The following is a 57671-nucleotide window of genomic DNA, read 5'->3' as shown; positions in this document are numbered from 1 at the left end:
ATCATCCTCGGCCCGACCACGCCAAACCCGGCCTGGAAACTCGGCGCCAAGAACAGCGACCCGGTTGCTGCCTACCTGGAAGACGTCTACACCATCACCGCCAACCTCGCGGGCCTGCCGGGCCTGTCGATGCCGGCCGGTTTCGTCGACGGCCTGCCGGTCGGCGTACAGCTGCTCGCGCCGTATTTCCAGGAAGGTCGCCTGTTGAACGTTGCCCACCAGTATCAGTTGAACACTGACTGGCACACCCGCACCCCAACCGGCTTCTGAGGAGACACACATGCAATGGGAAGTCGTGATCGGGCTGGAGATTCACACCCAGCTCACCACCCGGTCGAAAATCTTTTCCGGTAGTTCCACCCAGTTCGGTTCCGAGCCGAACACCCAGGCCAGCCTGATCGACCTGGGCATGCCCGGCGTGCTGCCGGTGCTCAACCAGGAAGCGGTGCGCATGGCGGTGATGTTCGGTCTGGCGATTGACGCCGAGATCGGTCAGCACAACGTGTTCGCCCGTAAAAACTATTTTTACCCGGACCTGCCGAAGGGCTACCAGATCAGCCAGATGGAATTGCCGATCGTCGGCAAGGGCCACCTGGACATCGCTCTGGAAGACGGCACGGTCAAACGCGTCGGCATCACCCGCGCGCACCTGGAAGAAGACGCCGGCAAGAGCCTGCACGAAGAATTCAGCGGCGCCACCGGCATCGACCTGAACCGTGCCGGTACGCCGCTGCTGGAAATCGTTTCCGAGCCTGACATGCGCAGCGCCAAGGAAGCCGTGGCCTACGTCAAGGCGATCCACGCGCTGGTACGCTACCTGGGCATCTGCGACGGCAACATGGCCGAAGGTTCGCTGCGTTGCGACTGCAACGTGTCGGTGCGTCCGAAAGGCCAGGTCGAGTTCGGCACTCGCTGCGAGATCAAGAACGTCAACTCGTTCCGTTTCATCGAGAAGGCGATCAACTCCGAGATCCAGCGTCAGATTGACCTGATCGAAGACGGCGGCAAAGTGATCCAGCAGACCCGTCTGTACGATCCGAACAAGGACGAGACCCGTCCGATGCGCAGCAAGGAAGAAGCCAACGACTACCGTTACTTCCCCGATCCGGACCTGCTGCCGGTGGTCATCGAGGACTCGTTCCTCAACGACGTGCGCGCCACCCTGCCGGAACTGCCACCGCAAAAGCGCGAGCGCTTCCAGAGTGCCTTCGGCCTGTCGGCCTACGACGCCAACGTGCTGGCCACCAGCCGTGAGCAGGCGGACTACTTCGAGAAAGTCGCGAGCATTGGCGGCGACGCCAAACTGGCGGCGAACTGGGTGATGGTCGAGTTGGGCAGCCTGCTCAACAAGCAGAACCTGGACATCGAGGATTCGCCGGTTTCGGCCGAGCAACTGGGTGGCATGCTGTTGCGCATCAAGGACAACACCATCTCCGGCAAGATCGCCAAGGTTGTGTTCGAAGCGATGGCCAATGGCGAAGGCAGCGCAGACGAGATCATCGAGAAACGCGGCCTGAAGCAAGTGACCGACACCGGCGCGATCTCGGCGGTGCTGGACGAAATGCTCGCGGCCAACGCCGAGCAGGTCGAGCAATACCGTGCGGCAGACGAAGCCAAGCGCGGCAAGATGTTCGGTTTCTTCGTCGGTCAGGCCATGAAAGCCTCCAAGGGCAAGGCCAACCCGCAGCAAGTGAACGAACTGCTGAAAAGCAAGCTCGAAGGCTGACGATGGCCCCGCGCCCGAGGATCGTTCCCGCGCTCTGCGTGGGAATGCCGCCTCGGACGCTCCGCGTCCATCGCGGTGTGACGCAGAGCGTCACGGGGTGCATTCCCACGCCGGAGCGTCGGAACGATCACTTGGGAGCTTTTGAATGAAACGTCTGCTCGGCGCCTGCGCCCTGCTCACTTTGCTGGCCGGTTGCGCCAGCACCGATGTCATCGACCCGCACGGTTACGACCAGACCGGCGTCGCCTCCTATTACGGAGCCAAACACCACGGTAAACGCACCGCCAGCGGCGAAGCGTTCAACCAGAATTCCCTGACCGCCGCCCATCGCCAGTTGCCGTTCGGCACGCGGGTGAAGGTCACCAACCTGAAAAACGACAAATCCTGCGTGGTGCGTATCAACGACCGCGGGCCACACACCCGTGGGCGCATCATCGATGTTTCACGGGAAGCCGCCGAACGCCTCGGCATGATTGGCAGCGGCACGGCACGGGTTCGCGTGCAGGCCCTCGACGACTGATGGAGCGCCCGCCATTTTCGGACTGACCGATTTACCGCTGATCAACGTGATCGAACTGCTCTGCGGATTGTTCCTGCTGATCGCCGGTGCCGAACTGATGGTGCGCGCCGCCGTGCGCCTGGCCGCGCGCCTGCATGTGCGGCCGCTGATCATCGGTCTGACCATCGTCGCCCTCGGCAGCAGCGCCCCGCAAATGGCGGTCAGTCTGCAAGCAACCCTGACGCACAACCCCGACATCGCGGTCGGCAGCGTGATCGGCAGTAGCATTTTCAACATCCTCGTGACCCTCGGCCTGTCGGCGCTGATCATTCCACTGCGCGTCTCACGGCAACTGGTGCGCCTCGACATCCCGCTGATGATCGGCGCCAGCCTGCTGGTGTTCGTGCTGGCCTGGAACGAAGAGATCGGACGTTTCGACGGCCTCCTGCTGCTGGCGGCCCTGGGGCTTTATCTCGGCTTGCTGTTGCGCCAGTCGCGTCACTCGGGCCGGCCACATTCCGATCATCCTCAGACTCAGCCGGCCCCCTGGTTCACCAGTCTGCTGATGATCATCGCCGGTCTCGCCATGCTGGTGTTCGCAGGGCATTTGCTGCTGGGTGCCGCTGTCGCAGTGGCCACCGATCTCGGGTTCTCCGAACGGGTGATCGGCCTGACCGTGGTCGCGGTCGGCACTTCGCTGCCGGAACTCGCCACTTCGTTGATCGCTGCATTGCGCGGTCAGCGGGACATTGCCGTGGGCAACGTGATCGGCGCCAACCTGTTCAACCTGCTCGGGGTCCTCGGCATCACGGCGTTGATCGCCCCGACGCCACTGTCGGTGTCGCCGAACGCGCTGGATTTCGACCTGCCGGTGATGCTCGGCGTCGCCACGCTGTGCCTGCCGGTGTTCTATTCCGGCTACCGCGTGACCCGGGCTGAAGGCTTGTTGCTGCTCGGCCTGTACCTGGCGTATGCGCTGCATGTGGTGTCCTTCACCACCGGCATGCCACTGGCCGGCAAGCTTGAACGGTTGATGCTGTTTTATGTCCTGCCGGCGCTGCTGACGTTTCTGTTTTTCACGTCCGTGCGCGCCTGGCGCCGCCAACACCACAAGAGGGATGTGCCATGACCGAATCGAAGAAATCCGGGGTCGAAATCCGCCGCCAGGTAATGGGTGACGCGTTCGTTGATCGCGCTTTGGGCAACGCCACCGAATTCACTCAACCCTTGCAGGACTTCGTCAACGAACACGCCTGGGGCGGCGTATGGAATCGCGAAGGTCTGCCGCTGAAAACCCGCAGCCTGATCACCCTCGCCGCGCTGACCGCGCTGAAGTGCCCGCAGGAATTGAAGGGTCATGTGCGCGGCGCGTTGAACAATGGCTGCACGGTCGACGAGATCCGCGAGGCGCTGCTGCATTGCGCGGTGTATGCCGGCGTACCGGCGGCGATTGATGCGTTTCGGGCGGCGCAGGAAGTGATCGACAGTTACCAGAAACCTGAGTAACAGCCAGCCTCAGATCCACCCGCCCCACTGCAACAGAAAGATCCCGACGTTGGTGGTCACCGCCGCCATCAACGTGGTCAACACAATGATCGCCGCCGCCAGCTCATGATTGCCCTGGGCCGCACGGGCCATGACAAAACTGGCGGCGGCGGTCGGACTGCCGAAGTACAGAAACAGAATCCCCAGCTCCGCCCCGCGAAAGCCCCACAACCATGCACCCAGCGTGGCGAACACCGGCAGGCCGATCATCTTCACCAGACTGGAACTGAGTGCCATGCTCCCGCTCTTGCGCAGCGCCGCCAGCGACAGCGTGCCGCCGATGCAGATCAGCGCCAGTGGCAGTGTGGTTTGCGCCAGGTACTGGCCCGACGTCTCCAGCCAGCCCGGCAGACCGATCTTGAACCAGGCAAACGGCGCCGCCGCAATCACGCTGATGATCAGCGGATTGCTGAACACGCTTTTGCAGATGCTCCACGGATCGGACTTGATCACCGGGCTGTAGACCGCCAGCACAATGGTCGACAGGGTGTTGTAGAACAGGATCACCAGCGCCGCGAGAATCGCCCCGAGGGAAATCCCGTAGTCACCGTACATGCTCGCCGCCAGCGCCAGACCGATCACCCCGTTGTTGCCGCGAAACGCGCCTTGCGTGTAGATGCCGCGATCTTCACGGGGGCAGCGGAGAATCGCCCAGCCCCAGGCCAGGGCGAAACTGGCCAGCGTGGCGACGGCGAAGTAGATCAGCAGCGCCGGTTGCAGCGCGGCGTGCAGGTCGGCATGGAGGATGCCGAGAAACAGCAGCGCCGGCATGCTGACGTTGAACACCAGCGACGACGCCGTGTGGATGAAGTTGTCGTTGATCCATTCGATGCGCTTGAGCAGCACACCCAGAAACAGCATGGCAAACACCGGCGCGGTGATGTTCAGGGTTTCGAGGAAGATTGCCAGCATGCCGGGGAGCCTTGGAGGTGAGCGTCGTTAGGGGGCTAATGATAAGCCACTTCGGGCCGTTTGCCCCTTCAAAAGCCAAAAGCCCCTCACCCTATCCCTCTCCCGGAGGGAGAGGGGACTGATCCGGGGATGCTCCGGAAAATTATCGACCTGAAACTACTTCGCCGAATCCATAATCAACGCGGTATTTCAGGTCGATGGACAGCGCAAGACAACTCGGTCGGCCCCCTCTCCCCCCGGGAGAGGGTTGGGGTGAGGGCATGGCCAGTGCCGACACCACACCCCTCAAGCCGAACACTCAACGATCAAGTAATCGGCGCCGGATTGAACAACGTAATGTCGTTATGCAGCTTGTGCTTTTCCGCCCACGTCTGCTGCTTGCCGCTCGCCACATCCAGATAGTAGTGGAACAACTCCCAGCCCAACTCCTCGATGGACGCGCGACCGGTAGCGATGCGCCCGGCATCGATGTCGATCAGATCCGGCCAGCGCTGCGCCAATTCGGTACGGGTTGACACCTTGACCACCGGCGCCATGGCCAGACCATAAGGCGTGCCACGCCCGGTGGTGAACACATGCAGGTTCATCCCCGCCGCCAGTTGCAAGGTGCCGCAGACAAAATCACTGGCCGGCGTCGCACAGAAAATCAGACCTTTCTGCTTGAAGCGCTCCCCCGGCCCAAGCACTCCGCTGATCGCGCTGCTGCCGGATTTGACGATCGAGCCCAGCGACTTCTCGACAATGTTCGACAACCCGCCCTTCTTGTTGCCCGGCGTGGTGTTGGCGCTGCGATCCGCCTCACCCTTGGCCAGGTAACGGTCGTACCAGTCCATCTCGCGCACCAGTTCCTCGGCAACGGTTTTGCTCTGGGCCCGGGAGGTCAGCAGGTAAATCGCATCGCGCACTTCGGTGACTTCGGAAAACATCACCGTCGCCCCTGCTCGCAGCAGCAAGTCCGAGGCATAACCCAGCGCCGGGTTGGCGGTGATCCCGGAAAACGCATCGCTGCCACCGCACTGCATGCCGAGGATCAGCTCGGACGCCGGCACGGTTTCCCGGCGGCGCTGGTCGAGTTTCTTCAGGCGGGTTTCAGCCAGTTCCATGATCTGCTCGATCATCTCGGTGAAACCGTGACTGGAATCCTGCAAGCGATACAGCCACGGCTCGCTCAGATCCACCGACGCATCGTCCTCGTGCATCACCTGCCCGGCCTGCAATTTCTCGCAGCCCAGACTGATCACCAGCGCCTCGCCACCGAGGTTCGGGTTGCGCGCCAGATTGCGCACGGTGCGGATCGGGATGTAGGCGTCGGTGGCGGTGATCGCCACGCCGCAACCGTAACTGTGGGTCAGCGCCACCACGTCATCGACGTGCGGGTACTTCGGCAACAGTTCGTCCTTGATGCGTTTGACCGCGTGATCCAGCACCCCGGTGACGCACTGCACGGTGGTGGTGATCCCGAGGATATTGCGCGTGCCGACGGTGCCGTCGGCATTGCGATAACCCTCGAACGTGAAGCCTTCCAGCGGCGCCTGGGCGGCCGGCACATCGGTGGATAGCGGCAGGCTGTCCAGCGGCGGCGCGGTCGGCATGCGCAGTTGATCTTCCTTGACCCAACTGCCACGGGGAATCGGCTGCAACGCGTAGCCAATGATCTGGCCGTAGCGAATCACCGTGCCGCCCTCGGGAATGTCCACCAGGCTGACCTTGTGGCTCTGCGGCACAAAATCCACCGTTACCAGGCCATCGGCGAACGCGGTGCCGGCCTGAACGCCCTGGTCATTGACCACGACCACTACGTTGTCCCGCTCGTGCAGGCGGATGTAGCGCGGCGAGTCGGAATGTTCAATCAACTGCATGGCGCCGCTCCTCAGGAATGCGCTTGAGACAATTTACCGGTGGCTTCGGAACCGCCATTGGTTGGCGGCTCTTTCAGTACCACACGTTTGATCGGGCCGACGATCACCAGGTAGCTGAACACCGCCACCAGCGCGTTGGCACCGACGAACACCAGCGCCCATTTGAACGAGCCGGTGGAGCTGATGATGTAGCCGATGACGATCGGCGTAGTGATCGAGGCAATGTTGCCGAAGGTGTTGAACAGGCCACCACTGAGACCGGCGATCTGCTTCGGCGAGGTGTCGGAGACCACCGCCCAGCCCAGTGCGCCCACGCCCTTGCCGAAGAAGGCCAGGGCCATGAAGCCGACCACCATCCATTCCACTTCAACATAGTTGCACGCGACGATGCTGCTGGAGACCAGCAGACCGGCGATGATCGGTGCCTTGCGGGCGAAGGTCAGCGAGTGGCCCTTGCGCAGCAGGTAATCGGAAATCACCCCGCCGAGGACACCGCCGATAAAACCGCAGATCGCCGGCAACGACGCGATGAAACCCGCCTTGAGAATGGTCATGCCGCGCTCCTGCACCAGGTACACCGGGAACCAGGTCAGGAAGAAATAGGTGATGCCGTTGATGCAGTACTGGCCCAGATAAACGCCGAGCATCATGCGATTGGTCAGCAACTGGCGGATGTAATCCCATTTCGGACCGTCAGCCTTTTTGCCTTGTTTCTGGTCCATGTCGACCATGCCGCCGTTGTCGGCGATGAACTTCACTTCCGCTTCGTTGGCCATCGGGTGCTGGCGCGGGCTGTGGATAACCTTCAGCCAGATCAGCGAGAACAGGATGCCGAACACGCCCATGACAATGAACACGTGTTCCCAGCCGAAGGCATAGACGATCCAGCCCATCAGCGGCGCGAACAGCACGGTGGCGAAGTACTGCGCCGAGTTGAAGATCGCCGAAGCCGTACCGCGTTCGGCGGTCGGGAACCAGGCCGCGACGATGCGCGCGTTGCCGGGGAACGATGGCGCCTCGGCCAGGCCCACGAGGAAGCGCAGCATGAACAGCGCGACGATGGCCGTGGACATGCCGAACTCACCGACGAAGCCTTGCAGCACGGTGAACAGCGACCAGGTGAAGATGCTCAGGGCATAGACTTTTTTCGAGCCGAAACGATCGAGCAGCCAGCCGCCGGGAATTTGCCCGGCCACGTAGGCCCAACCGAATGCAGAGAAGATGTAGCCGAGGGTGACCGCGTCGATGCCGAGGTCTTTTTGCAAACTGGAACCGGCGATCGCGATGGTGGCGCGGTCGGCGTAGTTGATCGTGGTCACCAGGAACAGCATGAGCAGAATCAAATAGCGGACGTGAGTCGGCTTGGACGATTGCATGTAGATGTACTCCCACTGATTATTTTTATGCGGGTAAAACATTCTTTGGTCTTGTGCCGCGCAGGGCCTTGGCAATAACCCTGCGCGGGTGCAGCGACTTACGAACCGATGTAGGCGGTTTTCACCACGGTGTAGAACTCTTGCGCATAGCGGCCTTGCTCACGTGAGCCATAGGATGAACCCTTACGGCCCCCGAACGGAACGTGGTAATCAACGCCGGCGGTCGGCAGGTTGACCATCACCATCCCGGCCTGGGAATGACGCTTGAAGTGGTTGGCGTACTTCAGCGACGTGGTGGCGATGCCCGCCGACAGACCGAATTCGGTGTCGTTGGCCATGGCCAGTGCAGCCTCGTAATCCGCCACGCGGACGATGTTGGCCACCGGGCCGAAGATCTCTTCGCGGCTGATGCGCATCGACGCTTCACTGTCGGCAAACAGGGTCGGCGCGAGGAAGTAGCCTTCAGTGTCGCAGGTCACCAGACCACCTCCGCTGACTACGCGAGCGCCTTCGGACTGGCCGATGTCGATGTATTTCAGGTCCTGTTCGAGCTGCGCCTGCGAGACCACCGGACCGATATCGGTGCCGGCCTTCAGCGCGTGCCCGACCTTGATCGACTTCATGCGCTCGGCCATGGCTTCGACGAACTTGTCGTGAATCCCGGCAGTGACGATCAAGCGGCTCGACGCGGTGCAACGCTGGCCGGTGGAGTAGAACGCGCTCTGCACCGACAGCTCCACCGCCTGCTTGAGATCGGCGTCGTCGAGAATGATCTGCGGGTTCTTGCCGCCCATTTCCAACTGAACCTTGGCCTGTCGCGACACGCAGTTGACCGCGATCTGACGGCCCACACCGACAGAGCCGGTGAAGCTGATGCCGTCGACCTTCGGGCTGTTGACCAGCGCTTCACCGACCACACGACCGCTGCCCATCACCAGGTTGAACACGCCGGCCGGGAAGCCTGCGCGGGAGATGATTTCGGCCAGCGCCCAGGCGCAACCCGGAACCAGGTCCGCCGGTTTCAACACCACACAGTTGCCGTAGGCCAGGGCCGGGGCGATTTTCCACGACGGAATCGCAATCGGGAAATTCCACGGGGTGATCAGGCCGACCACGCCGAGGGCTTCGCGGGTGACTTCAACGTTGACACCCGGGCGCACCGACGGCACGTAGTCGCCGGACAGACGCAGGCATTCACCAGCGAAGAACTTGAAGATGTTGCCGGCGCGGGTCACTTCGCCGATGGCTTCGGGCAGGGTCTTGCCCTCTTCCCGGGCCAGCAGGGTGCCGAGTTCTTCGCGGCGGGCGAGGATTTCGGTGCCGACTTTGTCCAGCGAGTCGTGGCGGGCTTGAATGCCCGAGGTCGACCATGCCGGAAACGCGGCGCGGGCGGCGTCGATGGCGGCGTTGACCTGAGCCAGATCAGCCTTGGCGTAGTCGCCGATGGTGTCGCTCAGCTCGGACGGGTTGATGTTGACCGAGTAATCGTTGCCGGCGACCCATTCACCGTTGATGTAGTTGTCATAGCGCTTGGTCACGAATCATTCTCCTGACGCAAAAGGCCGCTGATTGCTCAGCGGCCTTGTTTATAGGGTTGGGTTACTGCGCACCTTGCTTGTCGATCAGCGCGGCGAGCATTTCGTACTCTTCGCGGGTCAGGTCGGTCAGCGGCGCCCGCACCGGGCCTGCGTCATAGCCGGCGATCTTGGCGCCTGCCTTGACGATGCTCACGGCGTAACCGGCCTTGCGGTTGCGGATGTCCAGGTATGGCAGGAAGAAGTCGTCGATGATCTTGCCGACGGTGGCGTGATCTTCGCGGGCGATGGCGTGGTAGAAGTCCATCGCGGTTTTCGGGATGAAGTTGAACACCGCCGACGAGTAGACCGGCACGCCCAGGGCCTTGTAGGCAGCGGCGTAGACTTCTGCGGTTGGCAGACCACCGAGGTAGCTGAAACGATCGCCGAGGCGACGACGGATCGACACCATCAGCTCGATATCACCCAGACCATCCTTGTAACCGATCAGGTTCGGGCAGCGCTCGGCCAGACGTTCCAGCAGCGGTGCGGTCAGGCGGCAGACGTTACGGTTGTAGACCACCACACCGATGTTCACCGATTTGCACACCGCTTCAACGTGGGCGGCGACGCCGTCCTGGCTGGCTTCGGTCAGGTAGTGCGGCAGCAGCAACAGGCCTTTGGCGCCCAGACGCTCGGCTTCCTGAGCGTATTCGATGGCCTGGCGGGTCGAACCGCCGACACCGGCGAGGATCGGCACGCTGCTGGCGCAGGTGTCGACGGCAGTCTTGATGATTTCCGAATATTCGCTGGCCGCCAGGGAGAAGAATTCACCGGTGCCACCGGCGGCGAACAGGGCCGAAGCACCGTACGGGGCCAGCCATTCCAGCCGTTTGATGTAGCCAGCGCGGTTGAAATCGCCCTGGGCATTGAAATCGGTGACCGGGAACGACAGCAGGCCGGCGGAGAGGATGGACTTCAGTTCTTGTGGATTCATTATTCGAACACCCTGGTAGCAACGTTTTTTGTGAGTGGACCGTTCAGCCTTCGCCGAAGTTGTAGGTCATCGTACAACTTAAAAGATAACCGTCAACTGCATTTCATCGCTGGGGGGCATTTTTTGTCGGACAAGATTTCTTTTTGACGTAGGCGTTTTCTCGACTAGGCTCGAATTAACTGTATATACATACAGTTAAATAAGAATTCACCGACGACATATCAAGGAGAAAGAAATGTCCGGTCTACAAACAAAATGCCTTGAAAAACCCACACCGGTCATCGCCCGTTTCGATGATCTTTTTACCCCCGGCGGCATCGACTTCAGTGCTGAAAACCCGCACCTGCTGCTGCACATTGCCGACTCGCACAGCGATGTCGACCCCGTCCTCGCCTCGTCTGGCAAAGCCATGAAAGGCAAACCGCCGCTGCGCTTCGAAGGCGCAGAACACACGGCGATCGGCGATAACACCCGGCTGCGTTTCGTTGAAAACGCCGAGCCGGTGCTCGCGCAAAACGTGCCCCTGCACCTGCCGAATGGACTGGCGCTGACCTATGGCCAGGTGCTCGCGCTGGGTGGCGATTTCTACGGAGTCGTCGACCGGCCGATCAACGAAGGTGCGACTCCGACGGATCGTCTTCAGCGCTTTTCGGCGGCGTTCGACAGCCTCGCTGCCCTGCCGGCATCAAAAGCCGAAGCGCCGCAAATTCTCGCGATCATGCAAAAAGAGATCGATGCCGTTAAACAGGCGATCAAGGACGGCAAACCACCCCACGAAGCCTACGACGCGCTGGGAGATACGTTGTCGGAAGAGTGGAACAAAATCACCGGCGGCGGCAGTTTCGTCTCGGCGCTGTTCCCCCTCGGTCGCTATCTGAAACTGGCGGCGAACAATGCCGACCACTTCGGCGAATGGGCCCGACTGGCCTACATCGCCGGACACACCGCCGCCCTGCAAACCGCCGCTGCCGCCCACGCCAGCCAGGACGAACTGCAACTGGAACGGGCCTACGCGATGAATGCGTTCGCGGATCACTACCTCACCGACCTGTTCTCCTCCGGGCATTTGCGGGTGCCACGCAAGGCCATGGCCGCCGTCGTAACGCCGAGCGATCTGGGCTCGCTGATCACCCGCTTCATGCATGACGAAGACAGCAAGTTCGGCCTCAAGGTGCGCAACGGGCATGGCGAGCAATGGCGGGCGTTCGGTGACAAGCGCTACTTCGACGCCACGGATGCCGACAATCGCAATCAGGTGAATCAGGCGGTGCAGGATTCGGCGGACGAGGTGTATGCCGCGTATTCAAGCGGCAACGTGCCGACCACTTTCAACGCGCTGCAACGGCTGCCGGATCTGACTGCCGTGATGAACCTGGCCAACAACTTTTCGCCACTGTTCCGCCTTCAAGGCAACAAAGTCCTGCGCCGCAAGGACGTGAACAACCTCAACGACACCGACACCGTCGACGACTGGTGGGGGTGGAGCACTTACCTGCTGCTCAAGGACTATCACCCGACCGGCAACACGAATTAAGGAGCGATTCGATGAGCATCAAATTGAAACTGGAACTGGCCTCGGGCCAATCGTTGAAAGGTGCGCCGCTGCAATTGCTGCGCGACGGCGTGGCCATCGCCCGGGCGTCGGTGGACGCTCAGGGGCACGCAACATTCGACGTCAGGCCAGGCACGGGCAAACTGGCGGTCAGGGTCGATCGTTCGATTCTGCCCAAGAGCTGAAATGCCCGGACAAGATTGCCCCGGCGCGCCTCACCGATTCGCCGGGTAAAGTGCGACGACTGCCGCGAAGGATCGCGGCAGATCTTTCAAGGAGAACGAACCATGACGTTTGCCGCTGCACACCTTCCGCAATTCCCCGATCACGCCAGCGACTCGATCATCCTGCGGTTATCGAACCTGGACGATGACCTGATCGTCCGCGTACCCGACGGCCAGAACACTCCGCCGAACTGGGATGTGTACCCGATCCTCGGTGAAGATCCGGAAGAGCCTGAATGGCAGGGATTGTCGGAGCCGACCGGCGTCTGGGATGACGCACTGGATGACATGGTCGGCCTGGCCGGAATCGAACTGAGCATCCCCAGATTCGAGCTGGAAAAGTACCTGAACAGCACCGTCGAACTACGCTACAAGTTTGCCGACGAGTCCAGTCTCGAACCTTGTTCGGAACCGCTGAGACTCTACGTCGAAGCCTGATTCCTCAACCCTGTGCCTGCGCCTCTTCATGGGCCTGACGTAGTCGTTCGCGGCTGTTGGTCAGGTGCAGGCGCATGGCCGCGCGGGCGGCATCCGCATCCTGGCGGGCGATGGCCTCGTAGATTTCCTCGTGCTCGCGACTCAGGCGATTCATGTAGTGCTGCTGATCGTCATGGGCCAGGCGCGCCGAGTTCAGGCGGGTACGCGGAATGATGCTGGTGCCCAGGTGGGTCATGATGTCGGTGAAGTAGCGGTTGCCGGTGGACAGCGCGATTTGCAGGTGGAACTGGAAATCCGACGCCACCGCATCGCTGGCGTGGGCCACGCTTTCGTTAAGCGCATCGAGGGCGGCGCGCATGGCGGCCAGTTGTTCGGTGCTGCGACGCTGTGCGGCGAGGCCGGCGGATTCGACTTCCAGGCTGATACGGAATTCGAGAATCGCCAGCACGTCACGCAGGGTGACCACGGTGGCCGGGTCGATCCGGAAACCGCTCGGGCTTGGCGTATCGAGCACGAAGGTGCCGATGCCGTGGCGGGTTTCGACCTGCCCTGCGGCCTGCAAACGGGAAATTGCCTCGCGTACTACGGTGCGGCTGACGCCATGGGCTTCCATGATCGCCGACTCGGTAGGCAACTTGTCGCCACGCTTGAGCAGACCGTCGCGGATCTGCTCGGTCAGCACCGTCACCAGTTCCTGTGCCAGGCTGCGGCGCTTGCGAGGGAGGCGCGGGGTGTCGATCGGGGTTTCCATGGTCTGCGTTTGTCTCGAAAATTCGGTAAGAGGGGCATCATAGCCCAAGGGAGTTGTACGATCACCGTCCTCTGTGGGAGCGAGCTCCCACAGATTCGGTACACATCAGGCGGTGACGGTCTGCTCGACCAGATGCCCGCTGTCGATCCGTACATGCCGTGGATGGAAGCGCTTGAGACTGCTGCGATGGCCAACGCTGACGATGCTCAGGCCCGGCAACTGATCGATCAGCGCCTGATACAGCGTGGCCTCGTCTTCTTCGTCCATCGCCGACGTCGCTTCGTCCATGTACAGCCAGTGCGGTGCATAGAGCAGGGCTCGGGCGAAGGCCAGTCGTTGCTGCTCGCCCGGCGAGAGCATGCGCTGCCAGTGGTTGGCTTCGTCCAGTCGCGCCACCAGATGCGGCAGACGGCAGGTTTCCAGCACTTGTGCATAACGCTCTGGCGCGTAGGTGTCGCCCGGTTGTGGATAACTCAAGGCATCGCGCAGGGTGCCGATCGGCAGATACGGTTTCTGTGGCAGGAACAGATAACGGGCGGACGGCAAGCGGATACTGCCGTGACCCGACGGCCACAGATGCCCCATTGCCCGGAACAGCGTGGACTTGCCGCTGCCGGAGCGGCCACTGAGCATCACCCGGTCGCCCGGTTCTACGGTCATCGTGGCACTGGTCAGCAGATGACGACCATCGGCCAGATCGAGCCCGAGGTTGTGCACTTTCAATTCGCTGCCCTGATTCTGCACGTCGATGGCCGGTGCACGCTCTTCGTTGCTGGTCATGGCCTGATGGAAGCTCAGCAGACGATCACACGTGGCGCGCCAGGAAGCGAGGTTCTGGTAAGCACTGATGAACCAGCTGAAACTCTCCTGAACGTTGCCGAATGCCGAGCTGATCTGCATGAGTTCACCGAGCTCGATCTTGCCGGCGAGGTAACGCGGCGAGGCGACGATGAATGGGAAAATGATCGCGGCCTGACTGTAACCGGCCGTGAAAAACGTCAGGCGCTTGGAGACTTTCATGATGTCCCAGAAGTTGTGCCAGACATTGCCGAAGCGGCCGCTCAAGCGACGATTCTCATTCGGTTCGCCGTTGTACAGAGCAATGCTTTCGGCATTTTCCCGAATCCGCACCATGGAAAAACGCAGGTCGGCTTCGAAGCGTTGTTGTTGGTTATTCAGACCGATCAGTCGTCGACCGATTAAATGCGTCAACCAGCTACCGACCACTGCATAAACCAGAACGCACCAGAACATGTAGCCGGGAATGGTGATGCCATAGACTTCGATGCTGCCCGACACGCCCCACAAAATAATCGAAAACGACACCAGGCTCACGATATTGCGCAGTAGCCCGATACCCAGCTCAAGGGTATTGGAGGTGAAATTGTTGAGGTCTTCGGAAATCCGCTGGTCCGGGTTATCGGTGTAACCACCCTGCTCCAGCTGGTAGTAATTCTTGTCGGCGAGCCAACGGGAAAAATGCTTTTCAGTAAGCCAGGCCCGCCAGCGGATCGTCAGCATCTGAGTCAGGTAGAGCCGATACACCGCACCGACAATCGCGACCGCAGCAATCGCGCAGAAGTACAGGATCAGATGCCAGAACGCCGCTTCATCTTTCTTTTGCAGCGCATTGTAGAAATCCTTGTACCAAGTGTTGAACCACACCGAGATGCCCACGCTGAGCAGCGAGAGTGCAATCACGGCAATCAGCAACGTCCAGGCCTTGCCCTTCTCTTCGCTGCGCCAGTAAGGCGTGGTCATGGCCCACACCTTGCGAAAAAACTGCCCGCGCACAGCATCGTTGACCGCGGAATATTCAGCGTTCTGATTCATGGAAAAGGCTCGATAAAGAAAAGAACAGACACGCACCGATCATAGTTGATCGGTGCGCTTTATCGCGAGGACTGGCGATGGCCGTTCAGCGCAGGTTCAGCGACGAACCGGGCGCTTCTGCAGCTTGCGCTGCAAGGTACGGCGGTGCATGCCCAGGGCGCGGGCAGTGGCGGAGATGTTGCCTTCGTGCTCGGTCAGCACGCGCTGGATGTGTTCCCACTGCAGGCGATCCACCGACATCGGGTTTTCCGGCACCAGGCTGTCGAGGTCGGCGTGTTCGGACAGCAGCGCCGCCAGCACGTCGTCGGCGTCCGCCGGTTTGCACAGGTAATTGCAGGCGCCGCGCTTGATCGCTTCGACCGCCGTGGCGATGCTCGAGTAACCGGTGAGGATCACCACGCGCATTTCCGGGTCCAGCTCCAGCAGCTTGGGCAGCAAGACCAGACCGGAATCGCCGTCCATTTTCAGGTCCAGCGCCGCATAGTCCGGCAGATCGGCCTGGGCGATGGTCAGGCCTTCTTCGGCGGAACCGGCGGTGCTGACGCGAAAACCACGGCGAGCCATGGCACGAGCCATCACCCGGGTAAAAGTCGCGTCGTCATCGACCAGCAGCAAATGCGGCAGTTCTTCGCCTTCGACTTGGATTTCGTCACTCATGTTGCTCTCCTCGGGCGCCGTGGGGCAGGCGCAGCTCGGTGAGCGTGCCGCCTTCCTCATGACTATAGAGTTTCACTGAGCCGCCGGCGCGTGTCACGCTGGCCTTGCTCAAAAACAGGCCCAGGCCGAAACCTTTGCCCTTGGTGGTAAAAAACGGTTTGCCGATCTGCTCGGCGATGGCCAGCGGCACACCGGCGCCATGATCGCGGATGCTGATGGTCAGGTCTTCGGCCGTCCAGTCCAGGGTCACCTGAAGGTTTTCCGGGCAGGCGTCGGCGGCGTTGTTTAAAAGATTCAGCAGTGCCTGGGTCAGATCCGGCGGCGGTGCCACGCGCGGCAACGTACCCTGGCCCAGACGCTGGAAGCGGTAACTGGCTTCGGGGCGCATCAGGTGCCAGCGGTTCAGCGCCTCGTCGAGCCACTCGGTGACGTCCTGCATCTCCACTGCCATCCGGCGATTGGCCTCGGCGGCGCGCACCAGTTGCTGCAGGGTCTCCTTGCAGAGCTTCACCTGATCCTTCAACACCTTCAGGTCTTCCTGAAGCATCGGGTCGTGGTGATCCTGCTGCATTTCATTGAGCAACACGCTCATGGTCGCCAGCGGTGTGCCCAGTTCATGAGCGGCACCGGCGGCCTGAGTCGCCACGGCCAGCAATTGCTGATCGCGCAGGCCTTCTTCGCGGCGGATCGCGCGCAACTCTTCCTGACGGCGCAGCTCTTCGGCCATGCGCGCGGCGAAGAAAGTGATCACCGCAGCCGCAAGGGCGAAGCTCAGCCACATGCCGTAGATCTGCAGGTTCTCCCGGGCCACCGGCAGGGTTTCCAGCGGATAGAAATGCGTCAGCATCAGGGTGTACAAGGCCAGCGCAATACCGGACAACACCACCGAATAACGCCACGGCAGCGTCACTGCGGCGATGGTCAGCGGCACCAGATAATACGAAACGAACGGGTTGGTCGACCCACCGGAGAAATACAGCAAGGCACTGTGGATAACCAGGTCGCAGGCCAGTTGCAGCGCGTATTCGAGCTCGGTGACCGGCCACGAAGTGCGCAGGCGCACGGCGGTGAACACACACAACAGAATCGAACAGCCGAGGGTCATCACCAGTTGCACCCACGGCAACGGCAACAGTTCCAGCCAGTAGGCCAGGCCCACGGAACCGGCCTGCGCGGCGAGCACCAGGGTGCGGATGAAAGTCAGCCGCCAGAGGTTCTGGCGAGTGGCGGAAGTCAGTTGTACGGGGGCGAGCATGAGCTCTCCTGATGAGCGCTCCAGGCGGATCGCACGGAGTATAACCAAGGCGCGGGCTTGAGAGGCGAAAGTGCGGCAAACGACCACACCAACAAGCAGTTGCAAGTTGCGAGCTTCAAGCTACAAGCAAAAGCTCGTTGCTCGTTGCTCGTTGCTTGTTGCTTATTGCTTATTGCTTGTTGCTTGTGGCTTGTGGCTTGTGGCTTGAAGCTCGTCGCTGGGCTTGTTGTCATCTGTATAGAAGTTGTAACTGGGCGAACCGGATCATAAAAGCTAGAGTCTGATGGTTTCACGCAGGCCCCCGAACCATCACCTGCGCCCTCATCAAGGAGCTTTCATGCACACATTTCGCCGCAGCGCCGCCCTTCTCGCCCTGACCGTCGGCAGCGTCGCCAGCCTTCCGGCCCTGGCCGCCGATGAGCTGCACTACAACCAGATTTCCCTGCGCGCCGAAGTCAGCCAGGAAGTGGCCCGCGACCTGATGATCGTGACCCTCTACACCGAAGAACAGAACACTGATCCTGCAAAACTCGCCGCCGACGTCAGCACCACCATGAACAAGGCCCTCGCCCAGGCCAAGCAAGTCAAGGACATCACCCTGCGCCAAGGCAGCCGCAACAGCTACCCGATCTACGACACCAAGGGCCAGAAAATCACCGGCTGGCGCGAACGCGCCGAACTGCGCCTGGAAAGCACCGACTTCGCCGCCCTGTCCAAACTCACCGGCGAACTGCTGACCGACCTGAAAATGGGCGGCATGGACTTCGCCATCGCCGACCCGACCCGCAAGGCCAGCGAAGACAAACTGCTGAAAGAAGCCGTCACCGCCTTCAAGGCCCGCGCCCAACTGGCCACCGACGCCCTGGGCGGCAAGGGTTACAAAATCGTCAACCTGAACCTCAACAGCAACGGCTACCCACAACCGTACATGCGCGCCCCGATGATGATGAAAGCCGCCGCCGGCATGGACGCTGCGCCGGTCACGCCTGAAGTCGAAGCGGGCACCAGCCAGGTCAGCCTGACCGCCGACGGCTCGATTGAAGTGTTGATGCAGTGATTGAATGACGGCTGAATGAAAAACCGGCGATCAGTGAATGATCGCCGGTTTTTTTGTGCCCGGGATTTGTGTTGTCAGGCTCGCGGATCAACCCGATCCAGCGCCCGGTTCACCGCAAGCTCGGCCAGCATGATGATCTGCTGGATGCCGAGCGCCGTACTGCGCTGCGAACCGCTGAGTTCATTGGCGAAATTACTGGCGATGGTACTGGCCGACGCCAGGGACTCGCAGGCGTTGGCCAACAGGCTTTCGGTATCGACGCTGGGCGTGACCATATACATCGTGCTCGGGCGCGGTTTGGAAGGGTTGGGGCACAGGTAATAGTCGAGGGCGCGTTTGATGGCTTCGCGGTTGCGGGCGAGGTCTTCGGCGCGCATGGCTTCTTCGAGGGGGCTAGGTGATTCGAGGGGTGGGTCGGGGACAACCTTGTTCATTGATAACCTCCTTGCTGACTTTAAGCCACCAGATGCCGTTCTCACGCGGCGAAGAGGTGGCAGCTATGTGCGGGGTGAGAAACCGGGCAAGGAGATTCCGGCCAGACCAAAGTCTGCCCGCACACAGCCGCCATAAATCAATTACAGGCAGCAGAAAGCTGGCGGCAATTATGGTCGGACTGACGTTTGAATAACACTCGCTTGCCTGGGTTCTCACACCCAATCACAGAGTTTTCTGCGACAACCAAAGACTAGGGAGCGCGCTTCCGACGGACAACCTGAAAACCTTGTGGGAAGGATCCTGTGTTGTTGTTGAGATTTAAACAGCTTCAAAAGCGACCCTCACCCTAGCCCTCCCGAAACGTCGGACCGCCCGTAGGGAGAGGGGACTGACCGCGTCGTTTAAATGAAATACGCCGACGTGAGATATCGAAGGTGAATTCAAAATCTGAAAAGCACACAAACCGCTCTAAGCTGTTGCCCCACCACCACTCAACAGGATGAGCGTTAGCTCGGCTGCAGCTTTTGATCTTGATCCACGGGCGACGTCGGAAGGCTGAGTGGAGGGATTTATCCGGGGGTGGGAGCGCAGCGACCGTTTGGCGAAGCCAAACACATCGAGAGGAGGTGCAGCGAAGCAAACCGTAGGCGATGCCCCCCGGATGAATCCCGGAGCGAAGGAACCCCGAGCCTCAGCGAGCGGGCCGAACGTAGGAGCAAGACCTTTTGGTTACTTTGGGGGCGTTTGCCAAAAGTGACCCGCCGTAAGGGCGGAACCATAAGCCGCAGCACCCGAAAAAACGGATATGCCCAAAAACCGCTGGATATACCGAGATAGACGCACCCCCTCAAAAAACGATATTTCCGAACCCCCTCAAATCCCCGCTAACCTCAAGGAACAACTACCTCCAGACCCACGGGCCAGACATGCAAAGATCCACCCTAAAACCACTCCTGATCACCCTGGCCCTGACCGCCATAACCCCAATCGCCAACGCAGCAACAACCCTGGTCTACTGCTCCGAAGCCAGCCCCGCAGGCTTCGACCCCAGCCAATACACCAGCGGCACCGACTTCGACGCCTCCGCCGAAACCGTCTTCAACCGCCTCACCCAATTCAAACGCGGCGGCACCGAAGTCGAACCCGGTCTGGCCACAAGCTGGGACGTAACCCCGGACGGCCTCCAGTACACCTTCCACCTGCGCCAGAACGTAAAATTCCACACCACGGATTACTTCACCCCGACCCGCGCCTTCAACGCCGACGACGTGCTGTTCACCTTCCAGCGCCTGCTCGACCCGGACAACGCCTTCCGCAAGGCCTACCCCGCCGAGTCCCCCTACTTCACCGACATGGACCTGAACACCACGATCAAGTCCGTGGAAAAACTCGATGATCTGACCGTGCGCTTCAACCTGAACAACGTCGACGCCGCGTTCGTGCAAAACCTCGCCATGAGCTTCGCCTCGGTGCAATCGGCCGAATATGCCGCGCAGTTGCTGAAGGAAGGCAAGGCAGCAGACATCAACCAGAAACCGGTCGGCACCGGCCCGTTCGTGTTCAAGCGCTACCAGAAGGATTCGCAGATCCGATACGCGGCGAACAAGGACTACTGGAAACCAGAAGATGTGAAAATCGACAACCTTGTGTTCTCGATCACCCCGGACGCCGCCGTCCGCCTGCAGAAGCTCAAGACCGGCGAATGCCAGGTCAGCGGCTACCCCCGCCCGGCCGACATCGAAGTGATGGAAAAAGACCCGAATCTGCGCGTGTTGAAGCAGGCCGGTTTCAACCTCGGTTTCCTTGCCTACAACACGACTCACCCGCCGCTGGACCAATTAAAGGTGCGCCAGGCACTGGACATGGCCATCGACAAACCGGCGATCATCAAGGCGGTTTATCAGAGTGCGGGGCAGTTGGCGCAGAACGCTCTGCCACCCGCGCAATGGTCATATGACCCGAATATCAAGGACGCACCGTACGATCCCGTAAAAGCCAAGGCGCTACTCAAGGAAGCCGGGGTTGCACCGGGTACAACCATCAACCTCTGGGCGATGACCGTGCAGCGTGCATCCAACCCGAATGCGCGGATGTCGGCACAGATGATCCAGCAGGATTGGGAGAAGATCGGCATCAAGGCCAACATCGTCAGCTATGAATGGGGCGAGTACATCAAGCGCGCCAAGAATGGCGAACACGACGCGATGATCTACGGCTGGACCGGTGACAACGGCGACCCGGACAACTGGCTGGGCGTGCTTTACAGCTGCGCGGCGGTGAAAGGCAGCAACTACGCCAAGTGGTGCGATCCGGCCTACGACAAACTGGTGCAGCAGGCCAAGGTGTCCACGGATAAATCGCAACGGGTAAAACTGTATCAACAGGCGCAACTGATCCTTAAACAGCAGGTGCCGATCACGCCGATCGCCAACTCCACGGTGTTCCAGCCACTGCGCAAGGAAGTCACCGACTTCAAGATCAGCCCGTTCGGTCTAACCCCGTTCTATGGCGTGGGTATAAATAAGTAACACCCGGCCCCAAGGCGGCGCGCAAATCGTGACCAATGCACCGTTTTGGGGCTTCATTTGCACCGTAAAAACCGACCGCAAACGGTCAAATGCGTCAGAAGTTATACAGATGCGACATTAAGGTACGTTCGTGCCACCGTTTGATGCCGCCGGGCGCTCTGGATCTTGCATTGGGTATGGGCCCTGCATAAGTATCCGCAGGCACGACTCACGAGGTCGTACCTCAATATTAAAAAATGACAACAAATCATGAGGCCAACATGCTTAAACACGCGGTCATTCCGTTTTTAGTCGGCGCAGGCTTGTTAGCCTCCGCACCTTTCGCTTCCGCTGCGACTAACCTGGTGTTCTGCTCCGAAGGCAGCCCGGCCGGTTTCGACCCAGGCCAATACACCACCGGAACCGACTTCGACGCCTCAGCCGAAACCATGTTCAACCGTCTGACCCAGTTCGAGCGTGGCGGCACCGCCGTTGTTCCTGGGCTGGCGACCAGCTGGGACATCTCCCCTGACGGCCTGACCTACACCTTCCACCTGCGTGAAGGCGTGAAGTTCCACACCACCCCGTATTTCAAGCCGACTCGTGAGTTCAACGCCGACGACGTGCTGTTCACCTTCAATCGCATGATCAACAAGGATGACCCGTTCCGTAAGGCGTACCCGACCGAATTCCCGTACTTCACCGACATGGGGATGGACACCAACATCACCAAGATCGATAAAGTCGACGATCACACCGTCAAGTTCACCCTGAAAGAAGTCGACGCCGCGTTCATCCAGAACATGGCCATGAGCTTCGCGTCGGTTCAGTCCGCCGAGTACGCAGCCCAGCTGCTGAAACAAGGCAAGGCTGCCGACATCAACCAGAAGCCGATCGGCACTGGTCCGTTCGTGTTCAAGAGCTACCAGAAAGACTCCAACATCCGTTACACCGGCAACAAGGATTACTGGAAGCCTGAAGACGTGAAGATCGACAACCTGATCTTCGCCATTACTACCGACCCGTCGGTACGTATCCAGAAGCTGAAGAAGAACGAGTGCCAGGTCACGCTGTTCCCGCGTCCGGCCGACCTCGCCGCACTGAAAGCCGACCCGGCGCTGAAGATGCCTGACCAGGCCGGTTTCAACCTGGGCTACATCGCCTATAACGTGATGGACAAGGTCAAGGGCAGCAACGAGCCGAACCCGCTGGCCGACCTGCGCGTTCGCCAGGCGCTGGACATGGCTGTGAACAAGCCACAGATCATCGACTCGGTTTACCAGGGCGCAGGCCAACTGGCCGTCAACGCCATGCCGCCGACCCAGTGGTCCTACGACACCACCATCAAGGACGCCAAATACGATCCCGAGAAAGCCAAGCAGCTGCTCAAGGAAGCCGGCGTCAAGGACGGTACCGAAATCGTCCTGTGGGCGATGCCGGTACAACGTCCGTACAACCCGAACGCCAAACTGATGGCCGAAATGCTCCAGTCCGACTGGAAGAAGATCGGTCTGAACGTGAAGATCACCAGCTACGAGTGGGGCGAGTACATCAAGCGTTCCAAAGGTGGCGAGAACCAGGCCATGATCATTGGCTGGAGCGGTGACAATGGTGACCCGGACAACTGGCTCAACGTGCTGTTTGGTTGCGACTCGCTGAGTGGCAACAACTTCTCCAAATGGTGCGACAAGAAATTCGACGGCCTCGTGAAAGAAGCCAAGCGCACCACTGACCAGGCCAAGCGCACCGAACTCTACAAAGAGGCGCAGCACGTCCTCAAAGATGCAGTCCCTATGACACCTATCGCTCACTCGACGGTGTATCAACCCATGCGCGCCAACGTGCAGGACTTCAAGATCAGCCCATTCGGCTTGAACTCCTTCTACGGCGTCAGCATCAAGTAAAAAACGCAGCGGCGACGTTTTCAGCGTCGCCGCTGCGTTTTTCTGCCGAATAGTTAGGAATTTGCCTACATCCATTTCAACCTGGTCTGACCAGGCTGGTTTCGGACGTGTCGCCTTTTCCTACGAGTCTTTAGGACTCTGCGCATTTACTGCCAGACCTGCGGCCCCTACCGTCAGGTTCTGACCAGTGACTGCGTGGGCTATCGGTTTGCTGTTGGATTGAGCTCAATGCAGCCACAACTTCCCTGGAAGGGATCGCGGCGCATTGAAAAACACTGAGACAAGAGGGAGCGTCATGCGCCACACCTTGGTTTTTTCCGCATTGCTGGGCGCCGGCCTGTTGGCCGCCACGTCCGCGAGTTTTGCCGCCAGCGACAGTCTGGTGTTCTGCTCCGAAGGCAGCCCGGCCGGCTTCGATACCGCGCAGTACACGACCGCGACCGATAACGACGCCGCCGAACCGCTGTACAACCGTCTGGCCGAGTTCGAAAAAGGCGCGACCAATGTCGTACCGGGCCTGGCAACCAGCTGGGATATTTCCGAGGATGGCCTCAAGTACACTTTTCACCTGCGTGAAGGGGTGAAATTTCATAAAACGCCGTACTTCAAACCCACCCGCGATTTCAACGCCGACGACGTGCTGTTCACGTTTAACCGCATGCTCGATCCGCAACAGCCTTTCCGTAAGGCTTATCCGACCGAGTTCCCGTATTTCAACGGGATGAGCCTCAACAAGAACATCGCCAAGGTCGAAAAGACTGGGCCGCTGACCGTGGAGTTCACGCTCAACAGCGTCGACGCCGCGTTCATCCAGAACATCGCCATGAGCTTCGCCGCCATTCTGTCCGCCGAATACGCCGACAAGCTGTTGGCCGAAGGCAAGCCGAGCGACATCAACCAGAAGCCGATCGGCACTGGCCCGTTCGTGTTCAAGAGCTATCAGAAAGACTCGAACATCCGCTACACCGGCAACCCGCATTACTGGGATCAGAGCCGGGTGAAGCTGAAGAACCTGATCTTCGCGATCAATACCGACGCTTCGGTCCGCGTGCAGAAGCTCAAGGCCGGCGAATGCCAGGTCACCCTGCATCCGCGCCCGGCGGATGTGCCAGCACTGAAGAACGACGCGAAACTGCAACTGATCGAAAAGCCGGGCTTCAACCTCGGCTACATCGCCTACAACGTGCGCCACAAACCGTTCGACCAGCTCGAAGTGCGTCAGGCGCTGGACATGGCGGTGAATAAACAGGGGATTCTCAACGCTGTTTACCAGGGTGCCGGACAACTGGCGGTCAACGCCATGCCGCCGACCCAATGGTCCTATGACACCACGATCAAGGACGCCGCCTACAACCCGGAAAAAGCCAAGGAACTGCTCAAGGCTGCCGGCGTCAAGGAAGGCACCGAGATCACCCTGTGGGCCATGCCGGTGCAGCGCCCGTACAACCCGAACGCCAAGCTGATGGCCGAAATGCTCCAGGCTGATTGGGCGAAGATCGGTCTGAAAGTGAAGATCGTCAGCTACGAATGGGGCGAGTACATCAAGCGCACCAAGAATGGCGAACACGATGTCAGCCTGATCGGCTGGACCGGTGACAACGGGGACCCGGACAACTGGCTCGGCACGCTATACAGCTGCGACGCCATTGGCGGCAACAACTATTCCATGTGGTGCGACCCGGCTTACGACAAGCTGATCAAAGAGGCCAAGGTCGTCACCGACCGCGACCAGCGCACCGTGCTCTACAAACAGGCCCAGCAGTTGCTCAAGCAGCAAGTGCCGATCACGCCTGTCGCCCACTCGACGGTCAACCAGCCGCTGAGCGCCAGGGTTGAAGGGTTCAAAGTCAGCCCCTTCGGCCGCAACGTGTTTTCGGGTGTCAACATCGATTAAACCCATAACCGATTAGCCGCAATGCTGAGGAGGCTGTCTACCTCCTCACGCAAGCGCTTTGCCGAAATTTGCCGATCAGGCCTTTTGCAAACGTTTGCGATGTGTGAATGAGTTCTAAAACCAAAAACCGGCCCAACAAAAAAAGCCGGCATAAAAAGAAAGTAAAGGAGCTTCACCCATGAAACTGAGCAGCACCGCGATACTGGCCTTGGCCATCAGCAGCATCACCGCCACGGCGTTTGCCGAGGAGCAGAGCCAGGCGTTCACCCCCGTGACCGTCAACGAGAAAAGCGCCCAGGCTGACGCCACCGGCTTCCTCGAAGGCTCCAAGATCAGCGGCACGACCCGTAACTGGTACGCCAACGAACAACTGAAGCGCGGCGGCAAGTTCACTTACCGCAAAGACGGCGTTGCCACCCCGACCGATCGTCGTATCAACTGGGTACAAGGCACCATCGTCAACTTCACCTCCGGCTTCACTCAGGGCACCGTGGGTGTCAGCACTGAAGTAGCCGCCTACAACGCCGTGGCGCTGGAGCGTGATCGCAAGGCCCTGGCCTCCAACAACGGTGGTGCACCGGGTTCGCGTCCAGGCGCGGGCAACAACCGTACCCTGACCAAGGAAGGCGGTGACGCTGAAGGCCAGTGGAGCAAACTGGGCCTGGCCAACGTCAAGTTCCGTGTTTCCAACACCACCCTGACCGCCGGTCGCCAGAACTTCAGCACGCCAATCGTCGACACCATCGGCAACCGTGCGCTGCCTTCGAGCTTTGAAGGTGTGAGCCTGCACAGCGAAGAGCTGAACAACCTGTCGTTCGACGCCGGCAGCTTCGACCGCGTATCGCCGCGTACCGAAGAGAGCCTGTCGAAATTCCGCACCGAGTACAGCGCCAACGGCGCCGAAACCGATCGCGTGAGCATCGTCGGTCTGAACTACCAGCCGCTGCAGAGCCTGAAGACCAGCCTGTACGCCTCCAAGGCTGAAGACTTCTGGAACCAGTACTACTTCGGCGCCACCCACGAACTGGGTGACAGCAACGTCGTGAGCCTGACCACCGGCCTGAACTACTACAAGACCGTCGATACCGGCAAGAAAGAGATGGGCAACATCGACAACGACACCTACTCGCTGTCGTTCGGCCTGACTCACCAGGCCCACAGCCTGACCTTCTCGTACCAGGCGATCAACGGTGACGAGTACTTCGACTACCTGCACGAAACCAACGGCATCTACCTGGCCAACTCCCTGCTGTCCGACTTCAACGGCCCGAACGAGAAATCCTTCCAGGTCGCCTACGGTCTGAACATGGCCGAATACGGCGTGCCAGGCCTGAAGTTCAACATCTACCAGGCCCGCGGCTGGGGCATCGACGGTACTCACTACACCGGCACTGCGTATGACGTACGCAACATGGACGGCGAGCACCACTACGAATACGGCATCGGTGCCACCTACGCGGTACAGAGCGGCCCGCTCAAGGCGACCACCGTGCGTGCCACCTACACTGCTCACCGCGCCAGCGAAAATCAGGCCGACGGCAGCATCAACGAGTTCCGCCTCGTGACCACTGTACCGTTCAACATTCTGTAAAAACGCGTGCCGGCGGCTGACTCAGTGACGAGTCGGCCGTTCGGCTTTTTGTCTTCAACCGATTGCAGAGGGTTATCGATGAAAATGCTTCCCCTACGTGCGGCCGTCGCTGCCGCCCTGTTGAGCGCCGCCATCGGCGTCTCGGCCAAACCCTTGGTGGTCTGCACCGAAGCCAGTCCGGAAGGCTTCGATATGGTCCAGTACACGACTGCAGTCACTGCCGACGCGGTGGCCGAAACCATCTTCAACCGCCTGGCCGACTTCAAGCCCGGCACCACTGAAGTGATCCCGGCGCTCGCCGAGTCCTGGGATATCAGCGACGACGGCCTGACCTACACGTTCCACCTGCGCAAAGGCGTCAAGTTTCACACCACCGAATACTTCAAGCCGACCCGCGACCTGAACGCCGACGACGTGGTCTGGAGCTTCCAGCGTCAGCTGGATCCGAATCACCCGTGGCACAAGCTGTCGAGCGTGGGCTTCCCGTACTTTGAAAGCATGGGCTTCAAGGAACTGCTCAAGAGCGTCGAGAAAGTCGACGACAACACCGTCAAGTTCACCCTGACCCGCCGCGAAGCGCCGTTCCTGGCCGACATCGCCATGGCGTTCTCCTCGATCTACCCGGCCGAATACGCCGACCAGTTGCTCAAGTCCGGCAAGACCGGCGACCTGAACAACAAGCCTGTCGGCACTGGCCCGTTCGTCTTCCAGCGCTATAACAAGGACGCCCAGGTTCGCTTCAAGGCCAACCCGGACTACTTCCGTGGCAAGCCGCCAGCCGACGCGTTGATCCTGGCCATCGCCACTGACAACAACGTGCGCCTGCAGAAACTCAAGGCCAACGAGTGCCAGATCGCGCTGTATCCGAAGCCGGATGACATTCCGAGCATCAAGAAAGACGACAAGCTGAAAGTCGATGAAATGGACGCGATGACCGTCTCGTACATCGCCATGAACACCCAGCACAAATACATCAGCGACGTGCGGGTGCGCAAAGCGATCGACATCGCCTTCGACAAGGAAGCCTATGTCAACGCGCTGTTCGGCAAGGGCAACGCGACCGTGGCGGTCAACCCGTACCCGCCGACCCTGCTGGGCTACAACCACGAGCTGAAAAACCCGCCACGCGACCTCGACGCAGCGCGCAAACTGCTCAAGGAAGCCGGCGTGCCGGAAGGCACCGTGTTTACTCTGTTTACCCGCAATGGCGGCGGCCCGACCAACCCGAACCCGATGCTCGGCGCGCAAATGATGCAGGCTGACCTGGCGAAAGTCGGGATCAAGATCGACATCCGCGTGATGGAATGGGGCGAAATGCTCAAGCGCGCCAAGGCCGGCGAACACGATATGGTGTCGGCCGGATGGGCGGGCGACAACGGCGACCCGGATAACTTCCTGACGCCTATGCTCAGTTGCGAGGCCGCCAAGAACGGCGAAAACTACGCTCGCTGGTGCAACGAGAAATTCCAGACCCTGCTCGACGAAGCACGGGCTAAAGTAGATCCGGCCGAACGCGCCAAACTGTATGAAGAAGCCCAGGCCATCTTCAATCAGGACCAACCGTGGATCAGCATGGCCCACACCCGGATGTTCACGGCAATGCGCAACAACGTAGAGGGTTATCACATCAGCCCTCTGACAACCAATAACTTCGCCACCACCCAGGTGAAGTAGATAAGAAACTCCCGGCCTCCCTGACCCCAGGGTCGCCGGGCACGCCTAACCGGCTGATGAGGTACCACACAAGATGTTTAGTTTTATTGCCCGCCGACTGGGGTTGTTGATCCCCACGTTTTTCGGCATCACCTTGCTGACTTTCGCGTTGATTCGCATGATTCCCGGCGACCCCGTGGAAGTGATGATGGGCGAACGTCGGGTCGACCCCGAAATGCACGCTCAGGCAATGGAACGCCTCGGTCTGAACAAACCGCTGTATGCCCAGTACCTGGACTACATCGGCAAACTGGCCCATGGCGATCTCGGCGAATCCCTGCGCACCCGTGAGAGCGTATGGACCGAGTTCACCTCCCTCTTCCCTGCGACCCTGGAACTGTCCATGGCCGCCCTGCTGTTCGCCGGCGTCCTGGGCCTTCTGGCCGGGGTGATCGCGGCCCTCAAGCGAGGATCCCTGTTCGACCACGGGGTGATGGGCATCTCCCTGGCGGGGTATTCGATGCCGATCTTCTGGTGGGGCCTGATTCTCATCATGTTCTTCTCGGTGAGCCTGGGCTGGACCCCGGTTTCCGGGCGGATCGACCTGCTCTATGACATCGAGCCACGCACCGGTTTCATGCTGATCGACACCCTGCTGGCCAATGACACCGGCGCTTTCCTGGATGCCCTGCATCACCTGATCCTGCCGGCCATCGTCCTCGGCACCATTCCGCTGGCGGTGATCGCGCGGATGACCCGTTCGTCGATGCTCGAAGTGCTGCGTGAAGACTACATCCGTACCGCCAAGGCCAAAGGCCTGTCGCCGTCGCGCGTGGTGTTCGTGCACGGTCTGCGCAATGCCCTGATCCCGGTGCTGACCGTGGTCGGCCTGCAAGTCGGCACCCTGCTGGCCGGTGCGGTACTGACCGAGACCATCTTCTCGTGGCCCGGCATCGGCAAATGGCTGATCGAAGCCATCGGCGCCCGGGACTATCCGGTCGTGCAGAACGGCATTCTGTTGATCGCCTGCCTGGTGATCCTGGTCAACTTCGTGGTGGACATCCTCTACGGCTTTGCCAACCCACGCATCCGTCATCAGCGCTGAGGTCAATACCCATGAGCACTCCAACATCCTCAGTAGTCACCGCTGCACCTGGCGCGGATCAAAGTCTGCTGTACCCGTCGCCGTACAAGGAATTCTGGCAAGCCTTCGCCAAGAACAAGGGCGCCGTTGCCGGCCTGCTGTTCATGCTGCTGGTGATTTTCTGCGCGATTTTCGCGCCGTGGGTCGCCCCGCATAACCCGAGCGAGCAATACCGTGACTTCCTGCTGACGCCGCCGGCGTGGCTCGAAGGCGGGCAGATGCAGTTCCTGCTCGGCACCGATGAACTGGGTCGCGACCTCCTGTCGCGTCTGATCCAGGGCTCGCGCCTGTCGCTGCTGATCGGTCTGTCGTCGGTGGTGATGTCGCTGATTCCGGGGATCCTGCTGGGTCTGTTCGCCGGTTTCTTCCCGAAAGTGGTCGGCCCGACCATCATGCGTCTGATGGACATCATGCTGGCCCTGCCGTCGCTGCTGCTGGCCGTGGCGATCGTCGCCATCCTCGGCCCTGGCCTGATCAACACCGTGATCGCGATTGCCGTGGTTTCGCTGCCGTCCTACGTACGTCTGACCCGTGCTGCGGTGATGGGCGAACTGAACCGCGACTACGTGACCGCTGCGCGCCTGGCCGGTGCCGGCCTGCCACGCCTGATGTTCATCACCGTGCTGCCGAACTGCATGGCACCGCTGATCGTTCAGGCAACGCTGAGCTTCTCTTCGGCGATCCTCGACGCCGCCGCCCTGGGCTTCCTCGGCCTCGGCGTCCAGCCGCCAACCCCTGAGTGGGGCACCATGCTGGCTTCGGCCCGCGACTACATCGAACGCGCCTGGTGGGTCGTGAGTCTGCCTGGTCTGACCATTTTGCTCAGCGTGCTGGCAATCAACTTGATGGGCGACGGCCTGCGCGATGCGCTGGACCCGAAACTCAAGAACGCCGCCTGAGGAGATTCCCATGTCACTGCTAGAAATCAAGAATCTCAACGTTCGCTTCGGCGACAAGAACGCCACACCGGTGGTCGACGGCCTCGACCTCAAGGTCGACAAGGGCGAAGTCCTGGCCATCGTCGGCGAATCGGGTTCCGGCAAGTCCGTGACCATGATGGCGCTGATGGGCCTGATCGAGCACCCGGGGATCGTCACTGCCGACTCTCTGAGCTTCGACGGCAAGGACATGCTCAAACTGAGCAATCGCCAGCGTCGGCAGATCGTCGGTAAAGACCTGTCCATGGTGTTCCAGGACCCGATGACCGCACTGAACCCGAGCTACACCGTCGGTTTCCAGATCGAGGAAGTGCTGCGACTGCACCTGAAAATGTCCGGCAAGGCCGCCCGCAAGCGCGCCATCGAACTGCTGGAAAAGGTTGAAATCCCCGGCGCTTCCAGCCGTATGGACGCTTATCCGCACCAACTGTCCGGCGGCATGAGCCAGCGTGTGGCGATTGCCATGGCGATTGCCGGCGAACCGAAACTGCTGATCGCCGACGAGCCGACCACCGCACTCGACGTAACGATCCAGGCGCAGATCATGGACCTGCTGCTGGCGTTGCAGAAAGAGCAGAACATGGGCCTGGTGCTGATCACCCACGACCTCGCCGTGGTGGCCGAAACCGCCCAGCGCGTCTGTGTGATGTACGCCGGGCAAGCCGTTGAAGTCGGTCAGGTGCCGCAACTGTTCGACATCCCGGCGCACCCGTACAGCGAAGCGCTGCTCAAGGCGATTCCGGAACACAGCCAGGGCGCCGAGCGTCTGGCGACCCTGCCGGGCATCGTTCCGGGCCGTTACGACCGTCCGCAAGGCTGCCTGCTGTCGCCGCGCTGCCCGTACGTGCAGGACAGCTGCCGCGCGCAGCGTCCGACCCTTGACCCGAAAAGCCACAGCCTCGCCCGCTGCTTCTACCCGTTGAACCAGGAGGTGGCGTAATGGCCGTCGTACTTACCGCCCGCGACCTGACCCGTCACTACGAAGTCTCCCGTGGCCTGTTCAAGGGCCATGCGACCGTACGCGCCCTCAACGGCGTGTCGTTCGAGCTGGAAGCCGGCAAGACCCTCGCCGTTGTAGGCGAGTCGGGCTGCGGCAAATCCACCCTCGCCCGTGCCCTGACCCTGATCGAAGAGCCGTCGTCCGGTTCCCTGAAAATCGCAGGGCAAGAAGTGGCCGGCGCCGACAAGGCCCAGCGCAAGCAACTGCGCAAAGACGTGCAGATGGTGTTCCAGAGCCCGTACGCCTCGTTGAACCCACGGCAGAAAATCGGTGATCAACTGGCTGAGCCGCTGTTGATCAACACCAACCTGTCGGCCGCCGAACGTCGTGAACGAGTCCAGGCGATGATGAAGCAGGTCGGCCTGCGTCCCGAGCACTACCAGCGTTATCCGCACATGTTCTCCGGCGGTCAGCGTCAGCGTATTGCGTTGGCCCGCGCCATGATGCTGCAACCGAAAGTGCTGGTGGCGGACGAACCGACTTCGGCACTGGACGTGTCGATCCAGGCGCAGGTGCTGAACCTGTTCATGGACATGCAGCAGGAGTTCAACACCGGTTACGTGTTCATCTCGCACAACCTGGCGGTGGTGCAGCACGTGGCCGATGACGTGATGGTGATGTACCTCGGGCGTCCGGTGGAAATCGGTCCGAAGCACGACATCTATGCCCGTCCTCTGCACCCGTACACCCAGGCGCTGCTGTCGGCGACTCCGACCATCCACCCGGATCCGGACAAGCCGAAGATCAAGATCGTCGGCGAGCTGCCCAACCCGCTGAACCCGCCACCGGGCTGCGCGTTCCACAAGCGCTGCCCGTACGCGACCGAACGTTGCAGCGCGGAAGAGCCGGCCCTGCGCCAGCTCGACACGCGTCAGGTAGCGTGCCACTACGCCGAGCAGTTCCTCGACGGCGCGGCATAAAAAACCCGCCCTGTTGCCGGGGCGGGTCGTTAAAGTGTTGACCAAACCTCTTCTTTCTCGATTGCGCATCAGTCGGGGAAGAAGGGGTTTTCTTTTGTCTGCGATCTATGTCTGGCTATCGCCGTCGTCCGGATCATCGGTGTCCGGCTCATCGGTGGTCGAGTCGTCATCGTCCTTGCTGCCACCCTGATCCTGATCACCGGGTTCGGATTCGGACTTGGCGAGCATGATCACACCCGCGTGCCCCTGGGCCGCATTGAAGCCCTGTGCAGGCGCCGCGTTGCTCGCCCACGCCGCCGTGGTGCCAAGCGTCAGCATCACCAAAACCTTAAGCAACAACACTATGCGTTGAAAAATGCTCATAAGCGTTTCCATCCTTTCGTGGTTGAAGCCAGAGTGCCGGTCCGGCGCTGAATAAAATCTAGTTCCGATCAGCCGGGTTCACCAGATAGGACGCTAACCAATGCCCGGAAATGCCATGGCTGGACAGACCGCTTTCGAATAACCCCCATAACCGGATCAGCTAAGCGAGGTGGCCTTGCGGGTTTGCACGGGCTGGCTGGCCGAGACGCGCAAACGGGTCGCCAGACAAACCAGCGGGACCGACAGCAGTGCCAGTGCCGCACTGGCCACCCAGACGCTATGCCCTCCGAATTGCCCGTATAACTGACCGCTGAGCACCGGCGACAGCAGAGCACTCGCGCTCCAGGCCATGAAGAACAAACCGAAGTACTGGCCGCTTTTGCCGCGTTGCGCATGCTGCATGACCAGCACATTCAGCGGCGGCATGAACAGCGCCTCCCCCAGCGTCCAGACCACCGTCGACAGGCAGGCATAAAACAGCCCGGAACCCAGTGGCAGCATGCCGAGCCCGAGCGCCAGCAGCACACAACCGGCGATCAAGGGCCGCCGCGAGCCCCAGCGTTCGCCCCAATGCGAGATTGGAATCTGCAACGCCACGACAAGGACCGCGTTGATTGCGAACTGCCAGCCGATGGCTTCGGTACTCAAGCGATAGTAGTCGCGCAGATAGTTACCGAGCGTGCTGTAGACCGTGTCGAACGCCATGCCGAGCAGGACGGTCGCCGCCAACAGCCAGAGAAATGGTTTGTCATGATATGGCAGGCCGGAGCCGGTCTGCGTCTCTGGCGTTTCGTCCGGGATCAGCACTGTTCGCCGCCAGGTCGTGCGCACAAACCAGAGCAGCGCCACCAACGTCAGCGCCGCACTGATGAAGAACACCCAGCGAAAATCCGTCTGCGCCAGCACACCGCCCGCGATACCGGCGGCGGCCATCCCGAGGTTTCGCGCGATACGGCTCAGGGCCTGCGCGCGCGGGCGCTGGGCAACCTCGCAATATTCCATGATCAGGCGTTGATGCAGCGTACGAATCGCGCCGTCGATCGTACCGCTGAGCAGCAGCAACACGGCCAGCAACCACATCTGTGTCACCAGCCCTAGCCCGAGCAGCACCCAGGCTGAAACGAAGAACAGCGCCGCCGTCAGCCGCGCGGTGCGGATATGGTCGCTGAGCAAACCGCCCAGCATCGAACCGATTAACAGCCCGCCGCCGTACGCCGCCAACAGCCAGCCAACGGCCTCGATGGCGAACCCCAGTTCCTGACGCAGGTACAGCGCCATGAACAGCTTGACCATGCTGCTCAGGCGATTGATGAACAACAACGCCGCGAGTACCCAGGCCATCGTGGAGAAATAACCATCGAATCGCAGCCAGTGAATGAGCCGACCGGTCATTCCGTTGATCCTTCAGAAAGCTCGCTTTGGGCTTTGAACACTAGACCTCGTCGCCCGGATTGTCGCGGCTAAAAACACCGCTGCGGTAAAAGCAGACACAAACCACAAGCGTTCGGGAAAGGGCCTACAACGGCTGTCACCACCACCGCCCAGGCAATAAAAAGCCCCGAGGCTCGCGCCTCAGGGCTCTGGATGTTGCAGTCAACGCTTAGTGATGCTCACGGGTCGCACGGAATTTCACGTCCGGCCAGCGCTCTTCCATCAGGGCCAGGTTGACCCGGGTCGGCGCGAGGTAGGTCAGGTGACCGCCGCCGTCCAGCGCGAGGTTTTCCACAGCCTTGTTGGAGAATTCCTCCAGCTTCTTCTTGTCGCCGCATTCGATCCAGCGCGCGGAGTACACGGTGATCGGCTCGTAGGAACACTCGACCTTGTATTCCTCTTTCAGGCGGCTGGCGACCACATCGAACTGCAGCACACCGACGGCGCCGAGGATGATGTCGTTGCTGCGTTCCGGGAAGAACACCTGGGTCGCGCCTTCTTCGGCCAGCTGTTGCAGGCCCTGGCGCAGTTGCTTGGATTTCAGCGGATCGCGCAGGCGTACGCGGCGGAACAGTTCCGGGGCGAAGTGCGGGATACCGGTGAAGCCCAGGGTTTCGCCTTCGCTGAAGGTGTCACCGATCTGGATGGTGCCGTGGTTGTGCAGACCGATGATGTCGCCGGCGTACGCCTCTTCCAGCTGTTCACGCTCGGAGGAGAAGAACGTCAGGGCGTCGCCGATGCGCACGTCCTTGCCGGTACGCACGTGGCGCATCTTCATGCCTTTCTCGTACTTGCCGGAGCAGATACGCATGAAGGCGATGCGGTCGCGGTGTTTCGGGTCCATGTTCGCCTGGATCTTGAAGATGAAGCCCGAGAACTTCTCTTCCACCGGCTCCACGGTGCGCTCGTTGGCTACGCGTGGCAGCGGGCGCGGGGCCCAGTCGACCACGGCGTCGAGCACATGGTCGACACCGAAGTTGCCCAGTGCGGTACCGAAGAACACCGGAGTCAGCTGGCCGTCGATGAACTCCTGCTGGTTGAACTCGTGGCAGGCGCCCTGCACCAGTTCCAGCTGCTCGAGGAAGCGGTCGTACTCGTCACCCAGGTGCGCGCGGGCCTCGTCGGAATCGAGCTTTTCGATGATCTTGGTTTCGGTGCGTTCGTGACCGTGACCGGCGGTGTAGACAATGATGTAGTCGTCCGCCAGGTGGTACACGCCCTTGAAGTCGCGGTAGCAACCGATCGGCCAGGTGATCGGCGCGGCCTTGATCTTCAGGACGGCTTCGATTTCGTCGAGCAGTTCGATCGGGTCGCGGATGTCACGGTCGAGTTTGTTGATGAAACTGACGATCGGCGTGTCACGCAGACGGCAGACATCCATCAGGGCGATGGTACGTGGCTCTACACCTTTACCGCCGTCGAGAACCATCAGGGCCGAGTCCACCGCGGTCAGGGTGCGGTAGGTGTCTTCGGAGAAGTCTTCGTGGCCCGGGGTGTCGAGCAGGTTGATCATGTGTTCGCGATACGGGAACTGCATGACCGACGTGGTAATGGAAATACCCCGCTGCTTCTCCATCTCCATCCAGTCGGATGTCGCATGGCGGTCGGATTTACGGGATTTCACCGTACCGGCCACTGCAATCGCCTTGCCCATCAAGAGGAGCTTTTCGGTGATCGTGGTTTTACCGGCATCGGGGTGGGAAATAATGGCGAAAGTGCGGCGTTTCGCGACTTCGGCGGCCTGTCTGGTCATGGGAAATCGCCTGGCGGTGATTCAAAAAAGGGCCGCGATTATAGCCCAAGTCAAGACAATAACCGAACCGTTGAGCACATTAAGGGTGGCCAAATGCTGCCTCAGATGGGAACCTTTTAAAGCACGGAGACGTCCATCCCCTGTTACGACTTTTCGTCAGGGGCTGAAAAATCAGCAAGTTAGCCTGACGAGGCTGCGCTCATGGCTCGCTTTCAGACCGCTTTTCGCCGGTGCTGGGGGAGCTGCTTCTCGCGAACGTCCACTCCCGGCAGCCAGGCATGGCATGCCACTCGGGACAGCGTCCGCCGACTATAAAAAAGGAGTCCGCCTGTGGCTATCCGCTATGGCAAAGGGCTGATGGGAGGTGCGGTGGTGATCGCGCTCCTGGCCCTGCTGGTCCACTGGATCGGCATCAACACGATCGAACACTACCGCGACGATTTGTTGTTTTACCTGCAAGCTCATCTGATTCTCGTCCTCGCTTCAATGCTGGCCGCCCTTGTCGTGGGCATCCCCGCCGGTATCTTCCTGAGCCGCCCGACCATGGTCGGCCGCGCCGAACGCTTCATGCAGATCTTCAACATCGGCAACACCGTGCCACCGCTGGCCGTACTGGCGATTGCCCTGGGGATACTCGGCATCGGCAGCGGTCCGGCGATCTTCGCTTTATTCCTCGCCTCGCTTTTGCCGATTGTGCGCAACACCTACGAAGGCCTGAAAAACGTCCAGGGCTCGCTGAAAGAAGCCGCCACCGGCATCGGCATGACCCCGCGCCAGGTGCTGTGGCAAGTCGAGCTGCCCAACGCCGTGCCGATCATCGTCGGCGGTGTGCGGGTGGCCCTGGCGATCAATGTCGGTACGGCGCCGCTGGCGTTCCTGATCGGCGCCAACAGCCTCGGCAGCCTGATTTTCCCCGGCATTGCCCTGAACAATCAGCCGCAACTGCTGCTCGGCGCCGCGTGCACCGCACTGCTGGCCCTGCTGCTCGATGGCGTGGTCACCCTCGCCAGCCGTCTCTGGCTGGAACGCGGTTTGCGCCCGTCTTAAGGCTTCGGCAAAGGAATATTCATGAAACGACTTAGCTTGATTCTGGGCTGCGCCCTGCTGTTCGCAGGATTTGCCCAGGCGGCGGAAAAGCCGCTCATTCGCCTCGGCGCCCGGGTATTCACCGAGCAGACCCTGCTCGCGGAAATCACCGCGCAATACCTGCGCAGCAAAGGCTACGACGCGCAGATCACCGGCGGACTGGGCAGCAACCTGGCCCGCAGCGCCCACGAAAGCGGGCAGCTGGACATGCTCTGGGAATACACCGGGGTGTCGCTGGTGGCCTACAACCATGTCACCGAAAAACTCGACAGCGAACAATCCTACGCCCGGGTGAAAGAACTCGACGCAAAAAAAGGCCTGGTCTGGCTCACGCCGTCGAAATTCAGCAACACCTACGCCCTCGCCCTGCCGAAAAAAGTAGCCGAGGAATATCCGCAGATCAGCAACATCAGCCAGTTGAACGACGTGCTGAAGTCTGAAGCCAAGAGCAATCATCTGGTGGCGCTCGACACCGAGTTCGCCAACCGCTCCGACGGTCTGGACGGCATGGTCAAGCTCTACGACATGAACCTGACCCGCCAGAACATCCGGCAGATGGACGCTGGGCTGGTCTACACCGCACTGCGCAACGGCCAGGTGTTTGCCGGTCTGGTCTACACCACCGACGGCCGCCTCAATGCATTCGGTCTGAAGCTGCTGGAAGACGACAAGCATTACTTCCCGGACTACACCGCAGCGCCGGTCGTTCGTCAGGCCTACCTCGACGCCCATCCAAAATTGGCTGAGCAACTCAAACCGCTGGCCGAGCTGTTCGACGACGAAACCATGCGTCAGCTCAACGCACGGGTCGATGTCGATCACGAGAGTCCGTCGAAAGTCGCTGCCGACTTCCTGCGCCAGCACCCACTGAACTAAAGGAGGAAAAGTCATGGAATTTTTGAACGCCTTTTCCCACCTCGACTGGCAGCAGGTGATGCACCTGACCTGGCAGCACATCACCCTGGTCGGCATCGCCGTCAGCCTGGCGATTCTCATCGGCGTGCCGCTGGGCATTTTGATGACGCGCTTCCCGAGCCTCGCAGGTCCCTTGCAGGCCAGCGCCACGGTGCTGCTGACCGTGCCGTCGATTGCGCTGTTCGGCCTGTTGCTGCCGTTCTACTCGAAGTTCGGCCAGGGCCTCGGTCCGCTGCCGGCGATCACTGCCGTGTTCCTTTATTCACTGCTGCCGATCATGCGCAACACCTACCTCGCCCTGACCGGCGTCGAACCGGGCATTCGCGAAGCCGCACGGGGCATCGGCATGACCTTCGGCCAGCGCCTGCGCATGGTCGAACTGCCGATTGCGGTGCCGGTGATCCTCGCCGGCGTGCGCACCGCCGTGGTGATGAACATCGGTGTGATGACCATCGCCGCGACCATCGGCGCCGGCGGTCTCGGTGTGCTGATCCTCGCCTCCATCAGCCGCAGTGACATGTCGATGCTCATCGTCGGCGCGCTGCTGGTCAGTCTTCTGGCGATCTTCGCCGACCTCATTTTGCAGTGGCTGCAACGTTCGCTGACTCCAAAAGGACTCCTCAAATGATCGAACTTCAAAACCTCAGCAAGACCTTCCAAAGCAACGGCAAAGATGTGAAAGCCGTGGACTCGGTAAGCCTGACCGTCAATGAAGGCGAAATCTGCGTGTTCCTCGGGCCATCGGGTTGCGGCAAAAGCACCACGCTGAAAATGATCAACCGCCTGATCAGGCCGACCTCGGGCAAGATCCTGATCAACGGCGAAGACACCACCGACCTCGACGAAGTGACCCTGCGCCGCAACATCGGCTACGTGATCCAGCAGATCGGCCTGTTCCCGAACATGACCATCGAAGAGAACATCGTGGTGGTACCGAAACTGCTCGGCTGGGACAAACAGAAATGCCACGACCGCGCGCGCGAACTGATGAGCATGATCAAGCTTGAGCCCAAGCAGTATCTGCATCGTTACCCGCGTGAACTGTCCGGCGGCCAGCAGCAACGGATCGGCGTGATCCGCGCACTGGCGGCGGATGCACCACTGTTGCTGATGGACGAACCGTTCGGCGCGGTCGACCCGATCAACCGCGAGATGATCCAGAACGAGTTCTTCGAGATGCAGCGGGCGCTGAACAAGACCGTGATCATGGTCAGCCACGACATCGACGAGGCGATCAAGCTCGGCGACAAGATCGCGATCTTCCGCGCCGGCAAGCTGTTGCAGATCGACCACCCGGACACCCTGCTCGCCCATCCGGCGGATGATTTCGTCAGCAACTTCGTCGGCCAGGACAGCACCCTCAAGCGCCTGCTGCTGGTGAAGGCGGAAGACGCAGCGGACAACGCTCCATCTGTAAGCCCGGAAACTCCGGTGGCCGATGCGCTGGAGTTGATGGACGAGCATGACCGCCGCTACGTGGTGGTCACCTGTGCCGAGAACAAGGCACTGGGTTATGTGCGACGTCGCGACTTGCATCGTCAGACCGGGACCTGCGAACAGTTCCTCCGGGAGTTCAACGCTACCGCTGCGTATGACGAGCATTTGCGTATCCTGTTGTCGCGCATGTACGAATTCAATCGTGCCTGGTTGCCGGTGATGGATGCCGAGCGAGTGTTCCTTGGCGAGGTTACTCAGGAGTCGATTGCGGCATACCTGAGTTCGGGTCGATCACGCGGAATGAAGACCAATATCGTGTCGCCGGCCGAAGCGGTGGCCTGATCCAAAGCAAAAGGGCTGTTCGACAGCCCTTTTTTTCGACCACCGGATCCTCAAGGCCGGGATTTTTTCGCCGACGATGAGCCGGCAAGAAATATCAACACACCAGAGCGCCGAACCCGGCCGACTTTGTCAGCGTCAACCAGCAAATCCCCCCTCACCCGCCCTTCTCGCCGCCAACGTCGCCGATGTTGAAGTGATCGTAGTTATCCGAGAGTTGGCGCACATCAGCATCGAACGTGCAGGTATTTTTAACACCTGAAAATTATTGCGGAACATCTGACCGTCATCTCGGTCGGCTACAAAGAGTGATATCCGCGACGCACGTCAGAAGCGTGCAAAAACGCGACATTTTTAGTTGATCTCAGGCCCCTCACGCCCTAAAGTTCGCGCCGAACGTCCATGCTGGAAACGATCCATCCGGCTCAAGTACTGACGACGAGACAGCAAGGCCAAGGGCAACGACCCATGGCCTTTTTGCTTTCGGCGACATGCCTTGGGAAGTAGGCGAACCAAAGTGGGGATACGGAGGACGTTCATATGCACCCATTGATTAACGACGTTTGCCACTAGGAGTCCCAAGTATGTCGATCCAGGTCGAAGACTATTTCGCGCGCGAAACCTTTCAGAAAATGAAGGCCTTCGCCGACAAACAGGAAACCCCGTTCGTGGTGATCGACACCGCGATGATCGCCCAGGCCTACGATGACCTGCGCGCCGGTTTCGAATTCGCCAAGGTCTACTACGCGGTCAAGGCCAACCCGGCCGTCGAGATCATCGACCTGCTCAAAGAGAAAGGCTCGAGCTTCGACATCGCCTCGATCTATGAGCTGGACAAAGTGCTGAGCCGTGGCGTCAGCCCGGACCAGATCAGCTACGGCAACACCATCAAGAAATCCAAGGACATCCGCTACTTCTACGAGAAAGGCGTGCGTCTGTTCGCCACTGACTCGGAAGCCGACCTGCGCAACATCGCCAAGGCTGCGCCGGGCGCCAAAGTCTATGTGCGCATCCTGACCGAAGGTTCGACCACCGCCGACTGGCCGCTGTCGCGCAAGTTCGGCTGCCAGACCGACATGGCCATGGACCTGCTGATCCTCGCCCGCGACCTGGGTCTGATACCGTACGGCATCTCGTTCCATGTCGGTTCGCAACAGCGTGACATCAGCGTCTGGGACGCGGCGATCGCCAAGGTCAAAGTGATCTTCGAGCGCCTGAAGGAAGAAGACGGTATCCACCTGAAGCTGATCAACATGGGCGGTGGCTTCCCGGCCAATTACATCACCCGCACCAACAGCCTGGAAACCTACGCCGAAGAAATCATCCGTTTCCTGAAGGAAGACTTCGGTGATGACCTGCCGGAAATCATTCTGGAGCCGGGCCGTTCGCTGATCGCCAACGCCGGTATCCTGGTCAGTGAAGTGGTACTGGTTGCCCGTAAATCCCGTACCGCTGTCGAGCGTTGGGTGTACACCGATGTGGGCAAGTTCTCCGGCCTGATCGAAACCATGGACGAAGCGATCAAGTTCCCGATCTGGACCGAGAAGAAAGGCGAGATGGAAGAAGTCGTGATCGCCGGCCCGACCTGCGACAGCGCCGACATCATGTACGAAAACTACAAGTACGGCCTGCCGTTGAACCTGGCCATCGGTGATCGCCTGTACTGGCTGTCGACCGGTGCGTACACCACCAGTTACAGCGCCGTAGAGTTCAATGGCTTTCCGCCGCTGAAGTCGTTCTACGTGTAAACGTCGATGCCGTAATGCAAAAAGCCCATGACGAGTCATGGGCTTTTTTGTGCCTGCGATTCAGGTGTTCTGTAACCCGGCGCAGCGGTGAGCGTATGCCTGCGCCAGTGCCTGGATTCTCGGATCGGTTGCGCTCGCCAGTGTCTGGCTCGCCACTCGCAGGAAATTCAGATTGCCGCCGGTCAGCGCTTTCTCCAGCCAGACAATCGCGTCATCAACGCGCCCCTCAGCCGCCAGCACCGCCGCATAGCTGAACTGCCCGCGAAAGTCCCCGCCCTCGGCCGAGCGTCGATACCAGTCACGGGCCGCTGCCGGATTCGCCGGGCACGCTTGCCCTTCTTCCAGATAACGCCCGAGCAGATTCATCGACTTGGCATGACCGGCGTCGGCCGCGCGTTGATACAGCGCCATGGCCTGAAGATGATCGGCCGCTACACCGCGTCCGGTGGCGAGCAGATTGGCGAGGTTGTACATCGCCCAGTCCAGACCGGCTTCGGCAGCGATTCGATAGTGCTGCGCGGCAATCGACGCATCTGCAGCACGACCCCAGCCATGTTCATGGCAGCGACCGAGCATGTTGCGCGCCATCAAATGACCTTGCCCTGCTGCGATTCCAAACCAGCGCAATGCCAGCGGCTGATCCTGAGCAATCCCATGACCATCGAGCAGAATCTGCCCGAGCAGCGCCTGCGCCTCCAGCACGCCCTCACCCGCCGCCATCAGAATCGCCTGGGCCGCACGGGCCGGACTTTCTTCAAGCATCGCGGTGAGGCGTTCGCCGTCGAGGATTTCCTCGCGGCGCAAACGAAAATCCGCCACTTACACCTCGACCCAGCGACGCAACAGGTTGTGATAGGTGCCGGTGAGGCGGATCAGCGAAGGGTGGTCGGGCATGTCCTGAGTAAGCTGCTGAATTGCCCCGTCCATCTCGAACAGCAACGCGCGCTGGCTGTCTTCGCGAATCAGACTTTGTGTCCAGAAGAACGACGCATAACGTGCGCCGCGCGTGACCGCGTTGACCTTGTGCAGGCTGGTGCCGGGGTACAGCACCATGTCGCCGGCGGGCAGTTTCACGCGCTGGGTGCCGTAGGTGTCCTGGATTTCCAGCTCGCCGCCGTCGTAATCCTCGGGTTCGCTGAAGAACAGCGTGGCCGACAGGTCAGTGCGCACCCGCTCGATGCTGCCCTTGGGCTGACGCACCGCGTTGTCGATGTGAAAATCGAAACTGCCCCCCGCCGTGTAGCAGTTGAGTAACGGCGGAAATACTTTGTGCGGCAGCGCAGCCGACATGAACAGCGGATTTTTCCACAGGCGTTCAAGCATCGCGGCGCCGATTTCCTTGGCTAGCGGATGGCCTTCCGGCAGTTGCAGATTGTGCTTGGCCTTGGCCGATTGATAGCCGGCGGTGATCTTGCCATCGGCCCAGTCGGCCTGTTCCAGAGCCTCGCGGATGCGCCGCACTTCGTCTTTCTCGAACAGAGCGGGGATGTGCAGCAGCATGTCGAAGTCACCTGATGGCAAAGAGGCGGCAATGGTATTGATTCTTATTGGCTGTGTAAAACCCGCTAGACGAATGAATCGGCAAAAACCGTAAGGTTAAATTGTAAAGAATGTAAATTCGTCGCGAATAACAATGTTTCGCAATTGATACGAATACCTGTTTACCCTATATTCCGCCGCCTCAAATCCTTGGGGAGGGGAATAAAAATGTCACGTCAACACGCACAATTACCCGTCAGCTCACCACGTCTGCTCGCCTCTGCCATCGGCGTTGCACTGACCGCCGGCTCCGCAGGCCACATGGTGTTCGCGGCCGAAAAGACCGACAGCAAAGCCTCCGGCAATGCCATTGCCCTGGACGCCACCGCCATCACCGGCGAAGCCCAGGACTCGACGTCCTACCAGGTCGAGAAAGCCTCCTCGCCCAAGTACACCGCGCCGCTGGTCGACACTCCGCGCTCGGTCACCGTTATTCCGCAACAAGTCCTGAAAGACACCGGCGCCCTGAACATGCAGGATGCGCTGCGCACCGTGCCAGGCATCACCTTCGGTGCCGGTGAAGGGGGCAACCCGCAGGGCGACCGTCCGTTCATCCGTGGTTTCGACGCTCAGGGCGACACCTACCTCGACGGCGTGCGCGACACCGGCTCCCAGAGCCGCGAGATCTTCGCCGTAGAAAACATCGAGGTCAGCAAGGGCCCGAACTCCGCCATCGGCGGTCGCGGCGCGGCTGGCGGCAGCATCAACCTGGTGAGCAAGAAAGCTCACCTGGGCAACTCGTTCGACGGTGGTTTCACCTGGGGCTCCGACCAGACCCAGCGCTACACCCTCGACGGCAACTACCAGTTCAGCGACACCGCTGCCGGCCGTCTGAACCTGATGAGCCACGAGAGCAATGTCGCCGGTCGCGACAGCGTCGACTACGACCGTTGGGGTATCGCGCCGTCCCTGGCCTTTGGCCTGGGCACCGACACCCGCGTCAACCTCGACTACTACCATCTCGAAAGCAACGACACCCCGGATTCGGGCATCCCGTACACCATTCCGAAGGCCGGCTCGGCTGCCCGCACCAAGTCCAACCCGGACAAGCCGTACTCCGGTGGCGATCACAGCAACTTCTACGGTCTGGACGGTCGCGACTTCCGCAAGGGTCGCACCGACACCGCGACCTTCGCCATCGAGCATGACCTGAGCGACTCGCTGACCATCAAGAACACCCTGCGTCACGGCACCAGCATGCAGGATTACATCCTGACCCAGCCGGACGACAGCAAGGGCAACGTCAACAACGGCAGCGTCTGGCGTCGGGCAAACACTCGCGTGAGCAACACCGAGACCACCACCAACCAGACTGACCTGTTCGGCAACTTCTACGTCGCCGGCTTCAAGAACAGCTTCTCCACCGGTGTCGAGTACACCCGTGAGGAAAGCCAGAAGTCTTCGTACAACGTCAACACCGACACCACGCCGCGCACCAGCGCCGCGACCACCAACTGCACCCCGTCGATGATCGGCGCGTCGAGCGGCTACAACTGCACCTCGCTGTCGAACCCGAACCCGAACGATCCGTGGAACGGCGCAATCTCGCGCAACTACGCCGGCACCGACACCAAGGCCAATACCTACGCGCTGTATGCGTTCGATACCCTGGAACTGTCTGATCAGTGGCTGGTAAACATGGGCCTGCGTTACGACCACTTCGACACCAAGTACCGCACCTACGATGGCTCGGGCGCCACCGTCGTGACCAAAGGCATCGAGTCCAAGGGCAAGGACACCAGCGAGTTCGTCACCGGGCAGTTCGGCGTGGTCTACAAGCCTGCGCCAAACGGCAGCATCTATGCGTCTTACGCCACCTCGGCCACCCCACCGGGCAGCACCCTGGGTGAAGGCATGGACGGCAACCCACTGGGCGGCACCACTGATCGCAGCGGCAACCTGCTGAGCAGCGACATGGAGCCGGAAACCACCCGGAACTACGAAATCGGCACCAAGTGGGATCTGCTGAACGATCGCCTGTCGCTGACCGCCGACATCTTCCGCACCGAGAAAGACAACGCTCGCGTGCAAGTCGATACCACCTCGTACGAAAACGTCGGCAAGACTCGCGTGCAAGGTATCGAGCTGTCGGCCAGCGGCAAGATCACCGACAAGTGGCAAGTGTTCGCCGGCTACGCCTACATGGACAGCGAGCAAGTGGACGGTGGCGACCTGCCGGCCAACAAAGCCAATAATGGCAACGAACTGCCGAACACCCCGAAAAACAGCGCCAGCCTGTGGACCACTTATCAGGTCACGCCGAAGCTGACCATCGGTGGCGGTGCGTTCTACGTGGATGACGTGTTCGGCAGCGTGGCCAACACCACCATGGTCGATTCCTACGTTCGCTACGACGCGATGGCCGCGTACAAGCTGAGCAAAAACGTCGACCTGCAATTGAACGTGCAGAACCTGACCAACGAAACCTACTACGACAAAGCCTTCTCGACTCACTTCGCCAACCAGGCGGCGGGCCGTACGGCATTGCTGAGCACCAACTTCCACTTCTGATCGAAGCCGGAAGCCTCGGGCCCCGTTCATTCACGTGAACGGGGCTTTTGTGCGTAATAAAGAACGTTTCTCGATAACCCACGGCATAATGCACGCCGTGAACACCACTTTCGAACGGACAAGGCTAGCGACGTGTTGAAGAAAACCCTGTTCCAGTTGCACTGGTTTTTTGGCATCACTGCCGGGCTGGTGCTGGCCCTGATGGGCATCACCGGCGCTGCCTATTCGTTTCAGGACGAGATCCTGAAAGCCCTCAACCCCTCCGTGTTGCAGGTGGAGAAACAGGTCGCCGGCGTCCTGCCGCCCGCCGATCTGGTGGCGCAGATCGAAGCCGCCTCGGGCAAGAAAGTCTCGATGCTCTCGGTCGAGACCGAGAGCGGCACCGCCGGGCGCGTCTGGTTCACCCCGCCGAAAGGTGAGCGACGTGGCGAGATGCGTTACTTCGATCCCTACACCGCCGAGTTCAAGGGCGAGGCCACCGGCCAGGATTTCTTCGGCCTGATGCTGCAGTTGCACCGGTTCCTCGCCATGGGCGATACCGGCCGCAACATCACCGGTGCCTGCACCCTGATGCTGCTGTTCTTCTGCCTTTCAGGCCTCTATCTGCGCTGGCCACGCCAGTGGAACAGCTGGCGCGTCTGGCTGACCCTGGACTGGAAGAAAAAGGGCCGCAGCTTCAACTGGGACCTGCACTCGGTGTTCGGTACCTGGTGCATGCTGGTTTACCTGTTGCTGGCGCTGACCGGACTGTCCTGGTCCTACGAGTGGTACAACAAAGGCCTGACGAAACTGCTGTCGGATGCGCCGCAGAACGAGCGCGTGCGCGGCGGCCGTGGCCCGGCTCCCGAAGGTCCGGCGCCGACTGCCGATTACGCGGCCATGTGGATCAGCATCTACAGCGCCGCCGGCCCGGGCCTCGCCTCCTACAACATCCGCATGCCACCCGTGGCCGGTCAACCGGCGACCGTGTTCTACCTGCTCGACAACTCGCCCCACGAGCGCGCGCTGAACCAGATCACCCTCGACCCGGCCACCGGCGTCGTCAAACGGGTCGACCGCTACGCCGACAAGAGCTTCAAGGCGCAATTGCTGACCAGCATTTATGCGCTGCATGTCGGCAGCTATTTCGGTCTGGTCGGTCGAATCATCGTGACCGTCGCGGCGGTGTTGATGCCGCTGTTCTTCATCACAGGCTGGCTGTTGTACCTGGATCGCCGACGCAAGAAAAAGCAGATCAAGGATGCCCGTCAGGGTCTCGAACAACCGGCCGGCGATGGCCCGGCGTGGCTGATCGGTTTCGCCAGCCAGAGCGGTTTTGCCGAACAACTGGCGTGGCAGACCGCCGGCCAGTTGCAGGCCGCCGGTTTGCCGGTGAAGGTGCAGCCGCTGGCGAATGTCAGCGAACAGGATCTGCAGGAATCAAACAACGCGCTGTTCGTGGTCAGCACCTTCGGTGACGGCGAGGCGCCGGACAGCGCTCGCGGTTTCGAGCGCAAAGTGCTGAACCGTGCCTCGGCTCTCGACAACCTCAACTACTCGGTGCTCGGTCTCGGCGATCGTCAGTACCAGCACTTCTGCGGTTTCGCCCGGCGCCTGCATCAATGGCTGGGCGAGCATGGCGGCAAGACCCTGTTCGCCCCGGTGGAAGTCGATAGCGGCGACCCTTACGCGTTGCGGCACTGGCAGACCCAGCTCGGCCTGATCACTGGCCAGGTGCCGGTCGACACCTGGCAGGCACCGAGCTACGGCAACTGGACGCTGGTCCGTCGCGAGTTGATGAACCCTGACAGCAGTGGCTCGCCAGTGTTTCTGCTGGGACTCTCCGCACCGGATACCAGCAGCTGGCTGGCCGGCGATCTGGTGGAAGTGTTGCCGCGCAACTGCCCGTGGGCCATCGAACATTTCCTCGACGGCCTCGGCATTCGTGGCGAGACCAGCGTGAAGGTCAACGGCCTGGAAGAATCGCTGGAAGTGGCCCTCGCCACCCGCCAGTTGCCCGAGCACCGCGCCCATCTGGTGGGCCTGCACGCTCAGGCGCTGGTGGATGCGATGGTGCCGTTGGCCATGCGCGAATACTCGATCGCTTCGATTGCCGCCGACGGCGTTCTGGAACTGATCGTGCGTCAGGAACAACACAGCGACGGAACCCTCGGCATCGGCTCCGGCTGGCTGACCGAGCACGCGCCGGTGGGTGGCAGCATCAGCCTGCGGGTGCGGCGCAACAGCGGTTTCCATCTGCCGAACCAGCCTGTGCCGATGATCCTGCTGGGCAACGGCACCGGCCTTGCCGGTTTGCGCAGCCTGCTCAAGGCGCGGATTGCCGACGGGCAGCAGCGCCAATGGCTGTTGTTCGGCGAGCGCAATCGGGAACACGATTTCCTCTGTCGCGCGGAGCTGGAAGAGTGGTTGATCAACGGTGATCTGGCGCGACTTGACCTGGCGTTCTCCCGGGATCAGGCCGAGAAGATTTACGTGCAGGACCGCTTGCGCGAATCGGCTGGTGAACTGAAGAAGTGGCTGGCGGACGGTGCCGTGATCTACATCTGCGGCAGCCTGCAAGGGATGGCGTCAGGCGTCGACCTGGCGCTGCATGACATCCTCGGCGCCGAAGAAGTCGAACGCCTGATCGAACAGGGTCGCTACCGCCGCGACGTTTACTGACCATAAATAACAACTGTGGGAGCAAGTTCGCTCCCACAGTTTGTTAGCGCTGAACTCAGACCGGCTGCAGCTTCTGCTCAAACACCGCCACCCCGTTCAGATCCCGCAACACCACGCTCATCTCCCCGCTCTGCCCCTCGATATTCACCTCGCCAAAAAACTGGAATCCGGCAAACGGCGAGGCGTTTTGCGTCGGCGGTGCTTTCTGGAACACCACTTCCGGGCCAAAGGTCTTGTCCAGCGGATTGGGTCCGAAGCTCCCGGCGTTCAACGGGCCTGTAACAAACTCCCAGAACGGTTCGAAATCCTGGAACGCCGCGCGATCCGGGTGATAGTGATGCGCCGCGCAGTAATGCACATCCGCTGTCAGGAACACGAAATTGCGCACCTGATGTTTACGCAGGAACCCGAGCAATTCCGCGACTTCCAGCTCACGGCCCTGAGCCGGGCCGGGGTCGCCGTTGGCCACCGCTTCCCAACGCGGCACGCCGGGGCTGACTTCACCGTCCGGCACGCCCAGACCGATCGGCATGTCGGCCGCGATGACTTTCCACTGGGCTTTCGACGACTTCAGTCCACGCTTGAGCCAGTTCAATTGCTCGCGCCCGAGGAACGGCTTTTCCGCCCCGAGATTGTCGTCGTTGGCGCCGCGATAGCTGCGCATGTCGAGCACGAACACATCGAGCATCGGCCCGTAGCTCAACTTGCGATAGATCCGCCCGCCACCGTCTGCTGCCTGACGGCGCATCGGCGAATATTCAAGCCAGGCCTGACGCGCGCGCCCGACCAGGGTGTGGATATCTTTTTCCTGATAGCGCTCGTCGAGCTGCTTGCCCGGCGACCAGTTGTTGACCACTTCATGGTCGTCCCACTGCCAGATCTGCGGCACTTCGGCGTTGAAGCGGCGGATGTTTTCATCCATCAGGTTGTAGCGGTAATTGCCGCGATAATCGTCGAGGGTCTGGGCGACTTTGCTCTTGGCTTCCGTGGTGAGGTTGCGCCACACGCGGCCACCTTCGGTGGTCAGTTGCGCCGGCACCGGGCCGTCGGCGTAGATGGTGTCGCCGCTGTGGATAAAGAAGTCCGGCAGGCGCAAACGCATGGATTCGTAGATGCGCATGCCGCCGATATCCGGATTGATGCCGAAGCCCTGGCCGACCGTGTCGCCGCTCCAGACGAATCGGATATTGCGTCGCGCCGTCGGTGCACTGCGCAGGTGGCCGAGCCACGGTTCGCTGGCGACGCCGGTCTGGGCGTCCTTGAAATACACGCGATAGAAAATCGCCTGATCGGCGGGCAATCCGGTGAGTTCGACGCGGGCGGTGAAATCGCTGCGGGCATCGGCCAGCGCGGAGATGACGCGGCGCGGATGGCGGAACTGACTGCGGGTGTCCCACTCCACCACCATCCGCGCCGGGCGGTCGCTGCGGCTCCAGATCATCGCCCGGTCGCCCTGCAGGTCGCCGGACTGCACGCCGTCGGTGAGTTGCGGTCGATCCTTGACCGAAGCAATCACTGCCGGGGCCAGCCCCGGCATCAGCAAACCGGCGCCGACCACTTGCATCACGCGCCGGCGACCGAGGTTGAAATCGCTCATGCTGTTCTCCCTGAAAAAAGGAAAACTTAACCATCACCAGATGAAGCGGGTGTGACACCTCAGGCGTTGGCCGGCTCCAGCGCCAGCTCGACCGCTTCCGGACGCTTGACCAGCGCATACACCACCGCCGTCAGCAGGCTGCCCGCAACGATGGCCAGCAGGTACAGCAGCGCATGGTTGATCGCGTTCGGAATCGCCAGCACAAACAGACCACCATGCGGCGCCATCAGCTTGCAGCCGAAGTACATCGACAGCGCACCGGTCAGCGCACCGCCGGCAATGCTCGCCGGGATCACCCGCAACGGGTCTTTCGCGGCAAACGGAATCGCCCCTTCGGAGATGAAGCACAAGCCCAGCACCAGCGCCGCTTTACCCGCCTCGCGTTCGGTCTGGGCAAACTTGCGCCGGGCGATGAAAGTGGCGATGCCGAGACCGATCGGCGGCACCATCCCGGCGGCCATGGTCGCGGCCATCGGTGCGTAACTCTGCGAGGCCAGCAGCCCCACCGAGAACGCATATGCAGCCTTGTTGATCGGCCCGCCGAGGTCGACGCACATCATGCCGCCCAGCAACACACCGAGCAGGATTGCGTTGGTGGTGCCCATGCTGTCGAGGAAGTGCGTGAGCGCCGCGAGCATCCCGGCCACCGGTTTGCCGACCACGTAAATCATCACCAGCCCGGTGATCAGGCTGGCGAACAGCGGGATGATCAGAATCGGTTTCAGCGCTTCCAGGCTTTGCGGCAACGCCACATAACGACTGATCAGCTTCGCCGCATAACCGGCGATGAAACCGGCGACGATCCCGCCGATGAACCCGGCGCCCAACGTACTCGCCAGCAAACCGCCGATCATTCCCGGCGCCAGGCCTGGACGGTCGGCAATCGAATAGGCGATGTAACCGGCCAGCAACGGCACCATCAATTTGAACGCGGTCTCGCCACCGATCTGCATCAGCGCCGCCGCCAGCGTGCCCTCTTCCTTGAACGCGGTGATGCCGAACACGAACGACAACGCAATCATCAAACCGCCCGCCACCACCATCGGCAGCATGAACGACACACCGGTCAGCAGGTGTTTGTAGACGCCGGTTTTCTCTTGTTTGGCCGGGGCCTTGCCGTCGCTCGCAGCGCTTTCCTGCTTGCCTTCGGCAAGGGCTTTTTTCAGCGTGGCTTCGGATTGCTTCAAGGCGATCCCGGTGCCGCAGCGGTAGATTTTCTTGCCGGCGAAACGCTCGGTGGCGACTTCGATATCGGCTGCCAGCAGCACCACGTCGGCCTCGGCAATCGCCGTTGCGCTCAGGGGATTTTTCGCTCCCACCGAGCCCTGGGTTTCCACCTGAAACTCATAGCCCAAACGCTTGGCGGTCTGCTGCAAGGCTTCGGCGGCCATGAAGGTGTGGGCGACGCCGGTCGGGCATGCAGTGACGGCGACGATGCGCGGCACGCGTTGCTCGACGGCAGCCGGGGCAACTTCGCTGGCGACATGGATTTCGGCTTCTTCGGCACCGCGTCGCAGCACCGCGTCGACATCCTGCAGCGCTTGCGCCGGCGCGATGCGGAATACGCGCTTGCCGATGAAACGCGTCATGTCGATATCGCCGGTGGCCACCAGCAACACCCATTCAGCCGCCTCGATGGTGGCCTTCGACAACGCGCGTTCCGGATGCGCCGCATCCACCACTTCGACGCTGGTGCTCCAGCCCTGACGCTGGGCCGCGGCATCCAGCAGCCGGGCGCAGAGCACACTGGTGACCATGCCGTTCGGGCAGGCCGTGACAATGGCTAACTTCATGACAAACCCTCTTATTGTTCTGTCAGGGGACGCACGCGCACGCCCTGTTCGAGCTGCGTCAGTTGAGCAGCATCGTGAATACCGAAACCGATCTGGGTCACCGCCTGCGCCGCAATCGCCGTGGCCGTGCGCAGGGTTTGCTCCGGCGTATCGGCGCTGAGCAGACCGTGGAGCATGCCGGCCAGCAACGAGTCGCCAGCGCCGACCGTGCTGGCGACGCTGACCCTCGGCGGCGTGGCATGCAACGCCGAGCCGACGCTGAACCAGTTCACACCTCCTGCACCGTGGGAAATCACCACATGCTCGATGCCTTGAGCGTGCAAACGACTGGCCGCTTCTGCCTCTGCGACGTGGGACAGCACTTCACACCCCAGCGCGTCGGCCAGTTCTTCGGTGTTCGGTTTGATCAGCCACGGGCCGGCCTTGAGTGCCGTGCGCAGCGCTTCGCCGCTGGTGTCCAGCGCCACTTTCAGACCCAGCCCCTTAAGGCGTTCGATCAACTCGCGCAACCACTTCGCACTGACCCCGCGCGGCAGACTGCCGGCCACCACCACCGCGTCATGCCCCGGCGCAATCTGCACCAGTCGATCCAGCAACGCCTGTTGCGCCACCACGCCGACCACCGGGCCCGGGCCGTTGATGTCGGTGATTCGTCCGTCCTGTTCCGCCACTTTGATATTGCTGCGGGTCTCGCCCGGAACGCGGATGAAAGCGTCGACGAAGCCGCGTTTGGCGAACAGGTTTTCGAACGCCTGCAGATTGTCTTCGCCGAGAAATCCGCTGACGGTCAGTTGATGACCGAGATCGGCGAGCACCTGAGCAACGTTCACGCCTTTACCGGCGGCATGGGTGTGCATCTCGTCGCTGCGATTGACCTGACCGGCTTCCAGACGCGGCAACTGCACCGTAAGGTCCAGCGCCGGGTTGAGGGTCAGGGTAAGAATCTTGGCCATTACAGGGCCTCCACTAATGCGCGCACTTCGTTGGCGCTGCCCACGGCCAGGGCTTGTTGAGCAAGGTTTTGCGTTTGCGTCAGGCTGAGTTCGCGGATGCGCGCCTTGACCTCGGCGACGCTGCGTCCGGAGACGCTCAATTCATCCACACCGAGGCCGACCAACACCGGCACCGCCAGCGGATCCGCCGCCAGCTCGCCGCAGACGCCGACCCATTTGCCGTGGGCATGGGCCGCGCGCACGGTGATGTCGATCAGTTGCAGCACCGCCGGGTGCAGGCCGTCCGCCTGGGCGGACAGGGTCGGATGACCACGGTCGATGGCCAGGGTGTATTGGGTCAGGTCGTTGGTGCCGACACTGAAGAAGTCCACCTCTTTGGCCAGCACCGGCGCCAGCAACGCGGCGGATGGCACTTCGATCATGATCCCCAGTTGCAGGTCGGCGACCGGGATTTCCAGGCGCAAGCGTTCGGTCATGTCCCGCGCCTGACGCCACTCTTCGACGCTGCCGACCATTGGGAACATGATCCGCAGCGGACGGTTGTCCGCCGAGCGCAGCAAGGCGCGCAACTGCGCTTCCATGACCTGCGGACGCTGCAAGGTCAGGCGAATCCCGCGCACACCAAGGAATGGATTTTCTTCCTTGGCAATCGGCCAATACGGCAGCGGTTTGTCACCGCCGACGTCGAGGGTGCGCACCACCAGCGGCCGACCGGTGAGGCCGTCGAGGACGCGGCGGTATTCAGCCTCCTGAGTCGCCTCGTCCGGCGCCTGCGGGTGAGCCATGAAAATCAGCTCGGTGCGCAGCAGACCGATGCCTTCGGCGCCCTGCTCGACTGCACTGGCGACGCCGGCGCTCTCGCCGATGTTGGCGAACACTTCCACGGCGTGGCCGTCGGTGGTGTGCGCCGGTTGATGACGTTGTTCCGCGGCGGCTTTCAGACGTTGTTCGCGGGTGTCGCGTTCTTCGGCGGCGCGTTGCAAGGTCGCGGCATCGGCATCGACATGCAGACGACCGCGCTGGCCGTCGAGCAACAACGGCGTGCCCGGTTTCAGCAGCAACACCGCTGCGCCCGCACCGACCAATGCCGGAATGCCCAGCGCGCGAGCCACGATGGCGCTGTGAGCGGTGGCGCCACCACGGGCGGTTAGAATCCCCGCCACCCGCGCAGGATCCAGCCGCGCCACGTCGGACGGACCGACTTCATCCATCACCAGAATGTACGGTTGCTCTGGCTCGGCAGGCGTCTGCACGCCGCACAGCTGCGCCAGCACCCGACGCCCGATGTCGCGCAGATCGGCGGCGCGTTCCGCGAGCAAGGCATCCTGCAAGGATTCCTGTTGTTTCGCGGCGGCCTCGATCACCGCCATCCATGCCGCTTCGGCGCTCTCGCCTTGCTTGAGGCGGGTGTCGACTTCATCGGTGAGTTCCGGGTCGTCGAGCATTTCCTGATGGGTGATGAAAATCTCGCGGATCGCCTTGGCCTTGCTGCGTTCGATCAGGCCCTGAATGTCCTGACGCACGTCGGCCAGCGCTTGCTTGAGACGCTCGCGCTCGATGGCGGCGGACTCGCCACGCAACGGATAATCGATGGTTTGCTGGACCTGAATATGCGCCGGGCCGATGGCGATGCCGGGGGCAGCAGGAATCGCTTGCAGCAGGCTACCGGAGGCCGGGGCGCTCACGACTTCGGCGATGTCGGCGATGACTTCGCGCTGCTGGCTCACGGCCGGCAACGGTTCGACTTCTTCGCCGAGGCCTTCTTCGATGGCCGCCAGCAAGGCCGGCAAGGCATCGGCGGCGATGCTTGGCTCGGCGATAATTTCCAGCACCTGGCCGCGACGGGCGCCGAGGCTCAGCAGTTTGCTGAGGCTCTTCACCGATACGGCGCTGTCCTGACCATCAACGATGCGGACACGGATTTCACCATCAAAACTTTTCGCCAGTTGCGCGAGGATCTTCGCCGGCCGCGCATGCAAGCCATGGGCGTTGGCCAGGGCAATCCGCGCACTCGGCCAGTCGGCCGGCAACTCGCCGCCGAGCACTTCGAGGACTTTACGGCTGCTGGTGGCGCGGCCCAGTTCATGGCCGCGACCTTCGATCAGCAGCGCGCACAAACGCTCGAGCAACGCTTGATGCGCTTCACCGAGGCTGGCCAGGCAAAACAGACCGCTGAGGGGCTGGCCGAGGTAACGCATCGGTTTGTCCGGCGTGACGAAGGCAAGACCCGGACGCTTCACGGTCTGCTCGCTGTGCAGCCACCACAGGCCATCGCCCAGTGGCAGCGCTTCGACCTGCTGCAACACCCCGGCAAAACCGTTGCTCACGCAATCGGCTTGGCGCAGCAGCCGCGCCCCGCGCCAGACCAGCTCTTCGAAATCGTCGGCGGACACCCCGAGGCCGATCATCTGCGCATCCAGTGCCAGTTCCTGTGGCGCGCCCTGCAGCAGTTTCAGCAGCGCTTCGGGCGAACTGGCGCGGCGGAGGGCCTGGCCCAGATCGGTCTCGCCGAGGGCACGGGTCAGCAATTGCAGCAGACGCAGGTGTTCATCGGATTTGGCCGCGATGCCAATGGCCAGATAGACGATCTGGCCGTCGCCCCAGTCCACGCCGTCGGGAAACTGCATCAGGCGCACGCCGGTGGCAAACACCTGATCGCGGGTTTCGGGCGTGCCATGGGGGATCGCAATCCCCTGACCGAGAAAGGTCGAGCCCTGGGCTTCCCGCGCCTGCAAGCCGGCCAGGTAACCGTCGGCGACCAGACCGTCAGCGACCAGATGATTGGCCAGCAATTGCAGGGCGGCGGGTTTATCCACAGCCGATTGGCCCATGGATATCTGCTCTACAGTGAGCTCGAGCATGCGATCTCCTTTTTGACGCGTTGGTGCGCCAGGTATTGTTTTGAATGGTTGCAGCTTAGGCGCTTGTAGGCTTCCCTTTCAGGAGGCAGTTTTGGCGGTTTCACGGCAGAACCGGCCAAAGGCGTCTAAAACGTAGAAAATACGCTTGCTGAAACGTTTAATCTAGATTGATCGGCACGTTACTCGATAATGTCTCATCCTTGAAGTCCAACTTGTCGGATGCGCTGCGACAATGGTCGCCTGCCTGAATCGGGTAGGATTGGCGAAAATGTGGCGGCAAGCTCGAAAAAACAAGGAAATCCCGGGTTGAAACTCAGTGATATCGCGCGGTTGGCCGGAGTGTCCGTGACCACCGCCAGCTACGTCATCAACGGCAAGGCCGAACAGCAACGCATCAGCACCGCGACCGTCGAGCGGGTACGGGCGGTGGTCGATCAGCACGGCTTTACTCCCAATCCACAGGCGGCCGGGCTGCGCAGTCGGCACACCCGGACTTTGGGTTTTATCCTGCCGGATCTGGAAAACCCCAGCTACGCACGGATCGCCAAGCTGCTGGAACAAGGCGCCCGGGCGCGCGGCTATCAGTTGCTGATCGCCAGCTCCGACGATGCGCCGGACAGCGAACGGCAACTGCTGCAACTGTTCCGCGCCCGACGCTGCGATGCGTTGATCGTCGCCAGTTGCCTGCCGGCCGGTGACGACAGCTACCGTCAGTTGCAGGCCAAGGGCTTGCCGGTCATCGCCATCGACCGGGTGATGGACCCCGAGCATTTCTGCTCGGTGGTCAGCGACGACCGCGAGGCCAGCCTGCACCTGACCGAAAGCCTGCTCGACCCGCAGCCGAAACAGATCGTGCTGCTGGGCGCCCGGCCGGAACTGAGCATCAGCCAGGAACGTGCCGCCGGCTTCAAACAGGCCCTCGCCGGGTTCAAGGGCGAAGTGCTGGTCGAGCACGCCGAGTCCTTCAGCCGCGAGTGCGGCAAGCAATTGATGGAAGAACTCCTGCAACGCCTCGGGCATTTGCCGGATGCGCTGGTGACCACGTCCTACGTACTGCTGCAGGGCGTGTTCGATGCGCTGCATGACTTCCCGCTGAAAAACCGCCCGCTGCGCCTCGGCACGTTTGGCGACACCCAGTTGCTGGACTTCCTGCCGCTGCCGGTCAACGCCATGGCCCAGCAGCACCAGTTGATTGCCGACAAGGCGCTGGCACTGGCGCTGGCGGCGGTCGAGCAATCGGACTACCAGCCTGGCGTGCAGGCCATCGCCCGTACCTTCAAGCAGCGTATTCACCGGGACTGAGCCGTGGAGCTGATCGACAGCCACACCCATCTGGACTTTCCCGACTTCGACGCCGACCGTGCGGCGCTGATGGCCGAAAGCCGTGCTCTCGGGGTACGACGGATGGTGGTGCTGGGGGTGTATGAAGGCAACTGGCAGCGGGTGTGGGATCTGGTGCAAAGCGATCCCGAGCTGTACGCGGCTTTCGGCTTGCACCCGGTGTATCTGGATCAGCATCGGCCGGAAGACTTGCTTGCGTTGGGCGACTGGCTGACACGGCTGCGCGGTCATCGACAACTGTGCGCTGTCGGCGAAATCGGACTGGATTACTTCATCGAAACCCTCGACCGCGAACGCCAGCAGGCGCTGTTCGATGCGCAACTGCAACTGGCGGCGGATTTCGGGTTACCGGCGCTGATCCATGTGCGGCGCAGCCACGCAGCGGTGATTGCCACGCTCAAGCGTTTCAGGCTCAAGCGCGGGGGCATCATCCATGCCTTTGCCGGCAGCCGTGAAGAAGCGCGGGAATACATCAAACTCGGTTTCAAACTGGGTCTCGGCGGCGCGCCGACCTGGCCTCAGGCCTTGCGCATGCATCGAGTGCTGGCCGACTTGCCTCTGGACTCGGTGGTGCTGGAAACCGACTCACCGGACATGGCGCCCGCCATGTACCCCGGCGTGCGCAATACTCCGGCGCATCTGCGGGAGATCTGCAACGCGCTGGCGGGGTTGATGAGTATCAGTGCAGAACAACTTGCCGAGGCCAGCACCGCCAACTGCTGTGAAGTGTTTGGCTGGTAGTCAGTCGCCGTGGGCTTTGGCCGCATCGAGAATCAAGGTCATGTGCTGACGGTGGCGAACAAAACGTGCCAGCGCGAAGTACACGAAAATCACGATCAGTGAAGCATTCAACTGTTCAGTCACGCTGAGCAGTCCCACCCATTCCATCACCAGCGCCACCAGCAGCGCGGTACACACCGTCACCGATGCACTGAAGCGCAACAGGCCCAGTGAATCCAGGGACTTGAAGCGTCTGATCTGTTTCGGGCAGCGCAGCTCCAGGGTTTTCTGGCAGTGAGCGCAGGTGAACGGTTCATTGATCGCGATGGCATTCAGTTGCCAGGGTTTGAGCAGCAGCGTGGTCTGGCAATGGGCACAGCGGCCCTGGACTCCCAGGGTTGCAACAGACATGTGTGGCCTCCTCCAAACGGTCAGTTGATGT

Annotated in this window: 47 protein-coding genes (1 of these 47 only partly in view); 27 read left to right on the top strand and 20 right to left on the bottom strand. The window is 61.2% G+C overall.

Features of this window, described 5'->3' with window-relative positions:
• From gatA to ACKLNA_RS17920, 5 genes are all read left to right on the top strand, one after another.
• Positions 1-270, top strand: partial view of an Asp-tRNA(Asn)/Glu-tRNA(Gln) amidotransferase subunit GatA gene (gene gatA / locus ACKLNA_RS17940; protein ID WP_408986631.1) — the end only. The gene continues 1182 nt to the left of window position 1, outside the view; only the last 270 of its 1452 coding nucleotides appear in the window; its start codon lies beyond the left edge, outside the window; its stop codon occupies positions 268-270.
• Between the two features lie 10 nt (positions 271-280).
• Entirely contained in the window at positions 281-1726 is a 1446-nt protein-coding gene (gene gatB, locus ACKLNA_RS17935; RefSeq protein WP_114881417.1) for an Asp-tRNA(Asn)/Glu-tRNA(Gln) amidotransferase subunit GatB, read from the top strand.
• A gap of 145 nt (positions 1727-1871) precedes the next feature.
• Complete coding sequence (locus tag ACKLNA_RS17930) at positions 1872-2246, top strand: septal ring lytic transglycosylase RlpA family protein (RefSeq protein WP_408986630.1); 375 nt, start codon at positions 1872-1874, stop codon at positions 2244-2246.
• Between the two features lie 46 nt (positions 2247-2292).
• Positions 2293-3354, top strand: coding sequence for a calcium/sodium antiporter (locus ACKLNA_RS17925; RefSeq protein WP_408986629.1), 1062 nt, complete (start codon positions 2293-2295; stop codon positions 3352-3354).
• On the top strand, positions 3351-3731 hold the full coding sequence (locus ACKLNA_RS17920; protein WP_085685699.1) for a carboxymuconolactone decarboxylase family protein: 381 nt from the start codon (positions 3351-3353) through the stop codon (positions 3729-3731). The genes ACKLNA_RS17925 and ACKLNA_RS17920 overlap by 4 nt, the downstream gene beginning before the upstream one ends.
• A 9-nt stretch (positions 3732-3740) precedes the next feature.
• Here the strand turns inward: ACKLNA_RS17920 and ACKLNA_RS17915 are convergent, their stop codons facing one another.
• The 5 genes from ACKLNA_RS17915 to kdgD all read right to left on the bottom strand — a co-directional run bounded on the left by ACKLNA_RS17915 (position 3741) and on the right by kdgD (position 10428).
• A complete protein-coding gene (locus tag ACKLNA_RS17915) occupies positions 3741-4682 on the bottom strand; it encodes an AEC family transporter (protein WP_408986628.1) in 942 nt (313 codons plus the stop codon).
• A gap of 305 nt (positions 4683-4987) precedes the next feature.
• On the bottom strand, positions 4988-6541 hold the full coding sequence (gene garD / locus ACKLNA_RS17910) for a galactarate dehydratase (RefSeq protein ID WP_408986627.1): 1554 nt from the start codon (positions 6539-6541) through the stop codon (positions 4988-4990).
• An 11-nt stretch (positions 6542-6552) separates the two neighbouring features.
• The gene (locus ACKLNA_RS17905; protein WP_085711879.1) at positions 6553-7917 is read right to left on the bottom strand and encodes an MFS transporter; all 1365 of its coding nucleotides are present in this window, start codon (positions 7915-7917) and stop codon (positions 6553-6555) included.
• A gap of 98 nt (positions 7918-8015) precedes the next feature.
• Positions 8016-9455, bottom strand: a complete 1440-nt coding sequence (locus ACKLNA_RS17900; protein WP_085711804.1) for an aldehyde dehydrogenase family protein — start codon at positions 9453-9455, stop codon at positions 8016-8018.
• A gap of 61 nt (positions 9456-9516) precedes the next feature.
• Positions 9517-10428: a 5-dehydro-4-deoxyglucarate dehydratase gene (gene kdgD / locus ACKLNA_RS17895; RefSeq protein WP_007953624.1), complete on the bottom strand. Its 912-nt coding sequence runs from the start codon at positions 10426-10428 to the stop codon at positions 9517-9519.
• A gap of 235 nt (positions 10429-10663) precedes the next feature.
• Between kdgD and ACKLNA_RS17890 the strand changes: the two genes are divergently transcribed.
• The 3 genes from ACKLNA_RS17890 (at position 10664) to ACKLNA_RS17880 (ending at position 12642) form a co-directional block, all read left to right on the top strand.
• The gene (locus ACKLNA_RS17890; RefSeq protein WP_408986626.1) at positions 10664-11962 is read left to right on the top strand and encodes a phospholipase; all 1299 of its coding nucleotides are present in this window, start codon (positions 10664-10666) and stop codon (positions 11960-11962) included.
• A gap of 11 nt (positions 11963-11973) precedes the next feature.
• The gene (locus ACKLNA_RS17885) at positions 11974-12165 is read left to right on the top strand and encodes a hypothetical protein (RefSeq protein WP_408986625.1); all 192 of its coding nucleotides are present in this window, start codon (positions 11974-11976) and stop codon (positions 12163-12165) included.
• 102 nt (positions 12166-12267) lie between these two features.
• Entirely contained in the window at positions 12268-12642 is a 375-nt protein-coding gene (locus ACKLNA_RS17880; RefSeq protein ID WP_408986624.1) for a hypothetical protein, read from the top strand.
• Positions 12643-12646: 4 nt separating this feature from the next.
• On the opposite strand, the gene ACKLNA_RS17875 is transcribed toward ACKLNA_RS17880, so the two are convergent.
• From ACKLNA_RS17875 to ACKLNA_RS17860, 4 genes are all read right to left on the bottom strand, one after another.
• Complete coding sequence (locus ACKLNA_RS17875; protein WP_134825485.1) at positions 12647-13393, bottom strand: FadR/GntR family transcriptional regulator; 747 nt, start codon at positions 13391-13393, stop codon at positions 12647-12649.
• Between the two features lie 105 nt (positions 13394-13498).
• The gene (locus tag ACKLNA_RS17870; protein ID WP_085711809.1) at positions 13499-15226 is read right to left on the bottom strand and encodes an ABC transporter ATP-binding protein/permease; all 1728 of its coding nucleotides are present in this window, start codon (positions 15224-15226) and stop codon (positions 13499-13501) included.
• Between the two features lie 96 nt (positions 15227-15322).
• A complete protein-coding gene (locus ACKLNA_RS17865) occupies positions 15323-15883 on the bottom strand; it encodes a response regulator transcription factor (RefSeq protein ID WP_003221630.1) in 561 nt (186 codons plus the stop codon).
• Positions 15876-17138 (bottom strand): ATP-binding protein, encoded by a 1263-nt coding sequence (locus ACKLNA_RS17860; RefSeq protein WP_085711810.1) that lies wholly within the window; start codon positions 17136-17138, stop codon positions 15876-15878. The genes ACKLNA_RS17865 and ACKLNA_RS17860 overlap by 8 nt, the downstream gene beginning before the upstream one ends.
• Positions 17139-17475: 337 nt before the next feature.
• Between ACKLNA_RS17860 and ACKLNA_RS17855 the strand changes: the two genes are divergently transcribed.
• Positions 17476-18195, top strand: coding sequence for an SIMPL domain-containing protein (locus tag ACKLNA_RS17855; protein WP_114881410.1), 720 nt, complete (start codon positions 17476-17478; stop codon positions 18193-18195).
• A gap of 74 nt (positions 18196-18269) precedes the next feature.
• Here the strand turns inward: ACKLNA_RS17855 and ACKLNA_RS17850 are convergent, their stop codons facing one another.
• Positions 18270-18629, bottom strand: a complete 360-nt coding sequence (locus ACKLNA_RS17850; protein WP_408986623.1) for a DUF6124 family protein — start codon at positions 18627-18629, stop codon at positions 18270-18272.
• 927 nt (positions 18630-19556) lie between these two features.
• On the opposite strand from ACKLNA_RS17850, the gene ACKLNA_RS17845 reads away from it, so the two are divergent.
• The 9 genes from ACKLNA_RS17845 to ACKLNA_RS17805 all read left to right on the top strand — a co-directional run bounded on the left by ACKLNA_RS17845 (position 19557) and on the right by ACKLNA_RS17805 (position 32181).
• Positions 19557-21158, top strand: coding sequence for an ABC transporter substrate-binding protein (locus ACKLNA_RS17845; RefSeq protein WP_408986622.1), 1602 nt, complete (start codon positions 19557-19559; stop codon positions 21156-21158).
• Between the two features lie 260 nt (positions 21159-21418).
• Positions 21419-23041 (top strand): ABC transporter substrate-binding protein, encoded by a 1623-nt coding sequence (locus tag ACKLNA_RS17840; RefSeq protein ID WP_408986621.1) that lies wholly within the window; start codon positions 21419-21421, stop codon positions 23039-23041.
• 295 nt (positions 23042-23336) lie between these two features.
• Positions 23337-24935, top strand: a complete 1599-nt coding sequence (locus ACKLNA_RS17835; RefSeq protein ID WP_408986620.1) for an ABC transporter substrate-binding protein — start codon at positions 23337-23339, stop codon at positions 24933-24935.
• A 178-nt stretch (positions 24936-25113) separates the two neighbouring features.
• On the top strand, positions 25114-26526 hold the full coding sequence (locus ACKLNA_RS17830; protein WP_134825478.1) for an OprD family porin: 1413 nt from the start codon (positions 25114-25116) through the stop codon (positions 26524-26526).
• 78 nt (positions 26527-26604) lie between these two features.
• Positions 26605-28200 (top strand): ABC transporter substrate-binding protein, encoded by a 1596-nt coding sequence (locus ACKLNA_RS17825; protein ID WP_134825477.1) that lies wholly within the window; start codon positions 26605-26607, stop codon positions 28198-28200.
• Between the two features lie 73 nt (positions 28201-28273).
• Positions 28274-29284 (top strand): ABC transporter permease subunit, encoded by a 1011-nt coding sequence (locus tag ACKLNA_RS17820; RefSeq protein WP_119426677.1) that lies wholly within the window; start codon positions 28274-28276, stop codon positions 29282-29284.
• Between the two features lie 11 nt (positions 29285-29295).
• Positions 29296-30222: an ABC transporter permease subunit gene (locus ACKLNA_RS17815; protein ID WP_085711819.1), complete on the top strand. Its 927-nt coding sequence runs from the start codon at positions 29296-29298 to the stop codon at positions 30220-30222.
• A 10-nt stretch (positions 30223-30232) separates the two neighbouring features.
• Positions 30233-31201 (top strand): ABC transporter ATP-binding protein, encoded by a 969-nt coding sequence (locus ACKLNA_RS17810; RefSeq protein WP_085711820.1) that lies wholly within the window; start codon positions 30233-30235, stop codon positions 31199-31201.
• Positions 31201-32181, top strand: a complete 981-nt coding sequence (locus ACKLNA_RS17805; protein WP_114881404.1) for a peptide ABC transporter ATP-binding protein — start codon at positions 31201-31203, stop codon at positions 32179-32181. Before ACKLNA_RS17810 ends, ACKLNA_RS17805 begins: the two co-directional genes overlap by 1 nt.
• 105 nt (positions 32182-32286) lie before the next feature.
• On the opposite strand, the gene ACKLNA_RS17800 is transcribed toward ACKLNA_RS17805, so the two are convergent.
• From ACKLNA_RS17800 to ACKLNA_RS17790, 3 genes are all read right to left on the bottom strand, one after another.
• Entirely contained in the window at positions 32287-32544 is a 258-nt protein-coding gene (locus ACKLNA_RS17800; RefSeq protein ID WP_114881403.1) for a hypothetical protein, read from the bottom strand.
• 156 nt (positions 32545-32700) lie between these two features.
• Positions 32701-33936, bottom strand: coding sequence for an MFS transporter (locus ACKLNA_RS17795; RefSeq protein WP_408986619.1), 1236 nt, complete (start codon positions 33934-33936; stop codon positions 32701-32703).
• A gap of 208 nt (positions 33937-34144) precedes the next feature.
• Positions 34145-35728: a peptide chain release factor 3 gene (locus ACKLNA_RS17790; protein ID WP_408986618.1), complete on the bottom strand. Its 1584-nt coding sequence runs from the start codon at positions 35726-35728 to the stop codon at positions 34145-34147.
• 357 nt (positions 35729-36085) lie between these two features.
• On the opposite strand from ACKLNA_RS17790, the gene ACKLNA_RS17785 reads away from it, so the two are divergent.
• From ACKLNA_RS17785 to ACKLNA_RS17765, 5 genes are all read left to right on the top strand, one after another.
• Entirely contained in the window at positions 36086-36775 is a 690-nt protein-coding gene (locus ACKLNA_RS17785) for an ABC transporter permease (RefSeq protein WP_170931630.1), read from the top strand.
• Positions 36776-36796: 21 nt separating this feature from the next.
• Positions 36797-37690 (top strand): glycine betaine ABC transporter substrate-binding protein, encoded by an 894-nt coding sequence (locus ACKLNA_RS17780; protein ID WP_085711825.1) that lies wholly within the window; start codon positions 36797-36799, stop codon positions 37688-37690.
• 13 nt (positions 37691-37703) lie between these two features.
• Entirely contained in the window at positions 37704-38357 is a 654-nt protein-coding gene (locus ACKLNA_RS17775; RefSeq protein WP_408986617.1) for an ABC transporter permease, read from the top strand.
• On the top strand, positions 38354-39508 hold the full coding sequence (locus ACKLNA_RS17770) for a betaine/proline/choline family ABC transporter ATP-binding protein (protein ID WP_408986616.1): 1155 nt from the start codon (positions 38354-38356) through the stop codon (positions 39506-39508). Before ACKLNA_RS17775 ends, ACKLNA_RS17770 begins: the two co-directional genes overlap by 4 nt.
• Before the next feature lie 581 nt (positions 39509-40089).
• Entirely contained in the window at positions 40090-41253 is a 1164-nt protein-coding gene (locus tag ACKLNA_RS17765; RefSeq protein ID WP_408986615.1) for a type III PLP-dependent enzyme, read from the top strand.
• Positions 41254-41313: 60 nt separating this feature from the next.
• Here ACKLNA_RS17765 and ACKLNA_RS17760 read toward each other — a convergent pair whose 3' ends face one another.
• Positions 41314-42015, bottom strand: a complete 702-nt coding sequence (locus ACKLNA_RS17760; RefSeq protein WP_408986729.1) for a tetratricopeptide repeat protein — start codon at positions 42013-42015, stop codon at positions 41314-41316.
• A gap of 57 nt (positions 42016-42072) precedes the next feature.
• Positions 42073-42753, bottom strand: coding sequence for a Fe2+-dependent dioxygenase (locus ACKLNA_RS17755; protein ID WP_408986614.1), 681 nt, complete (start codon positions 42751-42753; stop codon positions 42073-42075).
• A 207-nt stretch (positions 42754-42960) separates the two neighbouring features.
• On the opposite strand from ACKLNA_RS17755, the gene ACKLNA_RS17750 reads away from it, so the two are divergent.
• Both ACKLNA_RS17750 and ACKLNA_RS17745 read left to right on the top strand, forming a co-directional pair.
• On the top strand, positions 42961-45303 hold the full coding sequence (locus ACKLNA_RS17750; RefSeq protein ID WP_408986613.1) for a TonB-dependent receptor: 2343 nt from the start codon (positions 42961-42963) through the stop codon (positions 45301-45303).
• 132 nt (positions 45304-45435) lie between these two features.
• The gene (locus ACKLNA_RS17745) at positions 45436-47964 is read left to right on the top strand and encodes a PepSY domain-containing protein (protein WP_408986612.1); all 2529 of its coding nucleotides are present in this window, start codon (positions 45436-45438) and stop codon (positions 47962-47964) included.
• Between the two features lie 55 nt (positions 47965-48019).
• On the opposite strand, the gene ACKLNA_RS17740 is transcribed toward ACKLNA_RS17745, so the two are convergent.
• From ACKLNA_RS17740 to ptsP, 4 genes are read right to left on the bottom strand one after another with little or no spacing between them, the layout of a single operon-like run.
• Positions 48020-49561: an alkaline phosphatase D family protein gene (locus tag ACKLNA_RS17740; protein WP_408986611.1), complete on the bottom strand. Its 1542-nt coding sequence runs from the start codon at positions 49559-49561 to the stop codon at positions 48020-48022.
• A gap of 59 nt (positions 49562-49620) precedes the next feature.
• Positions 49621-51354, bottom strand: a complete 1734-nt coding sequence (locus ACKLNA_RS17735) for a PTS fructose-like transporter subunit IIB (protein WP_408986610.1) — start codon at positions 51352-51354, stop codon at positions 49621-49623.
• A gap of 11 nt (positions 51355-51365) precedes the next feature.
• The gene (pfkB, locus tag ACKLNA_RS17730) at positions 51366-52307 is read right to left on the bottom strand and encodes a 1-phosphofructokinase (RefSeq protein ID WP_408986609.1); all 942 of its coding nucleotides are present in this window, start codon (positions 52305-52307) and stop codon (positions 51366-51368) included.
• A complete protein-coding gene (ptsP, locus tag ACKLNA_RS17725) occupies positions 52307-55168 on the bottom strand; it encodes a phosphoenolpyruvate--protein phosphotransferase (protein WP_408986608.1) in 2862 nt (953 codons plus the stop codon). Before ptsP ends, pfkB begins: the two co-directional genes overlap by 1 nt.
• A gap of 306 nt (positions 55169-55474) precedes the next feature.
• On the opposite strand from ptsP, the gene cra reads away from it, so the two are divergent.
• On the top strand, positions 55475-56470 hold the full coding sequence (gene cra / locus ACKLNA_RS17720; RefSeq protein ID WP_085711835.1) for a catabolite repressor/activator: 996 nt from the start codon (positions 55475-55477) through the stop codon (positions 56468-56470).
• 3 nt (positions 56471-56473) lie between these two features.
• Positions 56474-57250 (top strand): TatD family hydrolase, encoded by a 777-nt coding sequence (locus tag ACKLNA_RS17715; protein ID WP_408986607.1) that lies wholly within the window; start codon positions 56474-56476, stop codon positions 57248-57250.
• Here ACKLNA_RS17715 and ACKLNA_RS17710 read toward each other — a convergent pair whose 3' ends face one another.
• The gene (locus ACKLNA_RS17710; protein WP_134825462.1) at positions 57251-57640 is read right to left on the bottom strand and encodes a hypothetical protein; all 390 of its coding nucleotides are present in this window, start codon (positions 57638-57640) and stop codon (positions 57251-57253) included.
• Between the last annotated feature and the right edge of the window lie 31 nt (positions 57641-57671).

This window comes from Pseudomonas sp. UV AK001 (assembly GCF_046097675.1).
GTDB classification, from domain to species: domain Bacteria; phylum Pseudomonadota; class Gammaproteobacteria; order Pseudomonadales; family Pseudomonadaceae; genus Aquipseudomonas; species Aquipseudomonas kribbensis.
Note: the sequence above shows the minus strand (reverse complement) of the source record. Positions and strands in the feature narration are given on the sequence as shown.

Excerpts from the sequence above, each read along its gene's own strand:
- ACKLNA_RS17845 (WP_408986622.1), top strand. The coding sequence starts at position 19,557 with ATGCAAAGATCCACCCTAAAACCACTCCTGATCACCCTGGCCCTGACC.
- ACKLNA_RS17815 (WP_085711819.1), top strand. The coding sequence starts at position 29,296 with ATGAGCACTCCAACATCCTCAGTAGTCACCGCTGCACCTGGCGCGGAT.
- ACKLNA_RS17760 (WP_408986729.1), bottom strand. The coding sequence starts at position 42,015 with ATGCTTGAAGAAAGTCCGGCCCGTGCGGCCCAGGCGATTCTGATGGCG.
- ACKLNA_RS17800 (WP_114881403.1), bottom strand. The coding sequence starts at position 32,544 with ATGAGCATTTTTCAACGCATAGTGTTGTTGCTTAAGGTTTTGGTGATG.
- ACKLNA_RS17860 (WP_085711810.1), bottom strand. The coding sequence starts at position 17,138 with ATGCTCGCCCCCGTACAACTGACTTCCGCCACTCGCCAGAACCTCTGG.
- ACKLNA_RS17780 (WP_085711825.1), top strand. The coding sequence starts at position 36,797 with ATGAAACGACTTAGCTTGATTCTGGGCTGCGCCCTGCTGTTCGCAGGA.
- ACKLNA_RS17905 (WP_085711879.1), bottom strand. The coding sequence starts at position 7,917 with ATGCAATCGTCCAAGCCGACTCACGTCCGCTATTTGATTCTGCTCATG.
- ACKLNA_RS17920 (WP_085685699.1), top strand. The coding sequence starts at position 3,351 with ATGACCGAATCGAAGAAATCCGGGGTCGAAATCCGCCGCCAGGTAATG.
- ACKLNA_RS17930 (WP_408986630.1), top strand. The coding sequence starts at position 1,872 with ATGAAACGTCTGCTCGGCGCCTGCGCCCTGCTCACTTTGCTGGCCGGT.
- ACKLNA_RS17835 (WP_408986620.1), top strand. The coding sequence starts at position 23,337 with ATGCGCCACACCTTGGTTTTTTCCGCATTGCTGGGCGCCGGCCTGTTG.
- ACKLNA_RS17915 (WP_408986628.1), bottom strand. The coding sequence starts at position 4,682 with ATGCTGGCAATCTTCCTCGAAACCCTGAACATCACCGCGCCGGTGTTT.
- ACKLNA_RS17790 (WP_408986618.1), bottom strand. The coding sequence starts at position 35,728 with ATGACCAGACAGGCCGCCGAAGTCGCGAAACGCCGCACTTTCGCCATT.
- ACKLNA_RS17785 (WP_170931630.1), top strand. The coding sequence starts at position 36,086 with ATGGGAGGTGCGGTGGTGATCGCGCTCCTGGCCCTGCTGGTCCACTGG.
- ACKLNA_RS17765 (WP_408986615.1), top strand. The coding sequence starts at position 40,090 with ATGTCGATCCAGGTCGAAGACTATTTCGCGCGCGAAACCTTTCAGAAA.
- ACKLNA_RS17710 (WP_134825462.1), bottom strand. The coding sequence starts at position 57,640 with ATGTCTGTTGCAACCCTGGGAGTCCAGGGCCGCTGTGCCCATTGCCAG.
- ACKLNA_RS17735 (WP_408986610.1), bottom strand. The coding sequence starts at position 51,354 with ATGAAGTTAGCCATTGTCACGGCCTGCCCGAACGGCATGGTCACCAGT.
- ACKLNA_RS17770 (WP_408986616.1), top strand. The coding sequence starts at position 38,354 with ATGATCGAACTTCAAAACCTCAGCAAGACCTTCCAAAGCAACGGCAAA.
- ACKLNA_RS17890 (WP_408986626.1), top strand. The coding sequence starts at position 10,664 with ATGTCCGGTCTACAAACAAAATGCCTTGAAAAACCCACACCGGTCATC.
- ACKLNA_RS17820 (WP_119426677.1), top strand. The coding sequence starts at position 28,274 with ATGTTTAGTTTTATTGCCCGCCGACTGGGGTTGTTGATCCCCACGTTT.
- ACKLNA_RS17885 (WP_408986625.1), top strand. The coding sequence starts at position 11,974 with ATGAGCATCAAATTGAAACTGGAACTGGCCTCGGGCCAATCGTTGAAA.
- ACKLNA_RS17825 (WP_134825477.1), top strand. The coding sequence starts at position 26,605 with ATGAAAATGCTTCCCCTACGTGCGGCCGTCGCTGCCGCCCTGTTGAGC.
- ACKLNA_RS17830 (WP_134825478.1), top strand. The coding sequence starts at position 25,114 with ATGAAACTGAGCAGCACCGCGATACTGGCCTTGGCCATCAGCAGCATC.
- ptsP (WP_408986608.1), bottom strand. The coding sequence starts at position 55,168 with ATGCTCGAGCTCACTGTAGAGCAGATATCCATGGGCCAATCGGCTGTG.
- ACKLNA_RS17875 (WP_134825485.1), bottom strand. The coding sequence starts at position 13,393 with ATGGAAACCCCGATCGACACCCCGCGCCTCCCTCGCAAGCGCCGCAGC.
- ACKLNA_RS17840 (WP_408986621.1), top strand. The coding sequence starts at position 21,419 with ATGCTTAAACACGCGGTCATTCCGTTTTTAGTCGGCGCAGGCTTGTTA.
- ACKLNA_RS17740 (WP_408986611.1), bottom strand. The coding sequence starts at position 49,561 with ATGAGCGATTTCAACCTCGGTCGCCGGCGCGTGATGCAAGTGGTCGGC.
- gatB (WP_114881417.1), top strand. The coding sequence starts at position 281 with ATGCAATGGGAAGTCGTGATCGGGCTGGAGATTCACACCCAGCTCACC.
- ACKLNA_RS17870 (WP_085711809.1), bottom strand. The coding sequence starts at position 15,226 with ATGAATCAGAACGCTGAATATTCCGCGGTCAACGATGCTGTGCGCGGG.
- ACKLNA_RS17880 (WP_408986624.1), top strand. The coding sequence starts at position 12,268 with ATGACGTTTGCCGCTGCACACCTTCCGCAATTCCCCGATCACGCCAGC.
- ACKLNA_RS17855 (WP_114881410.1), top strand. The coding sequence starts at position 17,476 with ATGCACACATTTCGCCGCAGCGCCGCCCTTCTCGCCCTGACCGTCGGC.
- ACKLNA_RS17850 (WP_408986623.1), bottom strand. The coding sequence starts at position 18,629 with ATGAACAAGGTTGTCCCCGACCCACCCCTCGAATCACCTAGCCCCCTC.
- ACKLNA_RS17755 (WP_408986614.1), bottom strand. The coding sequence starts at position 42,753 with ATGCTGCTGCACATCCCCGCTCTGTTCGAGAAAGACGAAGTGCGGCGC.
- ACKLNA_RS17795 (WP_408986619.1), bottom strand. The coding sequence starts at position 33,936 with ATGACCGGTCGGCTCATTCACTGGCTGCGATTCGATGGTTATTTCTCC.
- ACKLNA_RS17805 (WP_114881404.1), top strand. The coding sequence starts at position 31,201 with ATGGCCGTCGTACTTACCGCCCGCGACCTGACCCGTCACTACGAAGTC.
- pfkB (WP_408986609.1), bottom strand. The coding sequence starts at position 52,307 with ATGGCCAAGATTCTTACCCTGACCCTCAACCCGGCGCTGGACCTTACG.
- kdgD (WP_007953624.1), bottom strand. The coding sequence starts at position 10,428 with ATGAATCCACAAGAACTGAAGTCCATCCTCTCCGCCGGCCTGCTGTCG.
- ACKLNA_RS17775 (WP_408986617.1), top strand. The coding sequence starts at position 37,704 with ATGGAATTTTTGAACGCCTTTTCCCACCTCGACTGGCAGCAGGTGATG.
- ACKLNA_RS17750 (WP_408986613.1), top strand. The coding sequence starts at position 42,961 with ATGTCACGTCAACACGCACAATTACCCGTCAGCTCACCACGTCTGCTC.
- ACKLNA_RS17810 (WP_085711820.1), top strand. The coding sequence starts at position 30,233 with ATGTCACTGCTAGAAATCAAGAATCTCAACGTTCGCTTCGGCGACAAG.
- ACKLNA_RS17865 (WP_003221630.1), bottom strand. The coding sequence starts at position 15,883 with ATGAGTGACGAAATCCAAGTCGAAGGCGAAGAACTGCCGCATTTGCTG.
- garD (WP_408986627.1), bottom strand. The coding sequence starts at position 6,541 with ATGCAGTTGATTGAACATTCCGACTCGCCGCGCTACATCCGCCTGCAC.